Source organism: Streptomyces sp. NPDC001796 (assembly GCF_042892355.1).
Classification (GTDB): Bacteria; Actinomycetota; Actinomycetes; order Streptomycetales; family Streptomycetaceae; genus Streptomyces.
Map to the genome: position 1 here is coordinate 1 of NZ_JBIAUC010000008.1, position 56,167 is coordinate 56,167.

54 protein-coding genes (1 of these 54 cut by a window edge) are annotated in these 56,167 nt (G+C 71.2%); 29 read left to right on the forward strand and 25 right to left on the reverse strand.

What is annotated here, in order from left to right:
- Positions 1-171: 171 nt before the first annotated feature.
- Both ACFYZE_RS18020 and ACFYZE_RS18025 read left to right on the forward strand, forming a co-directional pair.
- Positions 172-441 (forward strand): hypothetical protein, encoded by a 270-nt coding sequence (locus tag ACFYZE_RS18020; protein WP_388994427.1) that lies wholly within the window; start codon positions 172-174, stop codon positions 439-441.
- Entirely contained in the window at positions 438-980 is a 543-nt protein-coding gene (locus ACFYZE_RS18025; RefSeq protein WP_388994430.1) for a hypothetical protein, read from the forward strand. The genes ACFYZE_RS18020 and ACFYZE_RS18025 overlap by 4 nt, the downstream gene beginning before the upstream one ends.
- A 21-nt stretch (positions 981-1,001) precedes the next feature.
- Here ACFYZE_RS18025 and ACFYZE_RS18030 read toward each other — a convergent pair whose 3' ends face one another.
- From ACFYZE_RS18030 to ACFYZE_RS18045, 4 genes are all read right to left on the reverse strand, one after another.
- A complete protein-coding gene (locus tag ACFYZE_RS18030) occupies positions 1,002-1,670 on the reverse strand; it encodes a CAP domain-containing protein (RefSeq protein ID WP_388994433.1) in 669 nt (222 codons plus the stop codon).
- A 531-nt stretch (positions 1,671-2,201) separates the two neighbouring features.
- On the reverse strand, positions 2,202-3,398 hold the full coding sequence (locus tag ACFYZE_RS18035) for a cytochrome P450 (protein ID WP_388994436.1): 1,197 nt from the start codon (positions 3,396-3,398) through the stop codon (positions 2,202-2,204).
- A gap of 319 nt (positions 3,399-3,717) precedes the next feature.
- A complete protein-coding gene (locus ACFYZE_RS18040) occupies positions 3,718-6,009 on the reverse strand; it encodes an FUSC family protein (protein ID WP_388994438.1) in 2,292 nt (763 codons plus the stop codon).
- Positions 6,010-6,231: 222 nt separating this feature from the next.
- A complete protein-coding gene (locus ACFYZE_RS18045) occupies positions 6,232-6,726 on the reverse strand; it encodes a PaaI family thioesterase (protein WP_388994441.1) in 495 nt (164 codons plus the stop codon).
- A 91-nt stretch (positions 6,727-6,817) separates the two neighbouring features.
- Between ACFYZE_RS18045 and ACFYZE_RS18050 the strand changes: the two genes are divergently transcribed.
- Positions 6,818-7,285, forward strand: coding sequence for a winged helix-turn-helix transcriptional regulator (locus ACFYZE_RS18050; RefSeq protein ID WP_388994445.1), 468 nt, complete (start codon positions 6,818-6,820; stop codon positions 7,283-7,285).
- 239 nt (positions 7,286-7,524) lie between these two features.
- Here the strand turns inward: ACFYZE_RS18050 and ACFYZE_RS18055 are convergent, their stop codons facing one another.
- From ACFYZE_RS18055 to rpmG, 6 genes are all read right to left on the reverse strand, one after another.
- Complete coding sequence (locus tag ACFYZE_RS18055; RefSeq protein WP_388994448.1) at positions 7,525-7,947, reverse strand: Hsp20/alpha crystallin family protein; 423 nt, start codon at positions 7,945-7,947, stop codon at positions 7,525-7,527.
- Positions 7,948-8,073: 126 nt separating this feature from the next.
- Positions 8,074-8,556, reverse strand: a complete 483-nt coding sequence (locus ACFYZE_RS18060) for a flavin reductase family protein (RefSeq protein WP_388994451.1) — start codon at positions 8,554-8,556, stop codon at positions 8,074-8,076.
- A gap of 195 nt (positions 8,557-8,751) precedes the next feature.
- The gene (locus ACFYZE_RS18065) at positions 8,752-9,120 is read right to left on the reverse strand and encodes a hypothetical protein (protein WP_388994454.1); all 369 of its coding nucleotides are present in this window, start codon (positions 9,118-9,120) and stop codon (positions 8,752-8,754) included.
- Positions 9,121-9,634: 514 nt separating this feature from the next.
- A complete protein-coding gene (gene ykgO, locus ACFYZE_RS18070) occupies positions 9,635-9,757 on the reverse strand; it encodes a type B 50S ribosomal protein L36 (RefSeq protein WP_028801377.1) in 123 nt (40 codons plus the stop codon).
- A 56-nt stretch (positions 9,758-9,813) separates the two neighbouring features.
- On the reverse strand, positions 9,814-10,074 hold the full coding sequence (locus ACFYZE_RS18075) for a type B 50S ribosomal protein L31 (RefSeq protein ID WP_388994457.1): 261 nt from the start codon (positions 10,072-10,074) through the stop codon (positions 9,814-9,816).
- Between the two features lie 48 nt (positions 10,075-10,122).
- Positions 10,123-10,287, reverse strand: coding sequence for a 50S ribosomal protein L33 (gene rpmG / locus ACFYZE_RS18080; protein WP_388994459.1), 165 nt, complete (start codon positions 10,285-10,287; stop codon positions 10,123-10,125).
- A gap of 404 nt (positions 10,288-10,691) precedes the next feature.
- Between rpmG and ACFYZE_RS18085 the strand changes: the two genes are divergently transcribed.
- Positions 10,692-11,564 (forward strand): polysaccharide deacetylase family protein, encoded by an 873-nt coding sequence (locus ACFYZE_RS18085; protein WP_388994462.1) that lies wholly within the window; start codon positions 10,692-10,694, stop codon positions 11,562-11,564.
- A gap of 11 nt (positions 11,565-11,575) precedes the next feature.
- Here the strand turns inward: ACFYZE_RS18085 and ACFYZE_RS18090 are convergent, their stop codons facing one another.
- A complete protein-coding gene (locus ACFYZE_RS18090; protein WP_388994465.1) occupies positions 11,576-12,421 on the reverse strand; it encodes an MBL fold metallo-hydrolase in 846 nt (281 codons plus the stop codon).
- 349 nt (positions 12,422-12,770) lie between these two features.
- Positions 12,771-13,250 carry an ATP-binding protein gene (locus tag ACFYZE_RS18095; protein ID WP_388994468.1) on the reverse strand — a complete coding sequence of 160 codons (480 nt, stop codon included), beginning with the start codon at positions 13,248-13,250 and terminating at the stop codon, positions 12,771-12,773.
- 170 nt (positions 13,251-13,420) lie between these two features.
- On the opposite strand from ACFYZE_RS18095, the gene ACFYZE_RS18100 reads away from it, so the two are divergent.
- The 3 genes from ACFYZE_RS18100 (at position 13,421) to ACFYZE_RS18110 (ending at position 15,869) form a co-directional block, all read left to right on the forward strand.
- A complete protein-coding gene (locus ACFYZE_RS18100; protein ID WP_388994471.1) occupies positions 13,421-13,783 on the forward strand; it encodes an STAS domain-containing protein in 363 nt (120 codons plus the stop codon).
- Between the two features lie 238 nt (positions 13,784-14,021).
- Positions 14,022-14,711, forward strand: coding sequence for a GAF and ANTAR domain-containing protein (locus tag ACFYZE_RS18105; RefSeq protein ID WP_388995276.1), 690 nt, complete (start codon positions 14,022-14,024; stop codon positions 14,709-14,711).
- Positions 14,712-14,885: 174 nt separating this feature from the next.
- Positions 14,886-15,869 carry a trypsin-like serine peptidase gene (locus ACFYZE_RS18110; RefSeq protein ID WP_388994474.1) on the forward strand — a complete coding sequence of 328 codons (984 nt, stop codon included), beginning with the start codon at positions 14,886-14,888 and terminating at the stop codon, positions 15,867-15,869.
- Between the two features lie 247 nt (positions 15,870-16,116).
- Here ACFYZE_RS18110 and ACFYZE_RS18115 read toward each other — a convergent pair whose 3' ends face one another.
- From ACFYZE_RS18115 to ACFYZE_RS18125, 3 genes are all read right to left on the reverse strand, one after another.
- On the reverse strand, positions 16,117-16,998 hold the full coding sequence (locus tag ACFYZE_RS18115) for an LLM class F420-dependent oxidoreductase (RefSeq protein WP_388994477.1): 882 nt from the start codon (positions 16,996-16,998) through the stop codon (positions 16,117-16,119).
- 197 nt (positions 16,999-17,195) lie between these two features.
- The gene (locus tag ACFYZE_RS18120; RefSeq protein ID WP_388994480.1) at positions 17,196-18,464 is read right to left on the reverse strand and encodes an MFS transporter; all 1,269 of its coding nucleotides are present in this window, start codon (positions 18,462-18,464) and stop codon (positions 17,196-17,198) included.
- A 231-nt stretch (positions 18,465-18,695) separates the two neighbouring features.
- Entirely contained in the window at positions 18,696-19,403 is a 708-nt protein-coding gene (locus tag ACFYZE_RS18125) for an SDR family NAD(P)-dependent oxidoreductase (RefSeq protein ID WP_388994483.1), read from the reverse strand.
- Between the two features lie 102 nt (positions 19,404-19,505).
- Here ACFYZE_RS18125 and ACFYZE_RS18130 point away from each other — a divergent pair, with 102 nt between their 5' ends.
- Positions 19,506-20,345, forward strand: coding sequence for a helix-turn-helix transcriptional regulator (locus tag ACFYZE_RS18130; protein WP_388994486.1), 840 nt, complete (start codon positions 19,506-19,508; stop codon positions 20,343-20,345).
- A 149-nt stretch (positions 20,346-20,494) separates the two neighbouring features.
- On the opposite strand, the gene ACFYZE_RS18135 is transcribed toward ACFYZE_RS18130, so the two are convergent.
- From ACFYZE_RS18135 to ACFYZE_RS18145, 3 genes are all read right to left on the reverse strand, one after another.
- Positions 20,495-21,346 carry an NmrA/HSCARG family protein gene (locus tag ACFYZE_RS18135; protein WP_388994489.1) on the reverse strand — a complete coding sequence of 284 codons (852 nt, stop codon included), beginning with the start codon at positions 21,344-21,346 and terminating at the stop codon, positions 20,495-20,497.
- 166 nt (positions 21,347-21,512) lie between these two features.
- Positions 21,513-22,241: a hypothetical protein gene (locus ACFYZE_RS18140; RefSeq protein WP_388994492.1), complete on the reverse strand. Its 729-nt coding sequence runs from the start codon at positions 22,239-22,241 to the stop codon at positions 21,513-21,515.
- A gap of 184 nt (positions 22,242-22,425) precedes the next feature.
- Entirely contained in the window at positions 22,426-24,048 is a 1,623-nt protein-coding gene (locus ACFYZE_RS18145) for a recombinase family protein (protein ID WP_388994495.1), read from the reverse strand.
- A gap of 60 nt (positions 24,049-24,108) precedes the next feature.
- Between ACFYZE_RS18145 and ACFYZE_RS18150 the strand changes: the two genes are divergently transcribed.
- The 4 genes from ACFYZE_RS18150 to ACFYZE_RS18165 all read left to right on the forward strand — a co-directional run bounded on the left by ACFYZE_RS18150 (position 24,109) and on the right by ACFYZE_RS18165 (position 26,881).
- Positions 24,109-24,441 (forward strand): antibiotic biosynthesis monooxygenase family protein, encoded by a 333-nt coding sequence (locus ACFYZE_RS18150; protein WP_388994498.1) that lies wholly within the window; start codon positions 24,109-24,111, stop codon positions 24,439-24,441.
- A gap of 147 nt (positions 24,442-24,588) precedes the next feature.
- Positions 24,589-24,936 carry a DUF1330 domain-containing protein gene (locus ACFYZE_RS18155; RefSeq protein ID WP_388994501.1) on the forward strand — a complete coding sequence of 116 codons (348 nt, stop codon included), beginning with the start codon at positions 24,589-24,591 and terminating at the stop codon, positions 24,934-24,936.
- Between the two features lie 125 nt (positions 24,937-25,061).
- Positions 25,062-25,895 carry a DUF1206 domain-containing protein gene (locus tag ACFYZE_RS18160; protein ID WP_388994504.1) on the forward strand — a complete coding sequence of 278 codons (834 nt, stop codon included), beginning with the start codon at positions 25,062-25,064 and terminating at the stop codon, positions 25,893-25,895.
- A 191-nt stretch (positions 25,896-26,086) separates the two neighbouring features.
- Positions 26,087-26,881, forward strand: coding sequence for a polysaccharide deacetylase family protein (locus tag ACFYZE_RS18165; protein ID WP_388994507.1), 795 nt, complete (start codon positions 26,087-26,089; stop codon positions 26,879-26,881).
- A 154-nt stretch (positions 26,882-27,035) separates the two neighbouring features.
- Here ACFYZE_RS18165 and pip read toward each other — a convergent pair whose 3' ends face one another.
- On the reverse strand, positions 27,036-27,998 hold the full coding sequence (pip, locus tag ACFYZE_RS18170) for a prolyl aminopeptidase (RefSeq protein ID WP_388994510.1): 963 nt from the start codon (positions 27,996-27,998) through the stop codon (positions 27,036-27,038).
- A gap of 390 nt (positions 27,999-28,388) precedes the next feature.
- Between pip and ACFYZE_RS18175 the strand changes: the two genes are divergently transcribed.
- Positions 28,389-29,579, forward strand: coding sequence for a PP2C family protein-serine/threonine phosphatase (locus tag ACFYZE_RS18175; protein ID WP_388994513.1), 1,191 nt, complete (start codon positions 28,389-28,391; stop codon positions 29,577-29,579).
- Positions 29,580-29,603: 24 nt separating this feature from the next.
- Here the strand turns inward: ACFYZE_RS18175 and ACFYZE_RS18180 are convergent, their stop codons facing one another.
- Positions 29,604-30,365 (reverse strand): ATP-binding cassette domain-containing protein, encoded by a 762-nt coding sequence (locus ACFYZE_RS18180; protein WP_388994516.1) that lies wholly within the window; start codon positions 30,363-30,365, stop codon positions 29,604-29,606.
- 212 nt (positions 30,366-30,577) lie between these two features.
- Here ACFYZE_RS18180 and ACFYZE_RS18185 point away from each other — a divergent pair, with 212 nt between their 5' ends.
- Both ACFYZE_RS18185 and ACFYZE_RS18190 read left to right on the forward strand, forming a co-directional pair.
- Positions 30,578-31,612, forward strand: a complete 1,035-nt coding sequence (locus ACFYZE_RS18185) for a substrate-binding domain-containing protein (RefSeq protein WP_388994519.1) — start codon at positions 30,578-30,580, stop codon at positions 31,610-31,612.
- Positions 31,613-31,665: 53 nt separating this feature from the next.
- Positions 31,666-32,676, forward strand: a complete 1,011-nt coding sequence (locus ACFYZE_RS18190; protein WP_388994521.1) for an ABC transporter permease — start codon at positions 31,666-31,668, stop codon at positions 32,674-32,676.
- 30 nt (positions 32,677-32,706) lie between these two features.
- Here the strand turns inward: ACFYZE_RS18190 and ACFYZE_RS18195 are convergent, their stop codons facing one another.
- The gene (locus tag ACFYZE_RS18195) at positions 32,707-33,672 is read right to left on the reverse strand and encodes a hypothetical protein (RefSeq protein WP_388994524.1); all 966 of its coding nucleotides are present in this window, start codon (positions 33,670-33,672) and stop codon (positions 32,707-32,709) included.
- Between the two features lie 221 nt (positions 33,673-33,893).
- Here ACFYZE_RS18195 and ACFYZE_RS18200 point away from each other — a divergent pair, with 221 nt between their 5' ends.
- Positions 33,894-34,382, forward strand: coding sequence for a universal stress protein (locus ACFYZE_RS18200; RefSeq protein ID WP_388994526.1), 489 nt, complete (start codon positions 33,894-33,896; stop codon positions 34,380-34,382).
- A 105-nt stretch (positions 34,383-34,487) separates the two neighbouring features.
- Here ACFYZE_RS18200 and ACFYZE_RS18205 read toward each other — a convergent pair whose 3' ends face one another.
- Positions 34,488-35,234, reverse strand: coding sequence for a hypothetical protein (locus tag ACFYZE_RS18205; RefSeq protein ID WP_388994528.1), 747 nt, complete (start codon positions 35,232-35,234; stop codon positions 34,488-34,490).
- 332 nt (positions 35,235-35,566) lie between these two features.
- On the opposite strand from ACFYZE_RS18205, the gene ACFYZE_RS18210 reads away from it, so the two are divergent.
- The 8 genes from ACFYZE_RS18210 to ACFYZE_RS18245 all read left to right on the forward strand — a co-directional run bounded on the left by ACFYZE_RS18210 (position 35,567) and on the right by ACFYZE_RS18245 (position 43,087).
- Positions 35,567-36,253: a hypothetical protein gene (locus tag ACFYZE_RS18210; protein WP_388994529.1), complete on the forward strand. Its 687-nt coding sequence runs from the start codon at positions 35,567-35,569 to the stop codon at positions 36,251-36,253.
- A gap of 66 nt (positions 36,254-36,319) precedes the next feature.
- A complete protein-coding gene (locus ACFYZE_RS18215; RefSeq protein ID WP_388994531.1) occupies positions 36,320-36,706 on the forward strand; it encodes a hypothetical protein in 387 nt (128 codons plus the stop codon).
- Positions 36,707-36,808: 102 nt separating this feature from the next.
- Positions 36,809-37,486, forward strand: coding sequence for a hypothetical protein (locus ACFYZE_RS18220; RefSeq protein WP_388994533.1), 678 nt, complete (start codon positions 36,809-36,811; stop codon positions 37,484-37,486).
- A 154-nt stretch (positions 37,487-37,640) separates the two neighbouring features.
- Positions 37,641-37,886 (forward strand): ferredoxin, encoded by a 246-nt coding sequence (locus ACFYZE_RS18225; protein WP_388994535.1) that lies wholly within the window; start codon positions 37,641-37,643, stop codon positions 37,884-37,886.
- Positions 37,876-39,270: an NAD(P)/FAD-dependent oxidoreductase gene (locus ACFYZE_RS18230; protein WP_388994537.1), complete on the forward strand. Its 1,395-nt coding sequence runs from the start codon at positions 37,876-37,878 to the stop codon at positions 39,268-39,270. The genes ACFYZE_RS18225 and ACFYZE_RS18230 overlap by 11 nt, the downstream gene beginning before the upstream one ends.
- Before the next feature lie 56 nt (positions 39,271-39,326).
- Entirely contained in the window at positions 39,327-40,580 is a 1,254-nt protein-coding gene (locus ACFYZE_RS18235; RefSeq protein WP_388994540.1) for a cytochrome P450, read from the forward strand.
- A 62-nt stretch (positions 40,581-40,642) separates the two neighbouring features.
- Complete coding sequence (locus ACFYZE_RS18240) at positions 40,643-41,725, forward strand: YihY/virulence factor BrkB family protein (RefSeq protein ID WP_388994542.1); 1,083 nt, start codon at positions 40,643-40,645, stop codon at positions 41,723-41,725.
- A gap of 168 nt (positions 41,726-41,893) precedes the next feature.
- On the forward strand, positions 41,894-43,087 hold the full coding sequence (locus tag ACFYZE_RS18245; RefSeq protein ID WP_388994545.1) for a hypothetical protein: 1,194 nt from the start codon (positions 41,894-41,896) through the stop codon (positions 43,085-43,087).
- Between the two features lie 63 nt (positions 43,088-43,150).
- Here the strand turns inward: ACFYZE_RS18245 and ACFYZE_RS18250 are convergent, their stop codons facing one another.
- Positions 43,151-43,630, reverse strand: coding sequence for an SRPBCC family protein (locus ACFYZE_RS18250; protein WP_388994548.1), 480 nt, complete (start codon positions 43,628-43,630; stop codon positions 43,151-43,153).
- Positions 43,631-43,809: 179 nt separating this feature from the next.
- Here ACFYZE_RS18250 and ACFYZE_RS18255 point away from each other — a divergent pair, with 179 nt between their 5' ends.
- Together ACFYZE_RS18255 and ACFYZE_RS18260 are read left to right on the forward strand one after the other, a co-directional pair.
- Positions 43,810-44,991, forward strand: a complete 1,182-nt coding sequence (locus ACFYZE_RS18255) for a PP2C family protein-serine/threonine phosphatase (protein ID WP_388994551.1) — start codon at positions 43,810-43,812, stop codon at positions 44,989-44,991.
- 176 nt (positions 44,992-45,167) lie between these two features.
- Positions 45,168-46,832, forward strand: a complete 1,665-nt coding sequence (locus tag ACFYZE_RS18260) for an alkaline phosphatase family protein (RefSeq protein WP_388994553.1) — start codon at positions 45,168-45,170, stop codon at positions 46,830-46,832.
- A gap of 392 nt (positions 46,833-47,224) precedes the next feature.
- Here the strand turns inward: ACFYZE_RS18260 and ACFYZE_RS18265 are convergent, their stop codons facing one another.
- Entirely contained in the window at positions 47,225-47,608 is a 384-nt protein-coding gene (locus ACFYZE_RS18265) for a hypothetical protein (RefSeq protein WP_388994556.1), read from the reverse strand.
- A gap of 186 nt (positions 47,609-47,794) precedes the next feature.
- On the opposite strand from ACFYZE_RS18265, the gene ACFYZE_RS18270 reads away from it, so the two are divergent.
- Together ACFYZE_RS18270 and ACFYZE_RS18275 are read left to right on the forward strand one after the other, a co-directional pair.
- Positions 47,795-52,198: an HAD-IC family P-type ATPase gene (locus ACFYZE_RS18270; RefSeq protein ID WP_388994559.1), complete on the forward strand. Its 4,404-nt coding sequence runs from the start codon at positions 47,795-47,797 to the stop codon at positions 52,196-52,198.
- A 310-nt stretch (positions 52,199-52,508) separates the two neighbouring features.
- Positions 52,509-53,951 carry an NlpC/P60 family protein gene (locus tag ACFYZE_RS18275; protein WP_388994562.1) on the forward strand — a complete coding sequence of 481 codons (1,443 nt, stop codon included), beginning with the start codon at positions 52,509-52,511 and terminating at the stop codon, positions 53,949-53,951.
- An 18-nt stretch (positions 53,952-53,969) separates the two neighbouring features.
- Here the strand turns inward: ACFYZE_RS18275 and ACFYZE_RS18280 are convergent, their stop codons facing one another.
- Entirely contained in the window at positions 53,970-55,028 is a 1,059-nt protein-coding gene (locus tag ACFYZE_RS18280; RefSeq protein ID WP_388994564.1) for an NAD-dependent epimerase/dehydratase family protein, read from the reverse strand.
- A 122-nt stretch (positions 55,029-55,150) separates the two neighbouring features.
- Here ACFYZE_RS18280 and ACFYZE_RS18285 point away from each other — a divergent pair, with 122 nt between their 5' ends.
- Positions 55,151-56,167: the 5' portion of a PP2C family protein-serine/threonine phosphatase gene (locus ACFYZE_RS18285; protein WP_388994566.1), read on the forward strand. Its footprint extends 87 nt past the window's final position; the window shows 1,017 of its 1,104 coding nt (coding positions 1-1,017); the start codon lies at positions 55,151-55,153; its stop codon lies off the right edge, out of view.

The following is a 56,167-nucleotide window of genomic DNA, read 5'->3' on the forward strand; positions in this document are numbered from 1 at the left end:
CGGGCCGACGGGCCATTTTCGGGCGACTTCGCGCACGGCTCGAAGGTGTCCGGATGTCACTCAGAGTGCCACGTCACAGAACCTGAGCCAGAACCGGTTGTCCCTTTCATCTCTCGGTTCTCCGGAGGCTGACATGGACCAAGACCGAACGGGTCAGGAGAGGTGGCCGCGATGAGCCACAGCACATCGCCCGTCTTTCACGGCCGGCCCGACCGTCCTGTGGCAGCCACCGCACCGCGTCAGTCCTGGCGGCGGGCCGCGCTCATCCTTCTCGCGATGGGTCTGGACGCCGCTGCCGCGGTGATGCTGGTGAGTCAGCACCTTCCACAGGCTGTGATCGGCGTGCTGCTGGCCGGTCTGGGCTGGCTCACCACGCGGCGCGTCGCGGCCTGGTATCCCGCGCCTTCGCCCGTCGTCGCCGAGGAAGCCGCCCGCCGATGAGCCCGACGACACAGGACCCGGCGCAGACCGACCCCTGCGAGGACGTCTCGAGACCGGTGCGCCCGGCCCTAGCGGGCCGGGACGGCCGGGATGCCCTCCTCGAGCGGCGCCGACGGCACACGCTCGAGTTGCTCGCGGTGTCGGCGCTGGGACTGATTCCCTGGACGGTGATACTGGGAGTGACCCTGCCGTCCGACTACCGTGTCCACGCGTGGCGCACGACCTGGGTCGGCTTCGACATACTGCTCCTGACGGCACTCGGGGCGACAGCGGTCCTGGGAATGCGCCGCCACCGGGCCGTGGTGCTGCCCGCCCTGGCGACCGCCGTCCTCCTGGTGTGCGACGCATGGTTCGATGTCTCGCTCGCCCTGGGCACGTCCGCGGTATGGCTGTCCGCCGGGCTCGCCCTCTTCGTCGAACTCCCGATGGCCGCCTTCCTCTTCCACCGCGTACGACTGCTGCTGCGGTCGCAGTGGACGCCGCAGCCACCGGCGATCACCGCCCCGGACACAGTGGAGACAGACCGCCGAGTCAGGTGAGCCGCCGGCGAGGCTGCGTGGTCAGCGGGCGGTGCCGAAGTCCTGCGTCCAGTAGGAGCCGGGCTGGGCGAGGCCTACGCCGATCTCCTTGAATCCGCAGTCGAGGATGTTCCGCTTGTGTCCGGGGCTGGCCATCCAGGCCGCCATGACACTCTCGGGGGTGCTGTAACCGTAGGCGATGTTCTCGCCGTACGAGCTCCAGGAGTATCCGGCGCTGGTGATCCGGTCACCCGGGGACGAGCCGTCGGAGCCGGTGTGGGACATGTTCTTGTGGGCGGCCATGTCGGCACTGTGTGCCTGAGCGGCCTTCGTCAGCTTCGAGTTGACGGTCAGCGGTGCACAACCCGCCTTTGCGCGCTCACTGTTGACGAGCGCGACGACGCGTGCCGTGGCAGAGGCGGGCGCGCTGGACGCCGGGGCGGTCGAAGCCGTGGGCGGGGCGGTGGGGGTGGTGGTCGCCGAAGGGCTCGCCTTGGGCTGGGGCGCCGGACTTCCGGTCGCCTTCGCCCAGTGCCATTTCGCGGCATTGCCGGAGCTGTTGCGCCAGTGATGGTGCGAACGGTGCCTGTCCGGCCGTCCGTTGTACGAGTCGGTGCAGGCCATGGCGACGGACGGGACGCCCACCGCGGCGACGGCGACGGCGGCTATGACTGCCTTTCGGTGGTGCAATGTCCTGCGGTGCTTGCTCACGCGACCGTCCTCACTTGGTATTGGCATCGCTTCTCGCAGCACCCCGGCATTTGCTGCGCATGACAATTCCACGTGCGGAGACCACGCGGTGTGCGCTGTGCAACGCCAACCCCGGCCACCTGCACGGGATCCAGCGCGGAAGATGCCGGGAAGCCCTGCGGCCCGGTCATTCTCGGAAGGCGGAGCAACAAGGGCAATGAGCGCCCAGTACTAGGCTTTCTCGTAGGAAAACGCGACTCTTGCCAGGCATCGGGGGGCACGCTAAATCCCGCTCAGCGCATTCCCGGGTTCTCCGTGACGCCGCCAAAGGAGCGGGAAATGAAGGAAAAAGCCGCGGCGGATGAATGATCGATAAACCGGCACAGCCTCGGTGAGGAATGTCCGCTTGGCGGCACCTGAACACCAAATGAGAAGGAGGCGGGGAGCTACTAGGCATCGCCGTACGACAGAGGTCGACCATGACAAGAGTCACACCGACGGCTTCAGGGCGACCGGAATCCCCGCCTCGTCCTCCGCCCGTTGACCGGTGGGCTACGGGGTGAACCGGACGGGAAGGCTCCGCGGACCGCGGATCATCATTCCCGGGCGCCAGGTGATCGCCGCCGGGTGGACGTCCAGGGCCAGGTCGGCGCAGCGTTCCAGCAGCGTCCTGATGGCGATGCGTGCCTCCAGGCGGGCCAGCGGCGCCCCCAGGCAGTAGTGGATGCCATGGCCGAACGCCACATGGCCGCGGGCGTCACGGGAGATGTCGAAGCTGTCGGGTGAGGGGAAGCGCGCGGGGTCACGGTCGGCGTCGGCCAGGGCGACGAGGACGAGTTCGCCGCCTCCGGGGATGACGGTGTCGCCGATCGCCACCGGCTCGGTGGTGAAGCGGTACGTGGGGCTCTCCACCGGGCCGTCGTAGCGCAACATCTCCTCGACCGCGGTGTCGATGAGGGAGAGGTCGGCGCGCAGGGCCGCCAGCTGCTCGGGATGCGTGAGGAGGGCGAGGACGCCGTTGGAGATCAGGTTCACGGTCGTCTCATGGCCTGCGACGAGCAGGAGCCAGGCCATGCCGAGAAGCTCCTCGGGGGACAGCCTGTCGCCGTCCTCGTCCGAGCCGTGGATCAGCGCGCTCATGAGGTCGTCGCCGGGCCGGTGCCGCTTGCCGTCCACCAACTCGGCCAGGTAGCGCGCCATCGAGGTCGCCGCAGCTGTTCGCTCTTCGGGGTCGATGGCGCCGAGCGCGTCGTTCGACCACCTCCTGAAGGAGTCGCGGTCCAGGTCCGGAACGCCGAGGAGTTCGCAGATCACGGAGATGGGCAGCGGGAAGGACAGTGCCTCGACGAGGTCGGCGCGTCCGTCGGTGGCGGCGACCATCCGGTCCAGGAGCACGTCCGTGGTCTTCTGGATGCGCGGCGCGAGTTCCTCCACCCGGCGCGCGGTGAACTGCCGGGCGACCAGTTTGCGCAGCCGGGTGTGGTCCGGCGGATCGGCCCTGAGCATGTGGGGCCCGGACGAGACGGCCCCCAGCGGCAGAGAGGGGGACGCTTTGCTCCAGTCCTTGGAGAGCCGGGAGTCCGCCAGCGCGGCGCGTCCGGCCTCGTATCCGACGACGAGCCAGGCCTCCGCGCCCCCTTCCGGCATCCGGATGCGGTGCACCGGGCCCTGGGCCCGTAAGCGGGCGTAGACGGAGTAGGGGTCGCGGGTGAAGGACTCGCCGAGCGCGGCGAGGTCAATGATGCTCATCGAGGTACCACCTCACTGGCAGGGACGGATGTCCGGCCGGGCAACGCCACGGGAAGGCACCCGGGGGCGACGTGCCGGTTGGCAAGCCACCGGCGTCCGCCGACGCGCGGAACGGCGAGTGCGAGGAGTGGCCGACGGGACGCCAGGACCCGGACCCCGGTCCGCGCCGGGCATCGCCTCATCGTGCTTCCGGTCATCGTCCGCTCCCCCTCGGATCAACCCCCGACCGCCCGCCGACTGTAACCGGTACGGCCGACGGACGGACCCGCTTTCGGCGAAGGCCACAGGGCGCAATCGCCCCGGAACGGCTCGTCCACGGTCAGGACGCGCTGCCCGGCCGCGCCGCTTCCGCCAGGCTCGGCTGCAGGCGGCGCGCGGCGTCGAGATGGTCGGCGGTCCAGATGATCCGGACGGCCGTGTCCGTGGCCCGCCCGTGCTCGTCGCTGAGGTCGCGGCGCAGGGAATCCACCAACTGAGCTTCGGCCGTCGGGTTGCGCGGCAGCGGATCGCGGACGGAGCCGTCCCGCCCCAGACCGGCGGCCAGGTCCCGGTACCAGCCGGAGACCCGTCCGGCGGCGCTCAGGAGAACGAGGCGGGCCTGCGCCCGATCGGCTTCGCCGTGCGGTTGCGCGGCGCGCTGCCAGAGCCCCAGAACGGCGTCCGCCGCAAGGCGCAGTCCGACGATGCCGGTGACCAGGGTGGTCATGTCCGCGAGCGGCATCGGCTTCTGCCCGCGTTCGGCGAGGTAGGTGCGGAAGGCGTCGTCGAGCCGTCGCGCCGCGGCGGCGGCCTCACGAGCCTCCTGCAACGCGAGCCCCGCCGATGGGGCACCGCCGCCGCAGCGGCCGACGGCGTACTCCACGGCGCCCGCCAGATAACGGGCGCTGTCCGTGTACGCCTCGGCCAGGGCCCGCTCCACGGCCGCGGCGGCGCCGCGTGGCCAGAAGAACAGGCCGACAAGCACGCTCACGGCACAGCCGATCGCGATGTCCTCGATCCGCAGCAGCACGATGTGCCAGTCGGGGTTCTGGCCGATGTTGAACAGGATGGCGAGGGTGATGGTGAAGGACGCCTGACCGGCGGCGAACGAGATGACCGCAGGGGTGATGCCGGCCAGGAGGACGGCGAGGGGAAGCAAGAACCACAGGACCGTGCCGTGGTGTCCGATGAGCTGGAGCAGTCCGGCCCCGACGATCGACCCCGCGATCGTGCCGCCGACGGCGCGGAGGGCGTTCTGACCGGTGTTGAGGGCGTTGGAACGCAGTACCGACAGGGTGCCCAGCAGCACCCAGAAGGAGTGCTGGGCATTGATCAGGTCCGCCAGGGCGACCGCGATGCCCAGGCCGACCGCGCCCCGCAGGCTGTTGTGCAACCAGACGGACTGCGGCTGAAGGTGCGCGGCGGCCCGCTCGCGCGCCGCGGCAAGCGGTCTGGCCACGGCGCCGGGCTCGCGGCCGAGCAGACGCTCGGGCCAGCTGCGCCGCTCGGCGGCCGAGGCCAGGTCGACGTTGCCGGCGATCTGGAGCGTCGCGAAGCCGAGCTCCTGCGCGCGGAAGGACAGGTCCAGAGCGCCGATGACAGGGTGCACCTGTGCGGGTGTACCGGCTCCCGAGTGTTGGACGGGCAGTCGTGATGTGGCGTTGCGCTCCATCCGGGCCATGGCCGCTCGCAGGTCGCCGACCGCGGCGCGCAGCCCGCCCGGAGCGTTGCGCGGGGCGTCGAGCAGGTCGGCCGCTTCGTCCAGCACCGCGGCGGCGGCACGACGTACGGCATGGGCGTCGGCGTCGCAGGCCGGGCGGTCGTCGAGCGGGGGTGCGCTGTCGGCCAGGATGCTGCTGAGCCAGGTCAGTTCGTCGACCAGGCGAACGACGGCCCGGGAGCCGGCGGACAGGCCCGTGGGCCGGTAGGGGGTGGCGTCGAAGACACCGCGCAGGTCGGCCGCCGCGGTCGCGGCCTCGTCGGCGATCGCCCGGCACTTCGTGCCGCTGGGCGTGCCGGGGCCGCCGGCCAGCAGAGAGGCGTCGGTGCGCAGTTGCGCCGCCGCCGCACGGCACACGCGGGCCGCCGGCGCGCTGAGCGGGTCAGTGGTGGAGCGGGGCCACAGAAGACAGATCGCGATCATGGCGGCGGCCGCTGCCAGACCCACTCCGGCGAACCTGGCGGGCAGCTGCGGCAGCGGCACCGGGGAGGTCACCGGGAGGACGAAGGCCAGCAACAGGGCGGTCGACGTGCCGGCGAGAACGGAACTGACCACTCCGGCGAACAGGACCAGGAAACCGATCACCACCATCGCGGTCACCGCGAGCCAGATCCGGTGCGCCACAAGCGTGCCCAGGCAGACGAGTACCGCCCAGGCCACCGCAAGACCCAGATGCGCCCGTAGTCGCTGCACCATCGGGCCGGTGTAATCCACCAGCAGCAGCATCGAGAACGAGCCGAAGGCGGCGAAGGCAGCCATCGTCGGCGACCCGATCACCTGGCTGCACAGAGCGAACAGTGCGGGCATGACGATCGCGGTGCGCCCGGCGCGGCGGGTCGCGGCCAGGTCGGGATCGCGGGCGCGCAGCCACGCTGCGGCCGGAGGGAACCGGCTTCGGCCAGGTGTACGCACGTGCCCACGCACCTCCCCTCGACGGGGTGTCCGTCCGCCTCAAGGGTGACGGGTCCGCCCGGGCAAAGGCCATACGAACGCGGCCCCTGTGCGTGATCGGCGCGGATGGGGCATCCGCGCCGATCAGGGGCCGCAATCGAAACGGAGCGCCCGGGGAGCGTCCGGGCGCTCCCGGCACCGCGCTCCCCGGGCGCTTGCCGACCGCCCATCTTGTTCCGAGCTCTAACTCCTGGTGACGGGAAAGAGCATGCAGCTGCTGGTGGCGTGGGCGAGCAGGCGGTCCTCGGAGTCGAGCAGCTCCGCCTGGGCGAGGGCGGTACGGCGGCCGTGGTTGAGGACGGAACCGATGGCGCGGACCTTGCCGGTGTCGACGGTGATCGGGCGCAGGAATTTCAGAGTCAGGTCGAGTGAGGTGTATCCCATACCTGCCGGGAGGACGGACTGCACGGCACAACCGGCGGCCGAGTCGAGCAGGGTGGCGTAGACGCCGCCGTGGACGCTGCCGATGGGGTTGTAGTGCTCCTCCCCCGGTTCCAGGGCGAAGACGGCACGGCCGAACTCGACCTCCTCCAGGGTGAAGCCGAGGGTCGCGGCGATGGGCGCGGCAGGCAGACGCCCGCTGAGCACGCTGCGGAGGAAGTCGAGCCCGCTCTCCTGCCCGACCGCGGCCGCGGAGACGCCGGGGTCCTCCCACTCGAACGTGCGTGACCTCGTCATGGGCGCTTCCTTCCCCGTGCCGGCTTCTGATGGGGAAGCTAGCCAGCGCCACCCCTGGCTGTCAATGTCGAAGCCAGCCTACGATGGCCGTATGACCTGGCTGGAGACCAGCACCGAGAACTGCACGGTGCAGCGCACCCTGGACCTGATCGGCGAGAAGTGGTCGCTGCTGGTGTTGCGCGACGCGATGAACGGCGTGCACCGCTTCGACGACTTCCGCCGCCATGTGGGGCTGTCGGACGCGGTGCTGTCGGACCGGTTGCGCAAACTCGTCGCGGCCGGGGTCCTGGACACCGTCCCGTACCGCGAACCGGGCCAGCGCACCCGCCATGAATACCGGCTCACACGTAAGGGCTGGGATCTGTGGCCCGTGATGATCGCACTCAAGCAGTGGGGCGACCGCTACACCGCGGACCCGGAGGGACCGCCCCTGGAGGTCCACCACCGGGACTGCGGCGAACCCCTGCAAGCCGTCGTCGTCTGCACGGGCGATCATGGGCCCCTCAGCCCGGGACAGGCTTGCACACGGCGCGGCGCCTCGGCGCGCGCACTGACCTGACCGGTCCCGGGTCGCAGTGACCTTCAGCCGGCAAACGTGGCCCGACGGACGGGACGTGCAAGCGCTCGGAGTCCTGGGCGAGTTCGACGACTGCCCGGACGCCGCGACCGGGGCGCTGAAGCCCTCACCGTGCCGGCCGCTTCAGCAGGTGCGGTGGGAGCGTGACCAGCATGACGGCAGGGCCCGGGCTCGCCGCCCGGGCCCTGCCGCTGTGACCGGCGAAGGGAGTTCGCCCCGGATCAGCTCCCCAGCCCCTTGCGTTCAGCGCCGCCGCTGACGGTGATCTTCCGGGGCTTCGCCTGGTCGGCGACCGGGATCCGCAGCTTCAGGACACCCGCCTCGTAGGAGGCGTCGATCCGCTCGGTGTCCAGGGTCTCACCGAGGAACAGCTGCCGGCTGAACGTCCCCGCAGGCCGCTCGGTGATCACCGTCTCACTGTCCTCGCCGTACGTCGGCTTCCGCTCGGCCTTCACGGTCAGGACGTTGCGTTCGACATCGAGGTCGATCGACTCCGGCGTCACGCCCGGCAGATCCAGTTCCACACAGAACGTGTCTCCCTCGCGCCAGGCGTCCATCGGCATACCGGCAGGGCGGGCGGCCGTGCCCAAGACCCGTTCGGCGAGCCGGTCAAACTCGCGGAAGGGATCCGTCCGCATCAGCATCTGCATCCCTCCTTCGTACATATCCTGCTTTTCCGCTTCTCCTTCTCCACTTCCGATATACCGCACCCACCGGGAAGTTGACACCTGTCGGCTCAATTTTTCCGCCGGGGGGAAGCGCCGGTCCGGTCAGTCCACCGGGTGACCGGGACTGATGTCGAGGGCGTCGCCGAGCCGCAGCAAGGGACCGTCGGTCCGCCGGCCGTACTGCACTGGTTCGAGGACGAAACCGACGTGATCGCCCCCGTCGACGCTTCGCTCGACGGTGCCGACGAACCAGGCCGCGGCATCCTCCAGGACGACCGCCCCGCCATGTCCACGCATCCAGCGCACCTGCGAGAACTTGTCGATCTCGTCTCCCGTCTCGCCGCCGAACAGAGCCGCCAGCTTGTGCTGGTCGCCGGTCAGCAGGTGGACGGCGAGGCATTCCGCGTCACGGGCCACCCCATACGTGTGGTTGACCTTGGAAAGCCACACCACGAACCGCACCGGCCGGATGGAGCACTGCGAGGAGAATCCGACCAGACACCCCGACCGCTCCTCGCCCGCCGCGGCCGTGACGACGCACATCTCGGGGTTCAGCCGGCTCATGAACGCATCGGCGTCCGCCATGTCCCATCACTCCCGTCACTGCACCAGGCCGACACCTGCCGCCCGCCGCGCCGCCGCCCGGCACCAGGTCACCGCACGGGTGCCCCTCTTCTCCCCCGACTCACAGGCTCGCGTCGGCCCCCCGCCTGGGCCCGCCTCACCGGCTGTCGATGAGCGAGTCGTCCTACACCCCACGGGCCCAGGCGGCGTCACGTCCTAGCGGCGGTGGGCGTGGTGGCCGTGATACCGCTGCTCTCCGTACCAGCCGTGGTGCCGGCCCCGGTCGCGAAGCCAGTCACCCAGACGACGGTCGTGGTGACGGTCGCCGTACCAGCCGTGGTGATGGCCCCGGTCCCAGCCGTGGAAGTGATCACGGTCGTGGCCGTGGCGGTGCCCGTAGCCGCGGTCGTGGTCGCGGCCGTGGTCGCCGACAGCGTCGGGGCGGTCGCTCTGCGCGTAGCTCCTCCCCTGCTCACGGATACGGCTGCCTCCGTCGGCGAGGGCGGGCAGGGCCGCGGCCCCCACGAGAGCGCCTGATGCCACACACGCGGCGATCAGCCGAAGAACGGTACGAGAAACAGACATGGAGCTGTCCCTTCTGGCGTTCGTGCACGCCCACCCCGGTCGGGGCAGGTGTGCATCCGAGATCCCGGCTGATTGCCGAGGCCGCCCACTCTGGCGGCCTTCCTCGCCACTGGATCAAGCACACCGTTCGCGTTACAAAACACCGACATATCCGTAACACTCCCTTGTACGTGCCAATGACCCGCACGGGTACACGGGCCGCGGACCCGCCCCCGCTCGCACCGCGCTCTGGCCAGCGGAGAAGCAGTCGACCGTGCGAGACACTCCGGACCGGCTTGCCGCCGCCAATCCCCCAATCAGCGCATTCCGGTATGTAACGGACCGAGAGCCTGCGTTCAGGGGATCCGCGGCGCCCCTGGATCACCCGGGCACGTGGGCGGTGGTCGGGAATGCGCGCGGTGATCCCGGTCGACGCGAAGGTCAGCCAGTGGCCGGCCGGGCGACGCCCCGGAACGCGCAGCGGCCCGGCCCGCGTGGTGCGGGCCGGGCCGATCGAGTTCTCCGTGGCAGCCTGTCAGCCCTGGCGGGCCTTGAAGCGCGGGTCCTTCTTGTTGATGACGAAGGTCACGCCTCGCCGGCGGACCACCTGGGCGCCCGGCTTGGACTTCAGTGAGCGCAGGGACTTGCGCACCTTCATGACGGGTCTCTCCTTCTGCTCGGGACCGGGACCGGGACCGGGACCCGGGGCCGCGGTCAGCGGCGAGCCGCCGCCGCGCGGCCGTAGCGGCGCTCGAAACGCTCGACGCGGCCCGCGGTGTCCACGACCCTCGAGGTGCCGGTGTAGAACGGGTGACTGGCCGACGAGATCTCCACGTCGATCAGCGGGTAGATACGGCCGTCCTCCCATTCGGTCGTCCGGGCCGAGGGCGCGGTCGAGCGGATGAGGAACGAGGCGTTCGCGGCGCGGTCGCGGAAGACGACCGGGCGGGAGTCGGGGTGGATGTCGGGCCTCATGGGGTGTACCTCCTCGTGCGTCCACCGCCCAGGGGGCGGAGGCGTGGTTCAGCGTTCCTCGCGGAAGTCGACGTGCCGGCCGACCACCGGGTCGTACTTGCGCAGGACGAGCCGGTCGGGGTCGCTGAGACGGTTCTTGCGCGTCACGTAGGTGACACCGGTCCCGGCTGTCGACTTCAGCCTGACGACCGGGCGCGTGTTGCTGCGTGCCATGAGGTCCTCCTTTCGCTCACACCCCGGACGTTTGGCCCGAGCATGTCAGCTGACTCCTGCAACAAGCGGACCCGCTCGCGCATTCCCGCCGCCGCCCACAGCGCGCGCTGATGTCCACGCCGGAGCTGCCCACGAGGTCGCCATTCCCCTGACCTGGGCAAATGTCGATGAACGGGGCGGTCACGCGGGGTCGGCTGCCCCCTCGGCATCGCCGCGTGAGGTCTTCCGCGCTGCCCCCTGCTCAGCTGCCTCGCTGAGCGGGCTGAGCAGGCTGAGCGGCTGAGGCCGGCCGACAGCCCCCGACCTCCGGGCGAACCCCAGCTTTGAAGGAACCGCTCGTGCCGCCAGGTACTCATACACAGCGACAGGCAGTTACAGCACGGCAGTTCTGGGAGACGGGCGCGGTGAAGCGGCGCAGCGGGCGGGGCAGGTTCCACGGGACACTGGCGGGTGCGATCGTCGCGGCCCTGACCGTCGGCGGCTGCGGTACGGGCGATGCGAGGGGGCTCGGAGCGGCCCCCACTTCGTCGCAGCCGGCGCCCACCGGCGGCAGCGCAAGCAACGCGCCACGCGTCGCCGCCGACGCCTGGCACAAGTGGGGCCTGACACCGCTGCCCGCGACCCCCAGGCCTCCGGCCGACAAGCCCGTGAAACTCTCCGCCACCGGATCAGTCCCGGTCTTCACGCACATACCGACCTCGCAGAAGGTCGTCTTCATCACCGTCGACGACGGCCAGGAGAAGGACCCCAGGTTCATAGAGATGATGCGGGACCTGAAGGTGCCGATCACGATGTTCCTGACGGACGACGCCATAAAGTCGGACTACGCGTACTTCAAACCGTTGCAGGCGATGGGTGACCACATACAGAACCACACCCTGCACCACCCGGTGATGAGCACCCTCCCGCCGGCCCGGCAGAAGGAAGAGGTCTGCGGAAACCAGAAGGTCCTCACTCGGCAGTACGGCACCGCGCCCCTGCTGTTCCGCCCGCCCTACGGCGCGTACAACCTCAACACCCGGATCGCGGTGGGTGAGTGCGGGCCGCGGGCGATCGTCTGGTGGCGGGAGTCCATGCAGATCAAGAACATGCAGTACCAGGAGCCGGACAAGAGGCTGCGCCCCGGGGACATCATCCTCGCCCACTTCCGCGGTCCGAAGGAGCTCAAGGGCGTCGGCATGACGGAGATGTTCCGCAATCTCCTCAAGCGCATCCAGGAGCAGGGATTCGCCGTGGCACGCCTGGAGGACTACATCCAGCCACCGGCCGGACGCTGAGCGACACCGCGTCAGAAGACAGCAGGAGCCTCGTCCTTCGCGGCACTCACCCGCGCTCGCTGTCCATGACGGCAGCGGACGAGCCGATCGCCCAGCCCCGCCTGCGCGATCGCGGCGAGAAAGTCCGCGAGCGGCGAGCGCATCACCGTGTAGTCGCCGTAGTGGACGGGCAGGAGCAGGCGGGGCTGGAGACGCCGGGCCAGTTCGGCTCCCTGCGCGCCGTCCATGGTCACCAGGAAGCCACCCGGCAGGAGGGTGCCGCCGAGGTGCAGCACGGCGACATCGGCGGCCGGGAAGCGCTGGGCGATGGCGTCGAGCCCGTCGAACAGGAGCGTGTCCCCCGATACGTACAGCCGCAGCCGGACGGGGCCGCGCGGAGGACCGAACTCGAGCATGCTGCCCATCACCGGCGGAAGCAGTCGGCGCAGCACCGGGTGGCCTGCGTGCCGTCCGGGCAAGGCGGTGATGCGCACCTGGTCGTCACCGCGCCGGAGCGTACAGCTCTGCCAGGTCCGCAGTCCTCCTGCCCGGCGGAACCCGTGCACGGTCCTGAGGCGGCGCGCGGCGAGGGGGGTGGTGACGACGGGCAGGGAGCGGTCGAGGTGCCGTCGGGCCCTGCGATCCCAGTGGTCTCCGTGGAGGTGGGAGAGGACCACGGCGTCCAGGCGCGGCACTGCGGCGGCATCGAGGGCCGGTTCGGTGAGGCGGCGGCTCACCAGCCCGTACCCGAGGTAGGCGTACTCGCCGCGGTGCAGGAAATTGGGGTCCGTCAGGAGGGTCAGCTCTCCGTAGCGGAGGAGGACAGTTGCGTTGCCGATGAAGTGGAGCTCGACCGCGTCATCAGTGGCCTTCGTCATGACCGCCCCGTCCGACGGAATCGCGAAGCGGTTCCGTCTCCCGTATCGGTGCCTGTGGTCCTCCCCGCCTCCGTCGCCGGTCCGTGGCGAGTACCCCTCCCCGGCGTCCGACAACGTGCGGCGTGCCACCTGGCTTGCGGGAGAGACTGCCGCTTGCCGCCGGTCTGCGGGACGGCTGCCCCGCATGGTCGGCCCCGTGGTCGATGGAATCCCCGTGCCGACCACGGACTGTGTCCAGGCGTGGGCGGACGGACGCGGCCACTGGCAGCGGGGTGGCCGGGGCCGTGGCTCCGGCGGTGCCACCGGGTCGGCGAACGGACCTGGTAGGAGGCTTGGGCGGTGATCAGGCTTACCGGGCGCGACGTCTGATGACGTCGACGACCGGCTGGTCCGGCAGGGCGATCCTGGCGGTGATGCGCTTTCCGACCGGTTCCCGTCGTGCCTCGAACCCCTGCACGACGGCCATCACGATCTCCAAGCCGTGCTGGCCCACCCGGCCGGGGTCGGCCGCCCGGGCCAGCGGCAGTACCGGATCGCTGTCCCAGACCTCCACCTCCACGGCCCCGTCGGCGATGCGCACCTCCAGCAGCACGGGACCGGGCGCGTACTTGCGGGCATTGGTGACCAGCTCGCTGACCACCAGTTGCGTCAGGTCGACCGTGCGGTCCGACACGGGCACCCCGTGGACGGCCTCCGCACGGGTGAGGAAGTCAGCCGCCAGATGACGGGCCTCTGCGATGCAGGCGCCATCGCCCTCCAACGCCGCAGTGATGTGGACATACTCACGCTCTGGTGCTATCCGGTCCTCCCCGAGGACATCTGGTTCCATCCGAATCACCTTCGCTACCCCGTTCACACGGCCGCGTATACCCACTCCCGCGCGGTACAGACCTGCCGCACCCAAGTGGCGGCATCTCGAGAGCATCCCCCGTGGCATCTTGGGGCAGCATCTCCGGGGAAGCACTGGCTTGAAGATCACCGAGCGCTGTTGAGGGACGTGTGACAGACACCGACGAACTGGCAGAACCGAACCGCCTGTCGATCAGCACCGCCCTCGTCGGCGGAGTCACCGTGGTCACGGTGCAAGGCGAGATCGACCACAACACCGTCGGCTCTCTCCGCCAGGCCCTGACGCCTCCCTCCGGCACCGCCGCGCCGCGGACCGTCGCGGACTTCAGTGGCGTGACCTTCCTGGACTCCGGGGGGATCACCGTCCTCATCGCCGCCCAGCAGGCCCACGGCGATGGCGGCTGGCTGCGCCTGGCCGGCGTTCGGCAACCGGTCCTGCGCGTCCTGCAGCTGGTCGGTCTCGACTCGCTCATCGACTTCCACCCCACCCTCCGCGCCGCGTTGGACGCGTGACAAGCACCCACCCGTGCGGTGGGTGTCGCGCCGAAGCGCCCATCGCCTCGGACCGGCGAGCGACGCGGAGCGGGGACGCACCCGGGAGACGGCGATCTTCGAGGTCGACGCTCTAGGGTGGCGGGAGGACGGCGTGATGCGGGCACTGCCGGAACCGATGCTCGCCACTGCGGCGTCCGACCGGATCTGCGGCTCGGCCGACGCGCCCGCCGAAGTCATCGACAGCGTGGAGGGCGGTATGGACTGGCGTACGTTCGCGCAGCAGATGGCCTCCATGGCGCGCGACCTGCTCGCTCAGGACTCGGTCAATGCCACCTTGGAGCGGATCACCGCCTCGGCCATCGAACTGGTGTCGGGATGCGACGCGGCCGGCATCCTGCTCCTGCACGGTAAACGGGTGCAATCGCTGGCCCCCACCGACGACCTGGTCGTCCACAGCGACCAGCTTCAGGAACGCCTCCAGGAGGGCCCCTGCTTCGACGCCGTGCGCATCCGCGAACGGGAGAGGGTGTTCCGCATCGCCGACCTCACCCAGGAGCATGCCCGCTGGCCCGCCTACGCCCCGCAGGCGCGCGAGCTGGGGGTGGGCAGCATCATGGGCTTCCTGCTGTTCACCGAGGACGAGGACCTCGGCGCACTGGATTTCTACTCGCGTCGGCCGGGCGCGTTCACCGAGGCCAGCGAGACCGCCGGATGGCTGCTGGCCTCCCACGCCGCGGTCGCCTTCTCCAGCGCCCGCACCAACGCCCAGCTGGAGCAGGCAATCGCCACGCGCCACACGATCGGCGAAGCCATGGGCATCCTCATGGGCAGCCACCACCTCACCGAGGAGCAGGCGTTCGAGGTGCTTCGCCGCTACTCGCAGGAGAAGAACATCAAGGTGCGTGACGTCGCCCGGCAGATCTGCGAGAAGGGCGCTCTTGCCTGACCCGGCCGGCTCGGCTCCCCGGCGCGGCGAGGAGATCGCGCGGCCGCACGGCCGAGTTCATCCGATTCCCATCCGTCTCCCATCGGGGCATCACAGGGAGACCCGATTCTCGTGCACGTGTGGGGCAAGTGGGGGTACCAGGGGGCAGACGGCCAGGGAAGCGAGGACGAGCGCATGACGAGGCAGGGTGCGGCGAACGGCGGCAGGGAACGCACCGGACGCGCCCGGTATCGCAGACCGGCGCTGACACTGGGATGTGTCGTCGCATGCCTTGTTGCGTGCACCAGCGGCGCCGCAGCCGCCGGCAAGCTCTTCGGCCTGAAGGCCCCGAACGCCGCGAAGGCCGCGAACCCCAAGAAGACCGCGACCTCACCGCGGCGTTCCGGCGGCGGGGGGCACCAGCCGCCGTCCCCCGCCGTTCAAAAGGCGACCGCCTCGCCAGGCCCCTCCGCCGCCCCCGCTCGGTCCTCGTCACACGCCACCGCGCCCCCCTCTCACCAGGCGCCTCCCCTGGGCGTCTCACGGACAGTTCCCGATTCCCGACTGCCCGGCCAGGTGGGGGCGTTGTTCGACGGCAGCGGTTTGAGCGGGTCGCATCACTGCACGGCGAGCGTGGTGAACAGCCCCGGCGAGGACCTGATCGTGACCGCCGCGCACTGCCTCGGCTCCACGTCGGACGTCTTCGTCCCTGCGTACCACGACGGTGTCGCCCCCTACGGCGTGTGGCATCTGCAGCGCATCGTCGTCGGCGCCGGGTGGACCGACGACTCCAGCCCGGACGACGATGTGGCGTTCGCCGTGGTGGCACCACTCGACGGGCGCACCATCCAGTCGGTGGTCGGCGGCTACACCCTCGGCATCGACGAGGGTACGGGCGGTCGTGTCACCGTCACCGGCTACCCGGCGACGTCACAGGATCCGGTGACATGCACCAACCGCATCTCCTCGTTCAGCAGCACGCAGAACGAGATCTACTGCACCGGAATGACCGGCGGCACCAGCGGCAGCCCATGGGTCATCGGCGACAGCCCGGGCACGGTCATGGGAGTCATCGGCGGCTACGAGCAGGGCGGGGACACTTCCGACGTCTCCTACAGCGTCGCCTTCGGCCGGAGCGTCCAGAGCCTCTACGAGGAAGCGACGTCCAGCGGTGACTGAACTCCGGGGCGCAGCGTACGGGGTTCAGTTGATGTGCGGCGGGAGGAATGAACGAGGCCGGCGGGGGTAACCGACAGGCGCAGGAGGCGGGGCGGCGTGTTCCTGGGGAGGTCACACGCCGCTCCGCCCCTTCCGTCCGGGGTCCACCCGTGCTGCCCGTTGCCCGGTCCGGTCCCGACCGTCTCACGAGCGGAACGCGTGCGCTCAGGGCCCGGGGTTCTTATGGCTGCCGACGTTCGGCGACGCCTCAGTCCAGCTCGGCCAGCCGCCGCACGGCGGGAGCCACGAAGGTTTCCATCCACGGGGAGGTGGTGCCCGTGCGTGGCGCGAGGATCACCGTGTCGATGCCGAGCTTGGTGTAGCCGGAGATGTCGCTGGTGAAGCCGTCCACGTCGCCGGCGGTGGCCGGCTCTCCCGAGTACGTCACCGTCTTGCGGACGGCGTCGTAGTCGCGCCCGGCGTCGTCGCAGTGGCGGCGCAGCACGTCGAGCTTGTGCGCGACCTCCTCCGGGCTCGTGGCGAACAGGTTGCAGGCGTCCGCGTAGCGGGCGACGAGCCGCAGCGTCTTCTTCTCACCCCCGCCGCCGACCAGGATCTCCGGGCGCGGGGAACTCACCGGCGGCGGCACGCACAGCGTCTCGGCCAGCTGGTAGTGCCGGCCCTCGAACGGCCCGTTGTTCTCCGGATCCCACATCTGCAGGCAGATGCGCAAAGTTTCCTCGAGCCGCTCGAAGCGTTCCGCCAGCGGCGGGTACGGCACGCCCAGGCCGTGGTGCTCGCGGTCGTACCAGGCGGCCCCGATCCCCAGCGTGGCCCGGCCACCGGACAGCACGTCAAGGGTGGTGGTGATCTTGGCGAGGAGTCCCGGATGACGGTACGTCACTCCGGTGACCAGGGCGCCGAGCCGCAGCGTTGAGGTCCGGGCGGCCAGGTATCCGAGCGTGGTGTAGGCCTCCAGCATGGGTGCCTCGGCCCCGCCGTTGAACTCCATCTGGAAGTAGTGGTCCATGACCGACAGCCAGCTCACGCCGGCCGCCTCCGCCGCGGCGCCTGCGGCGGCGAGCTCGTCGCGCAGTGCGCCGCCGCCCTCGGGGTGGTCGAACCGGTTGATGTGCACGCCCACGTGCATGTCCGTCTCCGTTCACAGTCACCCGCAACGTCCTCGACCCTGGCGACACTAGATCTTCGAGTGTTCTCGAAGTCAAGGCCATGGGGTGTGTCGGAAGGCCGTGCGCGGGCGCCTTCGGTGACTCTGCGGCGCGACCAGCGGCGACGGCGGCGCGCGCCCGGCGGTGTGCGCCTGCGCCTGCCCGGAAGGGCTGGGTGTCAGGACTGTGCGGCGTCGGTCGCCGCGCCGGCCGGGGCCTGTGTGCCGGTGGTGCCGAACCGGATGCCCTTGGCTTCCTTGCCGACCGCGCTCAGCAGGATGACCACGGCCAGGGTCGGCAGGATGGTCCATGCCATCGCCGCCGGATAGCCGTGGCGCCCGGCGAGGGCCTCCTGGATCGGCAGGTTGAGGGCGGCGATCAGGTTGCCGAGTTGGTAGGTGACGCCCGGGTAGAAGCCCCGGATGGAGTCGGGGCTCATCTCGGTCAGGTGCGCCGGGATGACACCCCAGGCTCCCTGCACGCACACCTGCATCAGGAAGGAGGACAGCATCAGCCAGCCGACGCCGGTGGACAGCACGAAGAAGGGCACGACGAGCAGGCCGCCGGTCGCCGCGATCATGATCGTACGGCGGCGCCCCAGTCGCTCGGAGTAGGCGCCGAGCAGCACACCGCCGAGGATGGCGCCTATGTTGTAGACCACGGCGATGGCGATCGAGGTGTTCGCGGACAGCCCCAGACCCTTCTTGACGAAGGTCGGGTAGATGTCCTGGGTGCCGTGCGACATCCAGTTGAAGGCGGTCATCAGCGCCACCAGGTACAGGAACCGCCGCAACACCGCCGGGTTCTTGAACACCTGATACGCGGGGGTGCGGTTGAGCCGGACGCTCTTCTCCCACACCTCGCTCTCCTCGACCCTGGTACGCACCCACAGCGCGACGAGGGCCGGCAGCAGGCTGAAGGCGAACAGTCCCCGCCAGCCGAAGGCGGGCTCGATGACGAAGAACGCGACGGCGGCGAGCAGGTAGCCCAGGGAGTACCCGCTCTGCAGCAGTCCCGACCAGAAACCGCGCCGTGCCGCCGGGATCTTCTCCATGGCGAGCGCCGCTCCCAGGCCCCACTCGCCGCCCATTCCGATGCCGTACAGCAGGCGCAGCACCAGGAGCACGGTGTAGTTCGGCGCGAAGGCACAGGCGAAACCGACGACCGAGTAGAAGACGACATCGGTCATGAGCGGGATGCGGCGACCGCGACGGTCGGCCCACATACCGAACAGCGCGGCACCGACCGGACGCATCACCAGGGTGACGGTGGTCAGGAAGGCCATGTCGGTGAGGGAGACGTCGAAATCCTTGGCTATCTCGCTGTAGACGAGAACCACCAGGAAGTAGTCGAAGGCATCCATCGCCCAGCCGAGATAGGCGGCGACGAAGGCATGGCGCTGGTCCTTGGTGAGCCCTGCTGCCTGGTCTCTGACGGTCTTCAGCATGACGACCCTCCCGCAGTCCGCAGGTGAGGCTAGGCACGAGCAGCGGAGGAGGACAACGGTGAGGCAGCAAAACACCGGCCACGATTGCACAAAAGGTGGCACGGCCGCCGTCTGTCGCCGGGGCGGGCCCGGCCGCCTTCGCGTCTGCTGCCGGGCACCCGGCGCAATCTCCCGCGCGGCCGGTGCCCTGGAGACAGCCGGTCTCCAGGGCACCGGCAAGGTGACGCGCACTCACCAGGGAAGGGATCCCTCGACGTCGAAGTACCCTCCGGTGGGGCCGTCGGGCCGCACCTGTGCCATCCGCACGATGATCTCGGCGCCCTCCTCGACGGTCTGCGTGCCCGTGTTGCCGTTCAGATCCGTCGCGGTGTAGCCGGGCTCCACCGCGTTGATCCGCATGTGCGGGAAGGCCTTCGCGTACTGCACGGTGATCATGTTGACCGCGGCCTTCGACGCCGGATAGGCGACGCCGGGATAGGCGTACGCCGGCGTGCCCGGGGTGGCGACGCGGGTGAGCGAGCCGAGGCCGCTGCTGACGTTCACCACGACCGGCGCGGTGGACCGCTCCAGCAGTGGCAGGAACGCGTGGGTGACGCGCACGATGCCGAAGACGTTGGTCTCGAACACCGTCCGCACCAGGTCGGCGGTGGCTCCCGCGGCGTCGACGACCGTGTTGCCTTCGCCGCGCGCCTCGATGCCGGCGTTGTTGACCAGCACATCCAGCCCGCCGTCGGCCTCGATGGCCTTGGCGGCGGCCGCCACGGACGCGTCGTCGGTGACGTCGATGAGAACTGTCCGCGCGCCGAGCCGCTCGGCGGCGCGGCGTCCGCGTTCGGCGTCCCGGCTGCCGATGTAGACGGTGTGGCCCGCGGCGAGCAGCCGACGGGCGGTCTCGTATCCGAGGCCCTTGTTGGCCCCGGTGATCAGTGTTGTCGTCATGCCCCCAGGTTCCGGGCGGGCGGCGTGGTCAGCCAGGCGTCCCGTGTTCCTGGGACTACTGGTACCAGGCACGCCGGGCGGCGCGGGGGCACACTGGTCGGCATGGCGACGGCGGAATTCGGCAGGGCGGTGCGCCGCTGGCGGGACCGGGTCTCGCCCGAGGCGGCGGGTCTGCCCGCGGGCGGGCAGCGGCGCGCGGCGGGGCTGCGCCGTGAGGAGCTGGCCATGCTGGCCGGCATCTCCGTCGACTACGTCACGCGCCTCGAACAGGGTCGCGCCTCCAACCCGTCGACGCAGGTCGTCGACGCCCTCGCCCGGGCTCTGCGGCTGTCCGGCGACGAGCGAGCCCACCTCTTCCGTCTCGCCGGACTCGTTCCGCCCGGCCCCGACGCGGTCCCCACATACCTGACCCCGAGCGTCCAGCGGCTGGTGGACCGCTTCACCGGGACGCCCGTCGCCGTGCACGACGCGACCTGGACGCTGCTCATGGCCAATCCGCCGTACGCGGCCCTGATGGGCGACCCCTCCGGCTGGCGGGGCAACGAGCGCAACAGCGTGTGGCGGCACTTCGTCGGCCCGGGCACCCGTGCCCGGCACACCCCGGAGTCGCTGCGTGCCTTCGAGGCGGCCCTGGTGGCCGATCTGCGCGCGGCCGCCGCCCGCTATCCGGCCGACCAGCGGCTGCGACGGCTGATCGGGGATCTGCGGAGGAGCAGCGACCGGTTCGCCGAGCTGTGGGACTCCGGAGCCGTCGGCCGCCACGAGGCCGCGCGCAAGGTCATCGACCACCCGCAGGTCGGCGCCCTGACCCTGGACTGCGACGTGCTCACCGTGTCGGGCAGCGATCTGCGCATCATGGTCTACACGGCTGAGCCCGGTACCGAGGACGCCGAGCGCCTGGCGCTGCTCACCGTGCTCGGCACGCAGACACTCGCCGGATAGCGGTCCTGGTGGCCTCTCCCCGTGTGTCAGCCGTGCTGCGTGCAGAGGGCGGCGGCGCCTCCGGCGAGCCCCGCCTGCGCCTCGCGGCTGAGGTCGTCGAGGAAAGACATCACGGCACACTTCGTGATCTGCGCGCGTGAGCGGCGTCCTCAGCGGGCGCCCGCGAACGTGCTGCGCGCCCAGTCGGAGAAGCCGGTCCAGGAGATGCCGGGATGGGCGTCATGCAGTGCGGGGATGTCGACCTGATAGCCGGGCCCGTTCAGGAACGTCCACATCGCGTGCATGTCCGGATCGCGCACCTCCGTCAGCGGCACCCGCACATGGCTGACTTCTCGTCCCAGGGCCCTACCGAGCGCGGCCGCCATGCCGGAGGGCGTCGGGGCGTCACTGGCCAGCTCGATGCGGTGCTCTGCGTACCGGCCGGGGTTCAGCAGCACCGCGGCCGCGAAGGCACCGAGGTCGGAGCGGTCGAGCTGCTGCAACGGCCGGTCGGACGGCAGCGGCAGGTCGAGCGCCCCGCCGAGGATCCGCTCGGCTCCCCCCAGCGCGTTGTCGTAGAAGTACGTCGGCCCGAGGATCGTGTAGGGCACATCGCCCGAAACCAGCTCGGCCTCGATACGCGCCTTGCTGTCGAAGTGCGGCACCCCGCTCTCCTGGTCCGCCCCGGCCACCGAGCTGAACACGAGATGCGGCACGCGCTGCTCGTGCGCGGCGGCCAGGATCGCCCTTCCCTGGGCCACCTCGGCCTCCGGACCGGCCTCGAAGGGAGTGGTGAACGCGAACACCGCGGCCACCGAGCGCATGGCCGCGGCGAGTGACGCGCGGTCGCTCAAGGACCCAGCCACGACCTCGGCGCCCCGGTCGGCCAGTTCCCGTGCGGTGCTGCGCCCGGGATCCCGCACCAGTGCCCGGACCTGAGCCCCTCGGGCGAGCAGGGCCTCGGTCACCGCCCTGCCCTGGCCACCGGTCGCGGCAAGCACCAGGATCGGCCCGTCGGCCATCGGGAACTCCCTTCTCGGGGAAACGCTCGGCAGCCGGTCGCCGGCCAGGAACCACGTTATCCATCCACCCCGCACGACACGCTCAGCCCGCTCCGTGCCTCGACTCGGCGCCGCTCGACACGCTGAGCCCGTCGCCCTCGTACCGCTCCCCGGCCAGGACGCCGCTTCACCTGAGGATGTTCACCGCCCGTGCCACCACCAGCGCCACGGTGAGCAACGAGACCGATGCCTGCGACGCCATCAGCAGCTTGGCCCAGCGGGACAGGGGCATGGTGTCGGTGGGGCTGAAGGCGGTCGCGTTGGTGAAGGAGACATAGAGGTAGTCGGCGAACGCCGGCTCCCAGTCCGCCGGCGCCAACTCCCCGCTCTGCATCTGGGGGAAGAGGAAGTCCGGGTACTCGTGGTGGCCGGCGGCCCGGGCCGCCGGCCCACCCCTGTCCCACTCCCAGTACCACAGAGCGAAAACGATGACGTTGGTCAGCCAGATACCCGCCCCCGTCATCAGCAGCGCCCCGGCATCACTGCCCTCGGTACCGCGCACCAGCCCCCGGATCAACAGCGCCGCCGACCAGCCGTTGGCGACGCTGACGAGGGCGGCCAGCGCCAGCCCGCCCGCACGCAGCATCGAGGCCCACCGCCTCGTACTGATCCGGAAGGCGCACAGCAGCACGACCAGCAACAGCAACTCCAGTGTGGGCAGGAGCCATACCGGCCGAAAGGCCAGCCGCTCGGGGAGCAGCAATTGCAGGGCGACAGCGGCGAGCACCGCCGCGCTGACGGCCCAGCGCGACTCGTCACGAGTGGGCCGGCGCCAGGCCGGCTCCTGGCGGGCCGCGGTGAGCAGTTCCTCCAACCGGGCGAGTCGCTCGTGCAGGGCCCTCGACTCTTCGTTCACGACCCCAGTGTGACCTCACGGTGACGAGACCGAACACCGGCACCCCGCCATGGGTGAGGACAAGCCCCGTAGCGGACCTGAGCGCCTTCGGCGCGCGGCGTGCCGCCGACCGTCCGCGCGAGCGGACGAGCCGCTCCGCGTCCGCCGGCCGGCCTGCGGCAGGGCTCAGAGGGCGCTCAGGCGCCTACTTGGCTGGCGTCTCTGCCCAGTGCACAGTCACCCGATCCTCCGTGTTCGCGTTCCGGCCACGGCCCACGGACTTAGCGATGGTGATGCGGTCGAGGAAGAAAGCCAGGAAGCTACGTCGCTGCTCCAGGTCCCAACTGCCCCACGTCGACTCCGGCCCGATGGGGTCGCCCTCCGGGGCCGTCCACTCCGAGGGGATGGCCACGGTGCCGCTCTCATCCCGCCCCAGCTCAGCTACGCGCTCACTCACGCGAGCCTCATGGGCCGTCAGCCGCTCGACGAATTCGGCGAACATGGCCGTGCCGGTCGCCCCGGCGTACAGCCCTGCCTGCCGGTCGGCGTACAGCGTGCGGAGGGCTTCCCGTACGTGCTCCAACTCGACCCGTGCGGCGGCTAGTTCGGCCTGCCGTTCGCCCGTGTCTGCCTGGGCAGCAAATCGGCGCGCTGCCTCCTCAAGCCATTCCAGGTCTTCACGGTCCTCGGGGTCCAGCGCAGTCAGGCGCGACCACACGGTGCGGGCGACCACATCGTCGGCGGCCTCCATGTTGATGGCCAGGCCACCATGTCCCGGCACAGCGCCGGACTGGGCCCGGTTGCACCGGTAGAGCTGCTTGCCGTTGCGTCGGTCGGTCACCATGGACGATCCGCACACCCCACAGAACAGCATCCCTGCCCCGCCGAGCAGCGACGGCACAGACCGGCCACCCTGCCTCACAACCTGCGGCGTACGGCCGTCTAGAACATCCTGAAGGCGCCACCAGTCGTCTGCGGGAACGATGCCCTCGTGTGCTATCAGGGGAGCGCCGGAATCGTCGCGCAGAATGACTCGCTTGGCGCCCTGGCGTTCAGCGGCATAGCCAGCAAGGCGAGGATCACGCAGGATGCGCAGCACGGTCGAGGACACCCACGCAGTGCGCTCCAGCGGCTCGCTTATGCCCCTGCCCCGCCGGGCGGCCACGCGCGCTGTCATGTCCGCCGCTTTGGTCGGCACGCCGTCTGTGTTCAGCCTGCGGGCAATGGCAGATGCGGCCACCCCGGACAACGCCCACTCGACCATCTGGCGCACGTGCGGTGCCTCTGCCGGGTCCGGGACCAGCTTGACCACCACCAGGTCCCCGCGCGGCTCACGGCTCGACTGGAAGCCGTACGGGGCCATGCCGGACACGTGGGAGCCAGCAGCGCGCAGGGTCTCTTTAGTCGCCGTGATGTACGCCGACTTCAGGTCTGACTCTTGCTGAGCCAGCGCAGCGATGAGGCCGAAGATCGCAACGCCCATGGGAGTAGACGTGTCCAAGTAGGGCTCTTCGACGCTGACGAGCAGTACGCCGTATTTGGCAAGTTCCTCGTTGATCAGCATCGCTTCGAGGGCGCCCTGTCGGGTGAGCCGGGACAGCGAGAAGACAACCACTGCGTCTACGTGTCCGGCGCGAACGGCGGACATCATCTCTTCGAACGCGGGGCGGACCACTTTGGGGTCCCAGCCGGATTTGCCCACGTCAGCGAAGTGACCGGCGTTGTCCCAACCCTTGGCCGTGATCAGCGCCTCGCACTTGGTCCGCTGTGCTTCGGGGGACGACGCGGAGTCGTCCTCACGCTTCCTTGACTGTCGGATGTAGGACACTGCGCGCACATGGTCCAGATTAGGGGTCCAGTCGGGGCCCCGATTGACGAGAGGTGTAATGTGCCTAGCGTAGTAAAAATCAACGTACTCACCGTCCCCGCCGAGCAGCGGGAGACGCTGGAGAAGCGCTTCGCCTCCCGGGCCCACGCCGTGGAGAGTTCCGACGGGTTCGAGTGGTTCGAACTCCTCAGGCCCGTCGACGGAACCGACAACTACCTGATCTACACCCGGTGGCGGGACGAGGAGTCGTTCCAGGCCTGGATGGAGGGCCCCATGAAGGCAGCCCATCAGGGCGGTGACGCGGCAGGGGGCGAACGCCCCAGGCCGGCGGCCAGCGGGTCCACGCTGTGGTCCTTCGAGGTCGTACAGCAGGCGGCGCCCAAGAGCGCGTAGGCCGGCACCGGCGGAAAAGTGGTCACCGGCCCTGGACGACAGGCACACGCCGCCGGCCAGGGCCGCTTACCTCGGAGGTCATCGACCCGGTACGGAGCGCATGCCACGATCGTCGGCGTACGGAGCCGGGCCGACCGGAAGGACGCCATGACCGCCTACGCCATAGCCCACCTGCAGGAAGCCGCCCCGCACCCGGAGATCGCCGAGTACATCGAGCGCATCACCGCCACCTTCGCCCCCTACGGCGGCCGCTTCCTCGTACACGCCGCACAGCACGAGGTGAAGGAGGGCAACTGGCCCGGACACGTGGTCGTCATCAGCTTCCCCGGCCTCGCCGAGGCCCGGGCCTGGTGGGACTCCCCCGCGTACCGGGAGATCGCGCCGCTGCGCTCCCGGAACATCGACGGCGACATCATCCTGGTCGACGGCGTCTGTGACACCTACGACCCCGCCGGCACCGCACGGGCGATGCGGGAAGTCATGCGCACCCCCTGACAGGGGAACGGAGGTGCGTGCGATCGGGCTTCACCTCCCCTCCGCATCCGCCGCTCCTCCCCGACACGCGTGCCCCTCCGGTGTGTCAACGCGGTGCCGGGGCACACGGATTCGGGGAGGTCGAGATGAACACGAGTGCCATGGCCCATACCCGCCGGATGCGGGCCGGGGGCGAGGTCGGCTCACTGACGCAGGCCGCTGCCCGGGCGGGGCTGACCGCCCGGGGGGTGATCTACGTGCTGGTCGGCGTCCTGGCACTGCGGATCGCGTTCGGCGACGGCAGCCGGCAGGCCGACCGCAGCGGTGCGCTCGCCGAGATCGCGCAAGAGCCGTTCGGTGCCGTACTGCTGTGGGCGCTGGGCCTCGGGCTCGCCGGCATGGCCGTGTGGCGGTTGTCCGAGGCGGTGTTCGGCGCCGTCGGGCCGGACGGCCGCAAGGTGAGGAAACGGCTGCTGGCGCTGGCCCGGTGCGTCTTCTACGCGTTCGTCGCCTACTCCGTGCTGTCGTTCGCGACCGGGTCGGGCACGGGTGGCTCATCCAGCGACGAGCAGTCACGCGACGTCACCGCCCGGGCAATGGGGGTGCCCGCAGGTCGGTGGATCGTGGGCGCCGTCGCGGTCGGCATCGTCGTGGCGGGAGTCTGGATCGGGGTCCGGGCCGTCCGGCGCAAGTACCACAAGGACCTCAGGCTCGGCGAGTTGTCCCCGGGCCTGAGGCGGCTGGTGGACATCGCAGGCGTGGGCGGAGGCGCTGCGCGCGGACTGGTGTTCGCCGCGGCGGGGTCCTTCGGACTCCGCGCCGCGGTCGATTACCGGCCCGACCGGGCCAAGGGGCTGGACGACACGCTGCGGTCTTTCGCCCAGACCCCGTTCGGTCCGTGGCTGCTGGTGCTCGTGGCCGCCGGGGTCGTACTGTTCGGCGTCTTCTCCTTCGCGCTGGCGCGCTGGCGCAGGGTCTGAGCTTTGGCTCCCCTCGCCGTGGAGTCACGGCGAATACAAGGAAGTTGGATCCGTGTCCTGACGGTCGCCGCCGCTGTGTCGTGGAATGCCCGCGGAATTGTCCGTGATCGGTAACAGACGGATCCTGCACCGTTCTTCCTCCGTCCTGATGGGTGCACGTGACCACAGAGACGACGAGGAGCGGGGCGGACATGGCGCGGCGTGGCGGACGGGGATGGTACGGGCGGGTGCTCGCGGCGGCGGTCGGCGTGACGGCGGTGGCCACCGCCACTTCGGTGTGGACCGCGCAGGCCGGCCCCGCCGAGGAACCCGGCGCGCGAGCGAACGTCCTGGTGCGCCCGTCCGTGCCGAACGCCCCGGCCCGGGGTGCCGCGGGGGCGCCGGTGTCCGCGGACATCGTCCACGCCTCCGACCGGGGCGCCCACGGGGTCAACATCACCATCGACGACGGGCCGGACCCCGTGTGGACGCCGCAGGTGCTCGAGGTGCTGCGGGACAACGGCGTGAAGGCCACGTTCTGCATGGTGGGCACGCAGGCCCAGGCGCACCCGGACCTGGTCAAGGCGGTGGTGGCGGCCGGGCACCGGTTGTGCGACCACACGGTCTCCCATGACACCGCCATGGACACCAAGTCCGAGGCCTACCAGTCGCGGCAGATCCTGGACGCCGAACGCTCGATCACCCAGGCGTCGGGGGGCGTTCGGCCGCAGTACTACCGGGCTCCGGGCGGTGCCTTCACGCCCTACAGCCGCCACCTCGCCGCATCCCACGGGATGCGGCCACTGGGCTGGAACGTCGACTCCAAGGACTTCGAGCGTCCCGGCACCGCCGCCATCGTGGCCACCGTCAAGCGCGAGATCCACAACGGTCCGACGCTCCTCTTCCACGACGCGGGCGGGGACCGTTCCCAGACCGTGGCCGCCCTGCGCCAGCTCCTGCCCTGGCTGAAGCAGCAGGGATACTCCTTCGGCTTCCCCGTCCGCTGAACACCGCTAACAGCACGGGAAGTCGGAGCCGACGGCTGCTCAACCGCGGGCTCAGGGCGTGCGGTTGGAGCCCAGTGGGTGGAAGCGAGCGGGGGATGGTCGTGATCCAGGTTGCCGATTTCGTCGGTTCGGCGTCCACGGTGCCGTCCCTCGTTCAGCGGTGTGCGTAGGCGTTCGTCGCCGCTACCAGCGCGTCCGCCATGCCGGGTGCCCCCGTCGTGTGTCCCACGTCGTCCACCACGATCAGCTCGCTGTCCGGCCAGGCCTGGTGGAGCCGCCACACCGTGCCGAGCAGATTGCCGAAGTCCAGGCTGCCCTGGACCAGGGTGCCGGGAATGCCTTTCAGGAGGGGGGCGTCGCGGAGTATGACGCCCTCGTCGTTGCCGTCGCCCAGGAAGTGGTCGTTGCCCCAGTAGTGGGTGACGGTCCGGGCGAAGCCCATGCGGAACACGGGGTCCTCGTAGCGCTCGACCGATCGCGGTGGCGCCGGGATCGTCGCCGTCTCCCAGTCGGTCCATGCCCGCGCCGCGCGGGACCGTACCTCCGGGTCCGGTGACTCGATCAGCCGGTTGCACGCCGCCGCGAGGTTTCCCTCCCGGTCCGCCTCGGGCAGCGCGGCCAGGAAGCGCTGGAAAGCGCCCGGGAAGAACCGCCCGAGTCCCCTGGTGAGCAGGGCCACTTCGCGGTTCGAGCCCGTCGCGACCGCGCTCAGGACAAGTTCCGACACCGCCTGCGGGTGCGTCTGCGCGTAGCGGAGGCCGAGCACCGAGCCCCACGACACACCCCAGACGAGCCATCGTTCGATCCCCAGGTGCCGCCGCAGCCGCTCCAGGTCGGCGATGAGGTGGGCCGTCGTGTTGACGCTCATGTCGGTGTCGTACGCGCTCGCGTGCGGGGTGGAACGGCCGCAGCCGCGCTGGTCGAGGAGCACGATGCGGTACGCCGCCGGATCGCAGTACCGCCGGTATCCCGCCCCGCATCCCGAACCGGGACCGCCGTGCAGCATGACCGCGGGCTTGCCGCGCGGGTTCCCGCAGACCTCCCAGTAGACGCGGTTGCCGTCGCCGACGCCGAGCATGCCGCGATCGTAGGGTTCGATCTCTGGATACAGACCCATCGCAGCACCGTAAGGCCCGCGGCGGCACCGTCGCTCCCCTTTTCCCTTTGCGTACACCTTGGGGCAGGCGCCGTGGCCGGGCGGTCGCGCCCAGCGGTTTCCGCCGGCCGGCCGTTGTGGGCAGTGCGGCTCGGCATCCCTCGGGCGGATCACAACGTCTAGGATTGCACTGAAGATCCGGGTATGCCCCCTGCCCGAGCAGTCGTCGGATCGCGCTGTCGAGCCACATGGAGCCCGTGGTCTTGATCAGGCTCTGCCAGGAGTTCTCGTGAACAGGCCGTGTGAAGGGATCCGCCCGGGCTGCCGCCCGGTTCTGGGAGACGCCCCCGGGCGCCGGCCCTGGTGCGCGGGATGCCCGCCGACCTTGTTCCGTGCCGGCGGGAGTGTGCCATGAGGCGGCCGGCGCGCCGGGAGGCCGAAAGCCGCCGGGCGCCGCGGCTCAGCAGCACCGGCCTGCAGATGCCGCGTCCGCCTGTGTGGCTGCGCTGGCTGCCGGCGCTCTACGTCGCGGGCGTCCTGGTGCTCGAGCCGGTCACCCCGGTGCAGTGGCCGGTGAGCTTCCTGCTGATCGCCCTCCCCGTGGTCGCCGCCTACGCCCACGGTCCCGCCGCCGTCGCCGCCATCGCGGTGGTCGCCGTCGGGTTCGAGGCTCTGCTGGCCGGCACCCCGTGCTGTGCGGGCCGCGCCGTGGGGTACCTGTGGGAGCGCCACTACGTGGCCTCGTACATCTCCACCGTGCTGGTCGGCGTCCTGGGCACGATCATGGCCGCGAGCCGGACGCGTCGGGAGCGCACCCTCGCCACCGTACGGTCCGTGGCGGAGGCCGCACAGCGTGTGCTGTTGCGCCCCGTGCCCCGGCGCCTCGGACAGGTGGCGATCGAGACGCTGTACCTGTCCGCCGCCGCGGAGGCGCGGATCGGTGGTGATCTGTACGAGGCGGTGCCCACCGCGCACGGGGTCCGCCTCCTCATCGGTGACGTCCGGGGCAAGGGGCTGGTGGCGGTGGAGACGGCCGCCACGATGCTCGGCGCCTTCCGTGAGGCCGCCCACGACGAAGCCGACCTGGCGGGGGTGGCGCGCCGGGTCGAGAGGAGCATGAACCGCCGGGCCACGGAGCTCCCGGGCAGCGAAGTGGCGGAACGCTTCGTCACAGCGGTGTTCGCCGAGATCCCCGATCACGAGCCCGTGGTCCGCATCGTCAACTGCGGCCACCCCCCTCCGCTGCTCATCGGCCCGAACGGGGTCGCCGAGCTGGACTCGGCCGATCCCTCACCGCCCATCAACCTCGGCGTTCTGGTCGGGGACGACTACCACGTCGAGGTGAACCCCTTCCGTCCCGGCGAACAGCTGCTGCTGTACACCGATGGCGTCACGGAGACGCGCGACCGTACGGGGGCGTTCTACCCACTGACCGAGCGGGTCCGGTCCTGGGCCGCTCTCCCTCCCGGTGAACTTCTCGACCGGCTGCACCAGGATCTGATGGCCTACAGTGACGGGAACCTCGACGACGACACCGCCGCGCTCGCCGCCTACCGCCTTCCCGGTGACCGCCACGGGGAGAGCGGACCGCACCGGCGGTGACCGTCCCGCCGTCGCCGTGGCCGGTCAGGGGCTGCCGGTGACGCCGATGATCGAGGACATGATCCGGTCCTGGGGGGTGGTCGGCACGTGGAAGAAGCCGTTGTTGCAGCCGAGCCGCAGCACCGCGGCACGGTCCGCCAGGGCTTTGACGTCTCCCATGTTGTGGCTGATGAGGATGACACCGACCCCGTGCTCGCGCAGTTCGTCGACCAGGTCGAGGACGTGACCGGCCTGCTGGACGCCGAGTGACGCGGTCGGCTCGTCCAGGAGGACGGCCTTCGGTTCGCCGAGCAGTGCTCGGGAGATCGCCACGGTCTGCCGCTGTCCTGCCGACAGCGAGGCGACCGGGGTGCGCATGTCGGGGACGTGGATGCCCATGGCGTCCAGCTGCCGGCGTGCCTCCCTGCGCATGCCTCCCTTGTCCATCAGTCTCAGGAGACGGCCGAGGACGCCGGGGTGCCTCTGTTCGCGTCCGAGGTAGAGGTTCTCGGCGACATCGAGGCCGTCGCACAGGGCCAGGTTCTGGTACACCGTCGCGATGCCCAGGTGCCGGGCGGCCCGGGGCGTTCTGATCTGCACGGCCCGGCCCTCCCACTCGATGACGCCCTGGTCGGCGGGTACGACGCCCGCGATGATCCGGACGAGAGTGGACTTGCCCGCGCCGTTGTCCCCCAGGAGGGCGACGACCTCCCCCCTGTGGACCTCCAGCTCGACGTCCTTGAGTGCCTGCACGGCGCCGAACCGCTTGGAGATGCCGCGCAGCGCCAGCAGAGGCGGCTCAGTCACGTGAACCTCACCTTCTGCGTACGGCGGGGTGACACCGTACGGCCGGACTGATCACCAGAGTATCCGAGCAATGCCCGCTTCATAACGAATAAGACAGATAAGAGCATGAACAACCACATCCCCCTATCTGGGCATTTACGAATAGTCTCGGCTCATGATGGAGGTCACAGAGGCTCGTGTGACGCCGGCCCCGGCCGGAGGAGGGCGGCCCCATGACACACGACCGTGCGGGCCACGAACGCACCCGGCGGCGCCGCCGGCGAGGGATCACGCTCCTCGTGGTGGGGGCGCTGGTCGGCGGTGCCGCCGCCTGCGGCGGGGGAAACGGCAGCGACGGCCAGGGGGCGCACCAGATCACCATCGGCCTGGTGACCAAGACCGAGTCCAATCCGTTCTTCGTGGCGCTGCGCCATGCCGCCACGGCCGCGGCGCACAGGAACGACGCACGGTTGATCGCTCTCGCCGGCAAGTTCGACGGGGACAACGAGGGCCAGGTGAACGCGGTGGAGAGCCTCATCGCGCGCGGTGTGAACGGCATTCTCATCACGCCGTCGAACACGACGGGGATCCTGGGCGCGATCAGGGAGGCGCGCCGGCAGGGCATCCTGGTGATCGCGCTGGACACCGCAACACAACCGGAGAACGCGGTCGACGCCACGTACGCGACGGACAACTTCAAGGCCGGTCGCCTGCAGGGGGCCTATGTCAAGGCGGTGCTCGCCGGCCAGGCTCCCAAGGTGTTCATGCTGGACGGCACGCCGGGCTCGGAGGTCAGCCAGGACCGACACGACGGGTTCCTCGACGGCTTCGGGCTCAAGGACGGCTCGCCGGCGATCGTCGGCCAGGCGAACGCCAATGGCGACCGGAACACGGCTCAGGCCGCGACGGAGAACCTGCTGCTGCGCGCGAGCGACGTCAACGCCGTCTACACCATCAACGAGCCGGTGGCGGGCGGCGCGTACGAGGCCATCATGGACCGGGGGCTGACCCGCCAGGTGACCATCGGCTCCATCGACGGCTCGTGTGACGGAGTCGGTGACGTCAAGGCGGGCACTCTCGCGGCGACCGTCATGCAGTTCCCGGTCAGGATGGCGACCGACGGCGTGGACGCGATGATCGCTTTTGCCAGAAGCGGGAAGCGGCCGTCCGGTTTCACCGACACGGGCACGGTGCTCATCACGGACAGGCCGGTGCGCGGTGTGCCGTCGCAGAGCACGGCCTGGGGGCTCCAGCACTGCTGGGGATGACGTACTCCGGTCAGCGAGTCACCGCGAGCGGGTCGAAGGGATCGGAACAGCACATGAGGTCACCCGTCACCACCCGCGCCTCCGGCGGTGATACGCGCCCCCGGCCGCGGGACATGCTCCGGTACGCCTTTCGCACGCCGGCCGTCGGGCCGCTGGCGGCTCTGGTCGTCGCCGTGGTGGCGTTCGCGGTCACCACGGAGACGTTCCTGACACCGCAGAACCTGTCGCTGGTGCTGCAGCAGTCCATCGTGGTCGGCACACTGGCGCTGGGCCAGTCACTGATCATCCTCACCGCGGGCATCGACCTCGCGAACGGCGCGATCGCGGTGCTCGGCACGATCGTCATGGCCAAACTGGCCTTCGACGGCGGCAACCCCGTGACGGCACTGGTGCTCGGCCTGGTCGCGGCGACCCTCGTCGGGCTGGTGAACGGACTGCTCGTGTCCCGGCTGCGCCTGCCGCCCTTCATCGTCACCCTGGGGGCGCTGACCGTCGTCTACGCCACCGCCAGGCTGTACTCGCAGTCCCGCAGCTATCCGGTGACCTCCGGCCTGCTCGTCTTCTGGGGCAACGGCCTCGGCATCGGTGGTGTGTTCCTCACCTGGGGGACCTTTCTGCTCGTGGGCCTGTACGGGTTCTTCTGGTACGTCCTCACCCAGACCGCGTGGGGCCGGCACATCTACGCCGTCGGCAACGCACCGGAGTCCGCCCGCCTGACCGGCATCGACGTACGGCGCACGGTTCTCTCGGTCTACAGCACGGCCGGGTTGCTGTACGGCGTCGCCGCCTGGCAGTCCCTCGGCCGTATCCCGAACGCCGACCCCAACTCGTACCAGACGGCGAACCTGGAGAGCATCACCGCGGTGGTCCTCGGCGGCACGAGCCTCTTCGGCGGCCGCGGAAGCGTGATCGGCACACTCATCGGGACGCTCATCGTCAATGTGCTGCGTTCCGGGCTCACCCAGGCGGGTATCGACAGCCTCTACCAGGATGTGGCGACCGGAACCCTGGTGGTCGTGGCGGTCGGGGTGGACCAGATCCTCCGCAGGAGCGGTCCGCGGTGATGCCGGGGCGTCACGGCCGGTTGACAGACGTCACGGTGTCCCGGTCGGCGTGTCCTTCGAGTTCGACGGGCCGGTGAGCGTCCGCTGCTGGGGCACTCTCGCAACTGACGTGCCGTCATAGGGGGTGAGCGGCGCAGCGATGGTACGTTCGCCGCCGCCCCGCACCGGCGCATGGGTGGTCCCGCTCCCGATCCGCAGTACCGACCACACCCGTCCCCGCAGGCTGCGGCCGTGTCCGTGGAGCAGTCCCAGGACGATCGCCGCGGCCACCGCGATCAGGTGCTCCCGGCCGGCCAGGTTCGGTATGGCGATGGACTCCCACACCATCGACCCGCCGGTGAGGGTGAACACGACGGGGGCGCGCCGGACGACCGAGAGGTAGGTGAACAGGCCCACGACCGCGGCGGACGGTCCCGTGTCGAGTACCCGACCGGTCTCGGGCGGCAGTCCCAGCCCCCACCAGCCCGGCCCCAGCGTGATCATCACCCGTACGGTGAGGGTGCCGGCGACGGTGGTCGCGTACGCGACGGCCAAGGTGCGGGCGCGGCCCAACACCAGTTCGGCCAGGGCGAAGGCGAGGAACAGCTGGGTGATGCCGGCCCAGACCGGCAGGTCCAGGGCCGGGACGTACAGCGACACGGGGGTGCGTAACAGGGCCAGCCACAGCGGCAGGTCGGCGTAGACGCCGCCCAGGAGCCGTACCGCCACCGCGCCGGTCGGATGCTGTGCGACCGCGTGGAAGAAGATCACACCGAAGGCCGCGACGAAGGCCAGCACGAGCCCGGACAGCCCGCGCCGCAGCAGTTGCCGTACCGGGTCGACGACGATACCGCGCCATTCACCCCGCACCGTGCGCACGATGAACAGCGCGACGCGGCGCAGCGCGGCGGCCGCTCTGTCCGGGGCGCCGTCGCCCGTGGCGGACGGCGCCGTACCGCCGCGTGGTCCGCTGCCTCGTGTGCCGTGGTCCTCGGCACGGTTATGAGGCCTTTCCACCCCTTGACGCAAGGACTTCCCCCCCAACGTCCCCAGAGCGCACAATTGTACGGGTCTGAAATCTAGCCGCCCGTCCCGGTAATGCCGGGTTGCGGACCTCGTGTCGCGGTGGGCGGTTCGGGTCGGCGGCCGTTACGGCCGGGCTTCTTGCCACCCCTCGGCGTTGTGGGGATTCTGCACACGATCGCCATCCGACCCGCCACGCCACACGGGAGCCGCCCATGAGCGCCGTCGTCTGGATCACCGAAGGGACCTGGCCCGCCTGTGTGGACGCCGCGCTCCGCCGCGCGGCCCCCGGCGAGGAGATCGTGCTGCTGTACGTGCGCGACGACACGGTCGCCGAGACGGCGCACGGCGCGTTCGCCGGGCTCCTCGGCCGGGGTCATCCCGAGCGGGACCCCGGGCACCGGATCGAGGGGCTGTCCGAGTCGGCCGCGCGGCGCCTGCTGGATTCCGCGGCGCGGCGTCTGGGGCGCGCGGCCCACCAGGTCCTCACCCACGGCCGTACGGAGCGGAAGGTCGTCGAGGAGGCCATCGGCGCGGATCTGCTGATCTGCGCACGGGGCGGGGATCGTTCCCGGCTCGGCCCGCACAGCCTCGGCCCCGCCACTCGCTTCGTGGTCGACCACGCGCCCTGTCCTGTTCTGCTGGTGTGGCCGGAAGAGGTCCCGTCGACGAAGTTGCCGCCGCCTCCGCCGCCTCATCGCTGACTCACCGTGTCACCGAGGCCCGGACAGACCGGAACCCCGGCCCGATTCCGGCGGGCCGGGGTTCTCCTTGTTGTGTCAGGCGGGTGGCTCGGTCACGACCTCCCGTCAGTCGTTGTGGTCGTGGTCGTTGTCGTTGTCGTGGTCGTGGTCGTGGTCGTGGTCGTTGTCGTAGTCGCGGTCGTGGTCGCGGTGGTAGCCGTCGTGTTCGAAGGCGCTGCAGCGGTCGCCGCGGAAGCCCTCGCCGTAGCCGTCGCCGTCGCCGTCGCCGTAGCCGTCGCCGTCGCCGTAGCCGCCACGCCCGCGGCGGTCGCAGATCACGCGGAAGCTGCCCGCGACACCGTGCTTGATCTTCACACCGCCACGGACGTGCTGGGGGCGCACACCGTCACTCTGGCTCCACGGGCCGACGACGGCGATGGGAGCGCCGTTGTCACACGTGACCCCTCTGAACACCTCGACGGTGTGCCTGCTGTCGTTGACGATGTTGATGCTGTTGGAGCCGAGGCCACTCAGGATGGGCACGCAGCCGTCCGGGATGGCCGGGAAGTCCCGCTCGTTGATGTGGATCCGGCCGATGTGGCGCAGGCGCAGGTGGCGGTGGTGGCGGTGGTGGCGGTAGTGGTGCTCGCCCTCGTTGCCCTTGGCGTTGTTGTTGTTGTCGTTGTTGTTGTTGTTGTTCCCGTTGTTGTTGTTGCCATTGCCTTCGAGGGCGGCGGCCGGGGCGGCGGCCTGCTGGACGACCGAGGCCGAGTGCGCGGGCTCGGAGGCGGCCGAAGCGTAGGTGATGCCAGTGGCCACCAGGGCCGCGCCGGCCGCGATCGCGGCGGTTACTGCAGTGGAACGCGTTGCCATGTCACTTCTCCTGTCTCAGACACGTCGGCTGTGAACCGATGCGAGACTGAAGTTACATATCGCCGCGAAGCTCACCGCATCCGACATACCGACCATATGACGAACTACCCTGTCGGAGTAACGGGGGTCTTCCGGCCTTATGCGCAACAGGGCTGAAGCCCGCCCATGCGCTGATGAGGCGTCAGCCGTCCACTGATGAGGCGTCAGCGCAGCACCGACGTATGACTGACTGCGGACCAAGGAACAAGCACCTCCCCTCGCCCGTACCATCTGTGCACCGGGGGGACACTGTGCAGCAACATCGCCGTAGGCGAGGAAAGGTGAGTCACGCCATGTCCGAGACCACGACCGCGACTTCCGAACTGACATCGCAGTACGCCGCCCAAGTGGCAAGCGATCTCGAACGCAATGTGAAGGAGCAGGAACGCGTCAGCGCCGAAATCGCCGCTCTGCAGGAGCAGTTGGCGACACTGCAGCACGACCACGCGGTGCTGGTGACCATGCAGAACGCACTCGGCATTCCGACGGCACCAGTGGAGCCCGTCGCCGTGCCGGACAGCGCCACGGTGCCCGCCCCGCGGAAGAAGTCCCCTGCCGGATCCGGCACGGGCAGGCAGCCGCAGGCGAAGAAGAAGACCGCCGCCGCGCAGACACGTACGACGGGCCGGAGGACCGCCGGCAAGAAGGCCGCGGCCAAGAAGACGGAAGCCACGCAGGCGGAGACCGTCAAGACGGAGGCGCCGAAGGCGGGCCGGCCCACGCTGGTCGAACTCGTGCGCGCCCACCTCAGCGAGCAGAGTGAGCCGCGTTCCGCCGCGGAGGTCGCCGACGCGCTCGGCAAGGCCCACCCCGAGCGCGGCATCAAGACCACCGTCGTGCGGTCCACGCTCGAAGGGCTCGTGGCCAAGAAGCACGCCCAGCGCACCAAGCAGGGAACCGCTGTCTTCTACACCGCACCGGACGCCGCCGAACCGACCTCGGCGAACGAGGCCGAGGACCGGCCCGAGCAGGACCGGTAAGGCGCCCAGCACGGCTCGTGCCACCTTCCGGCGATCACTGGGGTCGCCGGTATGGGTGCGATGCGTGTGATGCTGTTCGGCGGGACGCCGAATGTCGGGAAGTCGTCTGTCGCCCGGGAGTTGGCGGACCGGCACGGGTTCGCGTACCGGTCGACGGACGGGCCGGCGCGGCACCCCGGAAGGCCGTGGCGGACGCCGGAGCGGGAGGTGCCGGCGCATGTCACCGAACACCACGCGGCCCTCGGCGTCGAGGAGTTGACCCAGTCCGTGCTCCGTCACTACGAGCGACTATGGCCTCGTATCGCGGAGTTGTTCGCGGCCGAGCGCCTTCAGAGCATCGCGCTCGACGCCGTCGACATGCTCGGGTCGACCCGCATCGACGTGGGTGACGGCCGGCCGGCGAGGTGGCCGACGCGGTACTCGGCGCCTGTCGACATGCGGGACGGGAGGTGAGCCTCACCGAGGACGATCTGCCGTTCGGGCGCGTCCCGGTGGCGGGCCTTCTCGCACGGCGGCTTGCTGGTGCAAGGGGACACCGGAGGGAGTGAGCCGCGTATGACCGAGACCCGGGCGGGTCAGCAGGCGTTGCAGACCCCGCGGGCCGCCGGGCTGGCCGGAGTCGTGTTCGCGCTCCTGCTCGCGGCGGCCATGGTGCTGATCCGGCTGTCGATCCCCCAGGGCGCGGAGTCGGTCACCCTCCAGGGGCTCACCGACCCGACACGGCGCAGCGCGGTGAAGGCGGCGCTCGCGCTGGTGCCGTTGGCCGGGATCTGCTTCCTGTGGTTCATGGGGGCGCTGCGGGCCCGTATGGGTGAGGCCGAGGACCAGTTCCTCGCCACCGTGTTCCTCGGCAGCGGGCTGGTCTTCGTGGCGACGCTGTTCGGGGTGGCCGCGGCCGCCGCGGGCGTGCTGGCCACCACGGACGCGCCCGGCGGCACTCCCGGCCTGCCCGCCTGGAACTTCGGCCGCCACTTCGCGTACACACTGCTGGCCGAGTACGCGACGCGGATGGCGGCGGTCTTCACCTGCTCCACGTCGGTCATCTGCCATCGCCTGAGGCTCCTGCCGCGGTGGCTCAGTCTGCTGGGTTTCCTCACCTTCCTGACACTGCTGTTCGTCTCGGCCGGTGTGCCCTGGTCGGAGTTGGTGTTCCCGGGGTGGTCGCTCCTCGTCGGCGCCTTTCTCTTCGCGTCGGGCCGCAGCCCCCGGCCAGGCACCACCGCGGCGTCGTAGCGGGACACCGGCCGGTCACCCCTTCGGCACTCCTCGGCGGGCGCGCCACCGTCCGGTCCGGCGATGCTGGTGTGGGGGAGCTGACCGCCGTCCGACGTTTCCGCCGCGCAGCAGCGGCGCCCGCGGACCTGCCCGCCGAAGGCGCGGAGGGCTCATGAGGCTTGTCGTCGATCTCAACAGGTGCCAGGGATACGCCCAGTGCGCGTTCCTCGCACCCGACGTCTTCGCCCTGCACGGCGAGGAGTCGCTGGTCTACAACCCCCACGCCGATGAGGGGCAGCGGGAGAGGCTGGCGCGCGCCGTGGCGGCCTGCCCGGTGCAGGCCATCCTGGTCGACGGGCTGGACGACATCGGCGCGGAGCACGCCGAGGCCGGGCAGGAGACGTCACGTGCCCGCTGAGGACCTCCTCCGATGGCTCAGGCGCGAGGGCCGAATCGTCATCGTGGGCGCCTCGCTGGCGGGGCTGCGGGCCGCCGAGACGCTGCGCGCCGAGGGTTTCGCCGGTTCGCTGACCATGATCGGTGACGAGCCCCACGAACCGTACGACCGGCCACCGCTGTCCAAGGCGGTCCTGCTCGGCAAGGCGTCACCGCACCGCACCGGCCTGCCCCGGCGCCTCGAGATCGACGCCAAGTGGCGCCTGGGTGTCGCGGCGACGGGACTCGACATGACGGCCAAACGGGTACGGCTGGCCGACGGGGACGAGGTGGAGTACGACCGGCTGCTGATCGCCACCGGTGTGCGTGCCCGGCCCTGGCCGAAGGAGTCGGAGGCCCAACTGGACGGTGTCTTCGTGTTGCGCACGCGCGACGACGCGGCCGCCCTGCTGCGGCGGCTGCAGGCCTCCCCGCGCCGGGTGTTCGTCATCGGGGCCGGATTCACGGGTTCGGAGATCGCCTCGGCCTGCCGGGAGCGGGGCCTCGCGGTCACCCTCGCCGAGCGCGGGGGCGCACCGCTGGTGGGCGCCCTCGGCGGGGTGATCGGCGCGGTGGCCGCGGAGCTGCAGCGGGAGAACGGTGTGGACCTGCGGACCGGCGTCATGGTGACGGCGCTGGAGGGCGACTCGATGGGGCGGGTGCGGGCCGCCCATCTGTCCGACGGCAGCGTCGTCGAGACGGACGTCGTGGTCGTCTGCCTCGGCGCGACCCGCAACACCGAGTGGCTGGAGGGCTCCGGGCTCGGTGCGGGGCCCCGGGGCATCGCCTGCGACGCGGGCTGCCGGGCCTTCGACTTCCGGGGCATCGTGACCGATGACGTCTACGTCGCCGGCGATGTGGCCCGCTCTCCGCATCCGCTGTTCGGCTATCAGTTCCTGTCGCTGGAGCACTGGGGCAACGCCGTCGCACAGGCTGAGGTGGCCGCCCACAACATGATCAGCAATGGTGCGGACCGGCGTCCGCACCTGTGGGTGCCCGCCTTCTGGTCGTCGCAGTTCGGTGTGAACATCAAGTCGGTCGGTGTCCCGTCCATGGGCGAGCAGATCATGATCACTCAAGGGTCGCTGGCCGAACGCCGATTCGTCGGGGCGTACGGCTACCAGGGCCGGATCATCGCCGCGGTGAGCTTCGACAACACCCGGTGGCTCCAGTTCTACGAGCGGCTGATCGAGACGGCCACGCCGTTCCCGCTGGAGTTCCCGACGGTCGACCGCCGTCCCGAGGGGCGCCAGCCGGTGCCCGCCGACTTCCCCGACCCGTCCCTGCCGACGCACGGCCCGACCGTGACGCTCAGCGGTTACTCGCCGAGCGACCGCCGTCTGGTGTTCACCCCGGCCCGCCACTAACCGTCCCGGTCCCGCGCCTCCCCCGCCCTGACGGACTTCACGCTCTAGGACCACTCATGACGCACGCCTCGCTCCTGCACCGGATCACCGATTACGCCAACCGCGCGAACCCCTATCCGCTGTACGAGGAGCTCCGTAGGACTCCGGTGCTGCACGAGGAGGACGGCGGTCCCTACCTCGTCGGTTCGTACTGGGACATCCTGGGCCTGCTGCACGATCCGCGGATCAGCTCCGACGCCGGCAACCTCGCCGCGGCGGGAGCCGACGAAGGGGTCGGGGCGGAGGAGACGGGGCTGCCGCCGAGCTTCATCCGACTCGACCCTCCGGAGCACGACCGGCTGCGGCGGATCGCCAACCGGTCCTTCGGACCGCCGCACTGCCCCCGCCGGATCGACGCGATGCGCGGCGAACTCGCCGGAATCGTCGCCGAGTTGATCGACGGCATCGGGGAGGCACGGCAGATCGATGTGGTGGACCAGTTCGCGTACCCCTTCCCGGTGACCGTCATCTGCAGGCTGCTCGGAGTACCGCGCGAGGACGAACCGCGCTTTCGCGCCTGGGTCGAACCGATCGTCGCCGGTCTGGATCCGCAGACGCGGACGGCTGAGAACGAGGCCGAACGCCTGCAGTCCACGCGGGAGGCACGCGTGCAACTGGGCCTGTATCTGGCGGAGCTGGTCGAGCAGAGAAGGAGGGAACCCGGGAACGACATGCTGTCCGAGCTGGTGACGAGCCACGGCCCGGACGGCCCGATGACGACGATGGAAGTGCTCAGCACGTCGGTGCTGCTGCTGATCGCGGGCCACGAGACGACGGTCAACCTGATCACCAACGGCATGCTCACCCTGCTGCGGTACCCGGAGTACCTGCGCCGACTGCGCGACGACCCCGGCCTGGCCGTCAACATCGTGGAGGAGCTGCTGCGTTACGAACCTCCCGTGCAGCTCGTGCCGCAGCGGACCTGTATCGCGGACATCGAGGTGCGCGGGGTCACGATTCCGAAGGGTTCGAGGATCTGGCTCGTCCTGGCCGCGGGCAACCGGGATCCGGAGCGGTTCAAGGACCCCGACCGGTTCGATCCGTACCGGGGAGACATCCAGCACCTCGGCTTCGGCAGCGGCATCCACTCCTGTTTCGGCGCACCGCTGGCCCGGCTGGAGGCACAGATCGCGCTGTCCGAACTGGCCCGCAGGCTCGACGGTCCCCGTCTCCTCGAGGACCCGCCGCCCTACCGGCAGAACGCGGTGCTGCGCGGGCCACGCCATCTGGCCGTCGGCTTCGACGATCTGCGTCCCCAGGGATGTGACTGAGCCGCATCACCAGCCGGTCGCGTCGGCGGAGTGGTCCGGCGCGGTCGGGTTACCCGCGAACCATGACTCGGCTGCTGAAATGGGAAGACAGGGATCACCGGGCGCGTCATGGCCACCGGCGGGGGGCAGCGGACCGCCGCACCGAGCCCGCTCCGGATTCCGCCGCCGCGCCGCCCGGGCCGGACCCGGAGGTGGAGCGCCGGGCCCCGGACGCGCCGACCGAGTTGCCCCGGCGCTCGTGGTGGGCGGTGTTCAGGGGCACGCTGCGCGAGTTCGGGAACGACGAACTGACCGACCGGGCCGCGGCCCTGACCTACTACGGGGTGCTGTCCCTCTTCCCGGCCCTGCTGGTGCTGGTGTCCCTGCTGGACATCGCCGGGCGGTCGGCGACCGACAAGGTGCTGGCCAACCTCAAACAGTTCGCCCCGGGCGCGGCCCGGGACATCGTCACCCGGGCCGTGGCGCAGTTGCAGGGACACAGCGGCGCCGGGTCCGTCATGGCGTTCGTGGGCCTGGCAGTGGCGCTGTGGTCGGCGTCGGGTTACATCGGCGCGTTCATCCGCACCGCGAACGCCGTCTACGACATCCCCGAGGGGAGGCCCCTGTGGAAGGTCCTGCCCCTGCGGCTGGCGGTCACCGTCCTGCTCATGGTGCTGGCCCTGGCTAGCGCGCTGATCGTGGTCTTCACCGGAGGGCTGGCGCACCAGGTGGGCACGGCACTGGGGATCGGGCACACGGCGCTCATGGTGTGGTCGATCGCCAAGTGGCCCGTCCTCGTGGCCCTGGTGACGATCATGCTGGCGATCCTGTACTGGGCCACGCCGAACGCCAAGGTGCACGGCTTCAGGTGGATCACACCGGGCAGCGTGCTGGCGCTGGTGCTCTGGATGGCCGCGTCCGGTGGGTTCGCGTTCTACGTCGCCACCTTATCCTCGTACAAGACCTACGGCACCATGGCGGGCGTCATCGTCTTCCTGGTGTGGCTGTGGATCGGCAATCTGGCGATCCTGCTGGGCCTGGAGTTCGACGCGGAGACCGCGCGGCAGCGGGCGATCGCCGGCGGTCTTCCCCCCGACCAGGAGCCGTACACAGAGCCACGTGACACCCGCGCGTGGGACGAAGAGGCCCGGCGCCGCGTGGACTGACGAACGGCTCGGCCCGCCTGGGAGGCCCCGTCGCCGCACCGCCGTTCCGTATATGTCCGCGAACGGATCTCGCAAGGGAGCGAACCCCCGGACCGGTTCGATCATCTTCCTTGGGGGACCATGGCGTTCCCGGTCGGTCGCAAGGGACAGGAGCCGAAAGGAAGGCCCGTGCCGGTCATCAGTCAGCGGGTGCACCTGGTGCTGCTCGCCGCCTGGACAATCGTCTGGTTCGCCGTGGTGGAGCGGCACGGCGGGTTCTCCTGGCACTATCTGCAGCAGGGCGGGAAACTGCTGTATCAGGGCGCCGGCCGCGACGGCGGTCTCAACCTGTACGCGCACCACCCAGAGCTCCAGATGGGCCCGCTCAGCTTCCTGGTGGCGGGTGTGTTCAACCCGTTCCCCGAGGACGTCGGGCAGTTCCTGGCCGCGGCCCTGATGTCCCTGCTCGGCCTGGTGATCCTGGTACTCGCCGGACGCAGCGCCGCCTGGTACTTCCTGGGCACCGGGACCAACCATCAGCGGCTGCGGCAGCGCGTGCTGATCGCGGGCCTGGCCTTCATCCCCATGTGGATCGAGGTGTCGGTCCGCTTCGGGCACCTGGACGACGTCCTGGCGCTGTTCTTCACCGCCCTGGCCGTACGCTCGGTCACCCTTGGCAACGCGGCGGGGACCGGCGTCTTCATGGCCCTGGCCATGGACTCCAAACCGACGGCGCTCGCCTTCCTGCCGCTGCTGCTCGCACTGCCGAGACACCAGTGGCTGCGGGCCGGTCTGTGGTGCGTGGGCCTGGTCGCGGTCGTCTGGCTGCCGTTCTTCATCGGCTCCCCGCACACGATGGCGGCGGCGCACTTCACCATCCCCAACCAGCCGGCGTCGGCGCTGCGCTGGCTCGGCGTCGGCGATCCCCAGACACCCCCTTGGGACCGGCCCGCGCAGGCCGTGGTGGGTCTGACGCTCGGCTGTGTCGCGGTCTGGCGCGGCCGCTGGGCCGCGGTGGTCCTGCTCGGCGCCAACGCGCGGATCGTGCTGGACCCCAGCGTCTACACGTACTACACCGCGTCCGTCCTGCTGGGCACGCTGCTGTGGGACGTGATCGGCCAGCGGCGCCTCGTCCCCTGGTGGAGCTGGATCGCGCTGCTCACGCTGTACGGCAGTGTGTTCGTCGTGCCCGACGACTCGGCCCGCGGTCTGATCCGTCTGGCCTTCGTGGCCGTCTCCACCGCGTATGTCCTGTTCTGGCCGGTACGCGACCGCGGTGACCGGCGTTCCCGCGGCCGGGGCCGACCGCGACGGCCGACCATGCCCCCGGAGCAGCGGAGCCGGGAGGCGACCCGCGGGGAGCCGGAGGCGACACTCGGCTGACCGGCACACGAAGCGCCCCGGCCGCCCGGGGAGGCGGCCGAGGCGCTCCGGGGTTGGACGGTGTCAGCTGGACGGGCCACCGACGTCACCGGGCTGGATGCGCCCGCGCCAGGCGCCGGACTCGCGGCCATGCTGCTCGATGAACTCCTTGAAGCGACGCATGTCTCCCTTGACGCGCCGGTCGATCACTCCCAGCATGTCCGCGGTCTTCTCCGCGGCTCCACCGGGTTCGACGTCCATCACGAGCTCCACGCGCGTGTGGGTGTCGTCCAGGCGCTGGAAGCGGACTGAACCCTTCTGCCGGGTGTCGCCGCTGGTGGTACGCCAGGTGATCCGCTCGTCGGGGAGCTGGTCGACGATCTCGGTGTCGAACTCCCGCCGCACTCCGCCGATCTTGGTGGTCCAGTGGTTGTGGCGGTCGTCGAGCTGCGTGACCTCCTCGACGCCCTCCATGAAGTTCGGGAACTCCTCGAACTGCGTCCACTGGTTGTACGCCGTGCGAACCGGAACTTCGACTTCCACCGTTTCCTTGACCGTGCTCATCCGCGCCTCCTTCTCACTGATCGACCGCAGCGGGGTGTCGGCCCGCCGCATGGATCTCGGCACATTGCGGCGGGTACCCAGGGTCCGTCCGTTTACAGCTGCGGGACGACATCGGTGCGCGGGGCGAGGTGAGCGGCACGCGGTGGCCGCCCGACCGACGGCGAGGCAGGGTGGAAGGCATGAGCCCCCGCCTGGGCCTCGCCGGCCTGCGGCAGCAGTGGCATTCGAGCCATGCGCTGCTGCTCCTTCCGATCGCGCTCATCGTGGTGATCACGGTCGCGGACATCCACTCCCCCGCGAACATCCATCTGGGACCGGCGCTGGTGATCGCCCCGGCGCTCACCCTGTCGTTCGCCGGCCCCCGGCTGACCGGCCTCGTCGGGGCGCTGGCGGTGGCGGCACAGTTCCTCATCGCCGTTCTGCACGGCGGGCTGACCACCACCAACCACGTCGTGCAGCTGGTCACTCTGGCGGTGCTGTCCACGCTGACCGTGATCTACGGCGCGATCCGCGAGCGGCGACGCGCGCAGCTGGCACAGGTCAGATCCGTGGCCGAGGCGGCGCAGCACGTCCTGCTGTGGCCGTTGCCGGAGCAGATCGGCCCCCTGAGGGTCGCCTGCCTGTACCTGGCCGCCGAGGACGAGGCACAGATCGGCGGCGACCTGTACGCGGCGACCCGCACCGACGCCGCGGTGCGCGTTCTGATCGGCGATGTGCGCGGCAAGGGCCTGTCCGCGATCGGCGAGGCCGCCCTGTTGCTCGGCGCGTTCCGGGAGTCCTCCCACCGGCAGGCCTCCCTGCTGGAGCTGGCCGCCTCCCTGGAACAGAGCGTGACCCGGTACCTCGCCGACTTCGAACCCCCCGAGGAGGTCGGGGAACGGTTCGCCACCGCCCTGCTGATGGAGATCTCCGATGCGGACCCGATGACGCGGATGACCAGCTGCGGGCACCCCCCGCCGCTGCTGCTCAGTCCCGGGCATGTCGTCACCGCGCCGAGCCTGCACCCCGCTCCCCCCATGGGCATCGGCGGGCGGCCGGCGGGCTACACGCTGGACGTGTTCTCCTTCGAGCCCGGTGACACCCTCCTGCTGTACACCGACGGTGTGATCGAGGCGCGGGATGCCCACAACCGCTTCTATCCGCTGGCGGAACGCGTCGCCCAGTGGACGCAGACCGGCCCCGAGACCCTGCTGCACCACGTCCGGCGCGACCTCCTCGCCCATGCCGGCGGACGCCTCGACGACGACGCCGCTCTCATCGCCCTGCAGCGCGCCCCGGTCACCCACCGGGGCGGCCTGCACGAGCGGATCGTCCATGCCGACGGCTTCCGTCACCGCCCGGGACCGCGGACGGACGGGTGAAGGGCCGCGCGTCTGCAGGGCCCGCCCGGCCATCTCCCCTCGCCGCTTTGCGCGCACCGTTGCGTTTCTTGGGCTGGGCACGGTGCGGAAGTCCCCTTCCGTACACGTTCTCCCCCTCCGATATCGGTGCACGGTCCGCAGACTTCCCCGTGCCCCGTACAGCTCGAGGAGAACCCTTGTTCAGACGTCCTGCCCGTCCCGTCACGGCGGTCGCCGCCGCACTCGCCGCCGTGGGTGCGCTCACCGCCACGGCCACCGCGCCCGCCTCGGCACACGCCCCCGTCGCCCGCGCGGGCGCCGCGGCCCGGCATGTCCTGCTGCTGTCGGTCGACGGCCTGCACCAGTCCGACCTGGCCTGGTACGTCGCCCACCACCCCGACTCGGCGCTCGCACGGCTCGCCACGGGCGGTGTGGAGTACACCCACGCGAGGACCACCGTCCCCTCCGACTCGTTCCCCGGCATGATCGGCCAGCTCACGGGCGGGAATCCGGGCACCACGGGCGTCTACTACGACGACACCTACAGCAACGCCCTCCTGCCGGCCGGGACCACCGGCTGCACGGGTGCCAAGCCCGGCGCCGAAGTCGACCTCACCGAGGACCTCGACCGGAACAAGGACTCCCTGGACGCCGGACAGGGGCTCGCGGGACTGCCCGGCGGCATCCTGAACATGACCGGTGACGCCCGCTCGCTGATCGACCCGTCGAAGCTGCCGGTCGACCCGAAGACGTGCAAGCCCGTCTACCCGCACAGCTACCTGAAGGTGAACACGGTCTTCGAGGTGGCCCGCAGGGCGGGGCTGCGCACCGCCTGGTCCGACAAGCACGTGGCGTACGAGATTCTGGACGGGCCCTCCGGCACCGGTGTCCAGGACCTGTTCGCCCCCGAGATCAACAGCGCGGCGACCGGCTATCCGGCGGGCGACGACTGGACCAAGGACAACGCGGCGACCGAGCAGTACGACGACTACAAGGTGCGGGCCGTCCTCAACGAGATCGACGGCTACGACCACAGCCGCACGCACAAGGTGGGCACCCCTGCGGTCTTCGGCATGAACTTCCAGTCCGTGTCGACCGCCCAGAAGCTGCCCGGCTCCGACGGTCTGACGGGTGGTTACCTGGCGAAGGGGGTGCCCGGCCCGCTTCTGGTGAAGAACCTGGCGTTCGTCGACAAGGAGGTCGGGGCGTTCCTCGCGGAACTGCGCAAGAGGCACCTGGACGGCAGTACGACGGTCATCCTGTCGGCCAAGCACGGGCAGTCGCCGACCGATCCGAAGGCGCTGATGCGGATCGACGACGGCCCGCTCCTCGACGGCCTGAACGCCGCGTGGAAGGCCGCGCATCCGGGCGCCGGCGACCTGGTCGCGCACGCCGTGGACGATGACGCGATGCTCCTGTGGCTCACCGACCGGTCCACGGCCGCGACCGACTTCGCCAAGGCGTACCTGCTCGCCCGGTCCGGCACCGGCAACGGGATCGACGGCACGGCCAAGCCCTTCACCGCGAGCGGGCTGAAGACGCTGTACGCCGGCGCGGCGGCCGCCCGGTACTTCCACGTGCGGCCGGGCGACGCGCGTGTGCCGGACCTGTTCGGCATCACGCAGTACGGCGTCGTGTACACCGGCGGCAAGGGCAAGATCGCCGAGCACGGGGGCGCCCACGCCGACGACCTGGACGTGCCGCTCGTCGTCTTCGGCGCCGGTGCCCCACAGGGTGTGCGGGTCGGCGGCTCGGTGGAGACCACGCAGATCGCGCCGACGATCCTGCGGCTGCTCGGGTTGAACCCCGAGGCCCTGGACGCGGTACGCGTCGAACACACCCGCGTCCTGCCGACGCGCTGACCGGGACCGGGCGGGGTCGCGGTGTCCGCGGCCCCGCTCGCGGGGCGTTTTCCATTTGTTCACCCAAGCGACATCGGAAGTGCCCCTCTATGGCGCCCATCGCCATGGAAAGGCCTGCATTGTCGGATATCGGACATCCGCATCCGAGCACAGAAAGTCGAAACCGACATGGGCCAGATTCTTGTAGCCGTGGCGACGAAGATCGGCGCCGCGCTGGCCGAGGCGCTCATCCTGCGCCTCGCGTGGCAGCTGTGGGCCGCGTACGCACGGCGTCAGCGCACGGCCACCGCACCGGCCGCCGCCTGAGACACGACGACCGCCACGGCCCGCCGCCGACCCACGCCGGCGCCCGGCGGCGGTGTCCGCCGCCGGGCGCCGGGGGCCGGGTCGCCTCAGGCCGTCCTCCTCACCGAGGCACGGCTCCCGCCGTTGTGCCCGACCGCCGTTTCGGCGCCCCGTTCACGCGTCCTGCCGCCCCGCAGCAGCCAGGTGGCTCCGCCGACGGCCACCGCCACCGGCCATTCCAGAGCCCCCGCGACCGCCATCGCGGTCAGCCCCCCGTAGAACACGAGGTCCTTGCCGGACGGTGCGCCGGGCATCCGCGACGTCGCCTCCTTGGCGGTGCTGGTCAGGTCGTCCCTCGTGATGTACGGAATCCTCAGCGAGGGGTGCACCGTACGTGTGTGAAGGTGCAGGCCACCGCCCTCGTGCGCATGGGTTTCCGCCGGCTGCCTCCGGGTCTCTTCCTGCGGTGTCGTCGCCGCTGTTCTGGCCATCCCCCTGTCCTCCTCTCACGGAGTCGGTGTGGTGTGCCACTTCAATTCTCGCGCGCTCCGCGCGGCATGCGCTCTGCGATCCGGTGGAAATAGGAGGTTTGTCAACATTCCGGTTGAAGTCGGCGGTTTGCGGCTACTCGTGTCGTGCGGAGCGGGTGTCGGACCGCGGGGAGCGGGTGATGCGCTGTGGCACTGCCGGGACGGCGACTGCTGCGGTCCGTCATGTCCTCCGCCACCGCCTCTCTGTGGGACGGCACACGCAAACGGGTGCGCCGCTTCGAGGGGCGTCTCCACATCGCCGTACGCGGCCTGAGCCAGGGTGACCTGCCCCATGCCTCGGCGGTGAAGCTGGCCGAGGAGGTGGAGCGACGGCTCACCGGGCTGCCGGGCGTGGCCTGGGCCGTGGCGAACACCGTGCTGGGGCATTGCGTGGTCGGCACGGACGACTCCTTCGACCCCGAAGAGCTGGTGCCGGCCCTGATCGATGCGGTAGAGGAGGTGGAGGAGGCCCACGGACTCGAGCACCCGCTGCCCGACCATCCGGCCTCCGGCCGTACCACCCGGCGAGCGGCCCTGGCCGTGGCGGTGCAGGTGGCGGCCGCCCCCCTGGCCGCCGTGACGGGCCTGGCCCGCCGGGCGCCGCTCCCGTCGTGGGTCACGGCTGTCATCCCGCTCGTCGACGTCCACCCGAGGCTTCGGGGGGCGGTGGACCGGGCGATCGGCACCGACAACGCCAATCTGCTGCTGCCCCTCCTCTCGGCGGTGGGCCATGCGGGCTCCGGAGGTGTGGTCGGGGTCGTCGTGGACACCGTCCGGCACACCCTGCGGGCACTGGAGGCGCACGCGGAAGCCGCCTCCTGGGCCGCGGCCGAGCCGCGCCTGGCCGGCAGTCCCGCGACCGGGTCCCATGGCCCGATGCCCGACCCACCGCCGCATGAGACGCCGCTGCGGCCGGGGCCGGTCGAGCGCTACGCCGACCAGGCCGCCCTGGTGGCGGCGGCGTCGTTCACCGGATCGCTGCTGGTCACCCGGCGCCCGGCCAGGGCCGCCGGAGGTGCCCTCGCGGCCATCCCCAAGGCACCGCTGCTGGCCCGCGAAGGCTTCGCCTGCGCCCTCGGCCGGGGCCTGGCCCACAGGGGCGTTCTCGTGGCGGACTCCGGCGCGCTGCGCCGGCTGGACCGTATCGGCACCGTGCTCCTCGACACCGGCGTGCTGGTCACCGGGACCCATGTGCTGGCCGATCTGGTGCCCCTCGACGACGACGCGCCCGTGGGCGACCTCGCCGCGCGGGCCCACCGTCTCTTCGACGGCTCCGCGCCCGAGAAGCCGGCCCATGACGGTGAATGGGCCCTGGGCCCGGTCGAGCGGCTGTCCCTGCAGGGGCGCACCGGAGCGCGCGAGCGGGAGCGGATGCACCGCGACGGGGCACGGCTCGTGCTGGGGCTGGCACACGGGCGGCGGCTGATCGCCGTGATCAGTGCGGTGCCGCAGATGCACGAGGCCGCCGGCGCCTTCGTCCCCGCGGCGCATGCCGCCAGGCTGCGGGTCGTGGTCGCCGGGGCGCACACCGCCGACCCGGCCGCACGCGAGGCCGACGCGGCGCGCGCGGCGGACGAACGACCGGTGGACTGCGTACGGGACCTCCAGCGTGACGGAGAAGGGGTGCTGCTGATCTCCCGGGACCGGGAGGCCCTGAGCGCGGCCGATGTCGGCGTCGGCGTCGTCGGCCCGGAGGGGTCGCCGCCCTGGGGCGCGCATCTGTACGTGGACGCCGATCCGGCGGCGGCCGTCGTCATCGTGCGGGCCTGCCGCGGTGCCCGCGACAGTGCGCGGCGCGGGGTCCGGATCGCCGAGGCGGCCGCCGCCGTCGGCGCGACGGCGGCGCTGGCCGGGCGGTCGGGGCGACCCGCGGCGCGCGGCGTGACGGCCTTCAACGCGGCGGGCGCCCTCGCCACCTGGACCGGAGTCTGGTCGGCCGTACGACTGCTGCGGCGTCCCTCGCCGGTGACCGCCGCGTCCCGCGGCCCCTGGCACGCGATGGACCCGGGCACCGTCCTCGAGCGGACCGGGAGCGCCGAGGCGGGGCTGACCGACGAGGAGGCGCAGGCGCGGGGCACCGCACCCGGCGAGCGGGCCCCCACGTCGTCGCCCGTGCGGGCGTACCTCACCGAGATGGCCAACCCGCTCACGCCCGTCCTCGGTGCCGGGGCGGCCATGTCGGCGTCGGTGGGCGCCGTCCTCGACGCCGTCGTCATCGTGGCGGTCACCGCCGTGTCCGGACTCGTCGGCGGGTTCCAGCGCTACCGGACCGACCGGGCGGTGGCCCGGCTGCGCCGTGAGTCGGGCGTGATGGCCCGGGTGCTGCGGGACGAGCGGGAGACCACCGTGCCCGCCCAGCAGCTGGTCGTGGGCGATGTCGTCGTGCTGAGCGCCGGCGATGTCGTACCCGCGGACGCGCGCCTGCTGGAGGCGCACCACCTGGAGACCGACGAGTCGGCGCTCACCGGCGAGTCGTTGCCGGTGGCCAAGGCCGTCGCGCCCGTGCTGGCCTCGGACGTGGCGGAGCGCACGTCCATGGTGTACGAGGGCACCACCGTCGCGGCCGGCCGCTGCCGCGCGGTCGTCGTCGCGACCGGTACGGCGACGGAGGCGAGCCGGGCCGCGGTGATGGGCCGGGGGGCGGCGGCGCCCGCCGTCGGGGTGGAGCGCAGGCTGGCACGGATCACCCGCAGCACACTGCCCGTGGCCCTCGGCTCGGCCGCCGCGGTGATGGTGGCCGGAACACTGCGCGGGCGCTCGACGCGGGAGACGGTGGGCGCGGGTGTGGGCCTGGCCGTGGCCAGTGTCCCGGAGGGACTGCCGTTCCTGGTGTCCGCGGCCCAACTCGCCTCCGCCCGCAGGCTTTCCGTACGGGGCGCCCTGGTCAGGGATCCCCGTACGATCGAGGCGGCCGGCCGTACCGACGTCCTGTGCTTCGACAAGACCGGAACCCTCACTCACGGGCGGATCTCCCTCGTCGCCGTCTCGGCGGACGGCGAGAGCCGGCCCCTGGAATCACTCGGCGACGAGCAACGCGCCGTCCTCGCCGCCGCGTTGCGGGCCACCCCTCACCCGCACGGTGGCGCGGGGTTCGAGCACGCAACGGACGGGGCCGTCACCGCCGGCGCGGAGGAGGCGCACGTGCGACGGACGACGGACGTGCCCGGCTGGCGGCGTGTCTCCGGCCTGCCGTTCGAGCCGAGCCGCGGCTTCCACGCCACGATGGGCCGGTTCGGGGAACGCCGGGTCCTGTCGGTGAAGGGCGCACCGGAGGAGGTCGTCGAGCGCTGCGCCACCCGTGGCGGCCGCCCGCTGGACGAGGGGGAGCGCGCGGACGTGCTCGCCGCCGGCGAGAAGCTGGCGGCCGAGGGCCACCGCATCCTCGCGGTCGCGGAGCTGCGGGACGCGGGCGGCGAGGAGCTGCGGGACGAGACGGTGCGGGGGCTGGACTTCGTCGGGTTCCTCGCCTTCGCCGACCGCGTGCGCGGCACCGCCGCCGAGGCGGTGCGCCACCTGGTGGACGCCGGGGTGCACATCGTGATGATCACCGGCGACCACCCGGGCACGGCCGGCGCGATGGCCGCCGAACTGGGCGTCCTGGACGGCAGGCGGGTGGTGACCGGCACCGAACTCGACGACCTGGACGACCGGGCGCTCGACGCCCTGCTGCCCGACGTCGGGGTCGTCGCGCGCGGTACCCCCGTGCACAAGGTGCGTGTGGTGCAGGCGTTCCAGAGACTGGGACGCACCGTCGCGATGACCGGGGACGGCGCCAACGACGCGCCCGCGATCCGGCTCGCCGACGTCGGCATCGCGTTCGGTACGCGCGCCACGCCGGCGGCGCGCGCGGCGGCCGACCTCGTGGTCACGGACGACCGGCTGGAGACGGTGCTCGCCGCGCTGGTGGAGGGCCGCGCCATGTGGGCGTCCGTGCGGCAGGCGCTGGCGATCCTGGTCGGCGGCAACCTGGGCGAGATCGCCTTCACCCTCCTCGGCGCGGCCGCCACCGGGACGTCACCCCTGACAGCCCGTCAACTCCTGCTGGTGAATCTGTTCACGGACCTGGCTCCGGCCATGGCGGTCGCCCTGCGTCCGCCGCGCCCCGAGGCCGCCGAGCGGATGCTGCACGAGGGGCCGGAGGTCTCCCTGGGCACGGCCCTGACCGAGGAGACCGTGTGCCGGGCCGTCGCCACCGCCCTCGGTGCCACCGCCGCCTGGATCGTCGCCCGGTTCACCGGCCGCGCCGCGCGCGCCCGTACGGTCGCCCTCGTCGCGCTGGTGGGCACACAGCTCGGGCAGACGCTGCTGGCCGGCGGCCGGAGCGGGGCGATCGTCGGCTCCTCCCTCGGCTCGCTGGCGGCGCTGGCGGCCGTGGTGCAGACTCCGGGGCTCAGCCAGTTCTTCGGCTGCACGCCGCTCGGCCCGCTCGCCTGGGGCATCGCGCTGTCCACCGCGGCGGCGGCGACGGTGAGTTCGCTGTTCCTGCCGCCGCTGGTCGGCCGGATCCGGACCGCGCTGCCGCTGCCGCTGCCGACCGTCGCCAGGGCGTAGACGGTAGCCGACAGAACACCTTCCGGAGCGTCAAAACGCTTTGGTGAACGACAAGATGAAAATCACACCGACGTCTCGGACATTTCGCGACCCAATCTTCACGCGAGGCACACAAGTTGGCTAGGTTGTCCGGCAGGCCGCACGACTCCCTCCGGCGAACGTCGCCGGGTCGCACGGCCTCCGCCGAGGGCACGGGCCCCAGAGCACGCCTTCCGGAGCCTCCAGCCCGAACCCTCCCCCAGCGCCCCGAACGGCCTGGGGGCGCTGCACGGCCGACCCGGCAGGCGGAGCACGGAAGGAGTACGTCCCCATGGCGCAGCGCGACTCCGAGGGGCCGAGCCGCGACGAGGTCCAGCGGCGGATCCAGAGCCTCTACGACCGGGCCGAGACCGCCACCGGGAACTTCAACGCGACCCGCGCGATGTCGACGGGCACCCGCAGGCGCACCGACCCCGTCCTCGGCAGGCAGCGCAGGCGCAGCGATCCCGCGCTCGACGACGTCGCCCGGGAGTGGTTCGACGCGGCGCGCGCGAAGCTGGGTCCGACCGTTCCGGCGGTGCTGCCGGCGGACAGGATGCCGGACGGGTCGGCCGGGGACCGGCCCGTGCTCCCGGCCAGGCGGCCGAAGAACGAACCGCCCGCCATCGAGCGGGCGAACGCGGACCGGCCGGTCCGGGAGCTGACCGCCGGACCGGCTTCCGGGCCGGACCGGACGGTCCGGGAGTTGACCGCCGGGCCGGTGGCGGAGCTGACGGCCGGTCCCAGGGCCATGGTGCCTTCCGCGCCGGCGTCGGGGCAGGAGACGCCGCGCGCCCTGCCGGGGGCTCCCGGCGAGCCGGGGCGGTCCACGCCGACCACCGCCAAGGAGCGGAGCCGGCGCAAGCTCGCCGCGGCCCGGGAGATGCTGGACCGGCATACGGCGCAACAGGGCCCGGCGGCCGGCACCTGGGGCACGCCGGAAGCGCTCGGAGACAGCGGGCAGGCGTGGCAGCGGGGGCAGACGGCCGGTGCCGCCGCGGTCCTGCCGGGCATGTCCCCGGCCGCGGACCCTGCCCTCACCGCCGCTCCTTCTTCCGTGGGCCCGTCGCCGATCGCGCCGCCCCTGGACACGTCGACCGCGCTCGCCGTGCCGGCGCCGTCGGCCACCATGCCCGCCCCGGCCACGTCACCGGCATTCGCCGTGCCGGCGCCGCCGGCCACCGCGCCCGGCCCGGCCGCCACTACCGCCTTCGCCACGGCAGCACCGCCGGCCACCGCGCCCCTCCCGACCGCCTCGACGCCGCTCACCGGTCCGGCCGCCCTCGCCGCCACGGCCCCTCTCACCGCCCCGGCGCCCGTCGCCCCCGCGCTTCCGGTCGCCGACGCCTTCGTCGGCGTGCCCGACGCGGGGTACGGCACCAAGGCCGCGAAGGCGATCGCCTTCGCCCGGGCGCAGATCGGCAAGCCGTGTGTGTGGGGTGCCACCGGGCCCGACTCCTACGACGCCTCGGGCCTGACCCAGGCCGCCTGGAAGGCCGCCGGCGTCGTGCTCCCCCGCTCCGCACCCGATCAGGCGGCCATGGGCACGCCCGTCTCCCTCACCGCTCTCCAGCCGGGGGACCTGGTGTTCCTCCATGACGGCGCCGGCCATGTCGGCATCTGCACCGGCAACGGCATGATGATCCACGCGCCGGGCCCGGGAGCCTACATCCGCGAGGAGTCCCTCCACCACGCCGGCCACTCGGCGATCCACGGGGCGGTGCGGCCCGCCTGAGGTCGGAGCGCCCCGACCTCAGTGTGCCCGGCGTTGCCGTCGCCAGGTCTCGTAGTGGTCCAGCAGCGTCTCCTCGATCGGGCGGTAGGTGATGCCCAGTTCGCGCACGCTCCTGCTGTTGTCCACGCGGAAGCGGATGCCGAGGTGCTTGCGGATGTAGTCCTGGGTCAGCCCGAAGGCCGGACCCAGGACGCGTACCGGCCAGTGCGGGAGCGCCGTGCGGGGCAGGCGCAGGTCGCGGGGGTACCGGGTGCGGATGATGCGGGACATCTCGTGGAAGGACGTCATCGTCTCGGCGGCGACGATGTACCGGCCCTTCGCCGCGGGGTGCTCCGCAGCGGCGATGTGCGCGTCGGCCACGTCGCGGACGTCGGCCGTGGTGAAACTGAAGTCGGGGGCGCCGTAGAAGAAGTAGCCCTTGAACAGCTCGTCGAGCAGGAACAGGCTGCCGGACTCCGAGGCGGGGGTCAGTGACGGGCCGAGGATCAGGCCGGGGTTGACGGACACCATGCGCCAGCGGCTCTGGGCCGCCTCCGCCGCCCAGGCCTCGCGTTCGGCGAGCGTCTTCGCGTAGTGGTAGGGGTTGTTCTCCACGGTGCTGGTGGTGTTGACGTACTTCTCGGACAGTGTCCGGTCGTCCATGGCCAGCACGTCGACGTAGTCGCCGAAGATCGCGCCCACGGTGGACGTGAGGACCAGCCGCTCGACGGTCGCGGCCCGCTCCACGCTCGCCAGCACGTTGCGGGTGCCGTCCACGGCCGGTTCGACCATGTCCCTGCGACCGTCCTTGATCTTCTCCGGCATGCGGAACGGCGACGCGACGTGGAAGACCACCCGGCAGCCGCTCATCGCCTCGTCGAAGGAGCCCCGCCGGAGCAGGTCCGCCTCGAAGAGGGTCAGCCGGCCGGGGAACTCCTGCTGGAGCCTGCGCAGCGGCAGCACCTTGGCCGGGTGCGCGGCGCTGCGCACCGTGGCGTGCACCTGATAGTCCCGCTCCAGCAGCCGTCGTACCAGATGGCTTCCGACGAATCCGCTGCCGCCGGTCACCACAGCGGTCCTCGCCCCGTCCGCGCTCACGCTGTCACCTCTCGACGCCTGCCCTGACGCATCGGACGGCGGAACGATACGCGCGGCCCGGCGCATCCACGAGACCCTGCGCCGACGTGCGGGGGGCCGCTCGGCGTAGGAGCGTTAACGGTGTGAGAAGCGTGCGTGCCGTGCCTGGGCGCCGGGAGGCGGACGGCCGGAGCTGGCTGCGCGGGGCGCCGCCCCCGCGGTCGGTGCGGGTGCTGCCGCTGGTGCTGCTGGTGATCGTGTGCGTCGCCACGCTCGTCGTCCCCGAGCCCCTGGACATCGGCTTCCTACTGGGCGCCATTCCGCCGCTCGCCGTGTTGTCCTACGGGCCGTTGACGACCGCGGTGCTCGGCGTCCTGGTCATCGCCATGCAGCACGTCCGGGTCTTCCATCTGGACCACCCCGGCAACACCGACCTGCTCACCATCAGCTTCGTGGCGCTGCTGAGCGTGTTCGTGTCGTATGTGCGCAGCCGCCGTGACGCCCAACTCGACGTCGAACGCACCGTCGCCGAGGCCGCTCAGCGCGCCGTAGCGCCCCCGCTGCCGCCGCGGGTCGGTCCGGTCCGGTGCACCGGACTGTACCGGGCCGCGCAGCGCGGGACGCTCGTCGGCGGCGACTTCTACGACGTGCGCGCGGGGCGCGCCGGGATACGGGCGGTGATGGGCGACGTACAGGGCCACGGACTGTCGGCCGTGGCGACGGTCGCGTCGCTGCTCGGCGCGTTCCGGGAGGCCGTCCTCGACCAGCCCGACCTGCTGTCGGTCGCCGCGCGACTGGACCGCAGGCTCCTGGTGGACTCGGGGGACGCCCGGCTCGGGGAGCTGTTCGCGACCGTGGTGCTGCTCGAGTTCGCCCCCGACGCCCGTACGGTACAGATCATCGTCTGCGGCAGCCCGGCGCCGGTTCTCCTTCAGGACGGCAAGGCCACGGAGGTGCCGGTCACACCTGGAACACCGCTCGGGCTCGGCCTGCCCCAGGGGGGCGAGTACGACGAGACCACCTGTCCGCTCCAGCGGGGGGACCGGCTGTTCCTGGCCTCCGACGGCATCTGGGAGGCCAGGGACTCCACCGGTGCGTTCTATCCGCTGATCGACCGGCTTCCCCGCCTCGCCGACGACGACCCCGTGGTCACGACCGAG

Coding starts and splice junctions, on each gene's coding strand:
- ACFYZE_RS18020 (WP_388994427.1), top strand. CDS start 172: ATGAGCCACAGCACATCGCCCGTCTTTCACGGCCGGCCCGACCGTCCT.
- ACFYZE_RS18025 (WP_388994430.1), top strand. CDS start 438: ATGAGCCCGACGACACAGGACCCGGCGCAGACCGACCCCTGCGAGGAC.
- ACFYZE_RS18035 (WP_388994436.1), bottom strand. CDS start 3,398: ATGAGCATCATTGACCTCGCCGCGCTCGGCGAGTCCTTCACCCGCGAC.
- ACFYZE_RS18045 (WP_388994441.1), bottom strand. CDS start 6,726: ATGACGAGGTCACGCACGTTCGAGTGGGAGGACCCCGGCGTCTCCGCG.
- ACFYZE_RS18050 (WP_388994445.1), top strand. CDS start 6,818: ATGACCTGGCTGGAGACCAGCACCGAGAACTGCACGGTGCAGCGCACC.
- ACFYZE_RS18055 (WP_388994448.1), bottom strand. CDS start 7,947: ATGCTGATGCGGACGGATCCCTTCCGCGAGTTTGACCGGCTCGCCGAA.
- ACFYZE_RS18060 (WP_388994451.1), bottom strand. CDS start 8,556: ATGGCGGACGCCGATGCGTTCATGAGCCGGCTGAACCCCGAGATGTGC.
- ACFYZE_RS18065 (WP_388994454.1), bottom strand. CDS start 9,120: ATGTCTGTTTCTCGTACCGTTCTTCGGCTGATCGCCGCGTGTGTGGCA.
- ykgO (WP_028801377.1), bottom strand. CDS start 9,757: ATGAAGGTGCGCAAGTCCCTGCGCTCACTGAAGTCCAAGCCGGGCGCC.
- ACFYZE_RS18075 (WP_388994457.1), bottom strand. CDS start 10,074: ATGAGGCCCGACATCCACCCCGACTCCCGCCCGGTCGTCTTCCGCGAC.
- rpmG (WP_388994459.1), bottom strand. CDS start 10,287: ATGGCACGCAGCAACACGCGCCCGGTCGTCAGGCTGAAGTCGACAGCC.
- ACFYZE_RS18090 (WP_388994465.1), bottom strand. CDS start 12,421: ATGACGAAGGCCACTGATGACGCGGTCGAGCTCCACTTCATCGGCAAC.
- ACFYZE_RS18095 (WP_388994468.1), bottom strand. CDS start 13,250: ATGGAACCAGATGTCCTCGGGGAGGACCGGATAGCACCAGAGCGTGAG.
- ACFYZE_RS18105 (WP_388995276.1), top strand. CDS start 14,022: ATGGACTGGCGTACGTTCGCGCAGCAGATGGCCTCCATGGCGCGCGAC.
- ACFYZE_RS18110 (WP_388994474.1), top strand. CDS start 14,886: ATGACGAGGCAGGGTGCGGCGAACGGCGGCAGGGAACGCACCGGACGC.
- ACFYZE_RS18115 (WP_388994477.1), bottom strand. CDS start 16,998: ATGCACGTGGGCGTGCACATCAACCGGTTCGACCACCCCGAGGGCGGC.
- ACFYZE_RS18120 (WP_388994480.1), bottom strand. CDS start 18,464: ATGCTGAAGACCGTCAGAGACCAGGCAGCAGGGCTCACCAAGGACCAG.
- ACFYZE_RS18125 (WP_388994483.1), bottom strand. CDS start 19,403: ATGACGACAACACTGATCACCGGGGCCAACAAGGGCCTCGGATACGAG.
- ACFYZE_RS18130 (WP_388994486.1), top strand. CDS start 19,506: ATGGCGACGGCGGAATTCGGCAGGGCGGTGCGCCGCTGGCGGGACCGG.
- ACFYZE_RS18135 (WP_388994489.1), bottom strand. CDS start 21,346: ATGGCCGACGGGCCGATCCTGGTGCTTGCCGCGACCGGTGGCCAGGGC.
- ACFYZE_RS18155 (WP_388994501.1), top strand. CDS start 24,589: ATGACCGCCTACGCCATAGCCCACCTGCAGGAAGCCGCCCCGCACCCG.
- ACFYZE_RS18160 (WP_388994504.1), top strand. CDS start 25,062: ATGAACACGAGTGCCATGGCCCATACCCGCCGGATGCGGGCCGGGGGC.
- ACFYZE_RS18165 (WP_388994507.1), top strand. CDS start 26,087: ATGGCGCGGCGTGGCGGACGGGGATGGTACGGGCGGGTGCTCGCGGCG.
- pip (WP_388994510.1), bottom strand. CDS start 27,998: ATGGGTCTGTATCCAGAGATCGAACCCTACGATCGCGGCATGCTCGGC.
- ACFYZE_RS18175 (WP_388994513.1), top strand. CDS start 28,389: ATGAGGCGGCCGGCGCGCCGGGAGGCCGAAAGCCGCCGGGCGCCGCGG.
- ACFYZE_RS18185 (WP_388994519.1), top strand. CDS start 30,578: ATGACACACGACCGTGCGGGCCACGAACGCACCCGGCGGCGCCGCCGG.
- ACFYZE_RS18190 (WP_388994521.1), top strand. CDS start 31,666: ATGAGGTCACCCGTCACCACCCGCGCCTCCGGCGGTGATACGCGCCCC.
- ACFYZE_RS18200 (WP_388994526.1), top strand. CDS start 33,894: ATGAGCGCCGTCGTCTGGATCACCGAAGGGACCTGGCCCGCCTGTGTG.
- ACFYZE_RS18205 (WP_388994528.1), bottom strand. CDS start 35,234: ATGGCAACGCGTTCCACTGCAGTAACCGCCGCGATCGCGGCCGGCGCG.
- ACFYZE_RS18210 (WP_388994529.1), top strand. CDS start 35,567: ATGTCCGAGACCACGACCGCGACTTCCGAACTGACATCGCAGTACGCC.
- ACFYZE_RS18220 (WP_388994533.1), top strand. CDS start 36,809: ATGACCGAGACCCGGGCGGGTCAGCAGGCGTTGCAGACCCCGCGGGCC.
- ACFYZE_RS18225 (WP_388994535.1), top strand. CDS start 37,641: ATGAGGCTTGTCGTCGATCTCAACAGGTGCCAGGGATACGCCCAGTGC.
- ACFYZE_RS18235 (WP_388994540.1), top strand. CDS start 39,327: ATGACGCACGCCTCGCTCCTGCACCGGATCACCGATTACGCCAACCGC.
- ACFYZE_RS18240 (WP_388994542.1), top strand. CDS start 40,643: ATGACTCGGCTGCTGAAATGGGAAGACAGGGATCACCGGGCGCGTCAT.
- ACFYZE_RS18250 (WP_388994548.1), bottom strand. CDS start 43,630: ATGAGCACGGTCAAGGAAACGGTGGAAGTCGAAGTTCCGGTTCGCACG.
- ACFYZE_RS18255 (WP_388994551.1), top strand. CDS start 43,810: ATGAGCCCCCGCCTGGGCCTCGCCGGCCTGCGGCAGCAGTGGCATTCG.
- ACFYZE_RS18265 (WP_388994556.1), bottom strand. CDS start 47,608: ATGGCCAGAACAGCGGCGACGACACCGCAGGAAGAGACCCGGAGGCAG.
- ACFYZE_RS18275 (WP_388994562.1), top strand. CDS start 52,509: ATGGCGCAGCGCGACTCCGAGGGGCCGAGCCGCGACGAGGTCCAGCGG.